52 protein-coding genes and 18 tRNA genes (1 of these 70 running past the window's edge) are annotated in these 57,671 nt (G+C 39.1%); 62 read left to right on the top strand and 8 right to left on the bottom strand.

What is annotated here, in order from left to right:
* Positions 1 to 142 precede the first annotated feature (142 nt).
* The 20 genes from J2T13_RS03310 (at position 143) to J2T13_RS03405 (ending at position 4,605) form a co-directional block, all read left to right on the top strand.
* Positions 143 to 218: transfer RNA gene (locus tag J2T13_RS03310), tRNA-Asn, on the top strand.
* Between the two features lie 3 nt (positions 219 to 221).
* Positions 222 to 313 (top strand) — tRNA-Ser (locus J2T13_RS03315).
* A 45-nt stretch (positions 314 to 358) separates the two neighbouring features.
* Positions 359 to 433, top strand: a tRNA-Glu gene (locus tag J2T13_RS03320).
* Positions 434 to 505: 72 nt separating this feature from the next.
* Positions 506 to 581 (top strand) — tRNA-Val (locus J2T13_RS03325).
* 40 nt (positions 582 to 621) lie between these two features.
* Positions 622 to 698: transfer RNA gene (locus tag J2T13_RS03330), tRNA-Met, on the top strand.
* Positions 699 to 728: 30 nt separating this feature from the next.
* Positions 729 to 805 (top strand) — tRNA-Asp (locus J2T13_RS03335).
* 24 nt (positions 806 to 829) lie between these two features.
* Positions 830 to 905: transfer RNA gene (locus J2T13_RS03340), tRNA-Phe, on the top strand.
* A 26-nt stretch (positions 906 to 931) separates the two neighbouring features.
* Positions 932 to 1,007: transfer RNA gene (locus tag J2T13_RS03345), tRNA-Thr, on the top strand.
* 7 nt (positions 1,008 to 1,014) lie between these two features.
* Positions 1,015 to 1,099: transfer RNA gene (locus J2T13_RS03350), tRNA-Tyr, on the top strand.
* A gap of 10 nt (positions 1,100 to 1,109) precedes the next feature.
* Positions 1,110 to 1,183 (top strand) — tRNA-Trp (locus tag J2T13_RS03355).
* 23 nt (positions 1,184 to 1,206) lie between these two features.
* A tRNA-His gene (locus J2T13_RS03360) sits at positions 1,207 to 1,282 on the top strand.
* A gap of 48 nt (positions 1,283 to 1,330) precedes the next feature.
* A tRNA-His gene (locus J2T13_RS03365) sits at positions 1,331 to 1,406 on the top strand.
* A gap of 13 nt (positions 1,407 to 1,419) precedes the next feature.
* Positions 1,420 to 1,494 (top strand) — tRNA-Gln (locus J2T13_RS03370).
* A 6-nt stretch (positions 1,495 to 1,500) separates the two neighbouring features.
* Positions 1,501 to 1,575 (top strand) — tRNA-Gly (locus J2T13_RS03375).
* Between the two features lie 9 nt (positions 1,576 to 1,584).
* A tRNA-Cys gene (locus J2T13_RS03380) sits at positions 1,585 to 1,658 on the top strand.
* Positions 1,659 to 1,670: 12 nt separating this feature from the next.
* Positions 1,671 to 1,756 (top strand) — tRNA-Leu (locus J2T13_RS03385).
* A gap of 27 nt (positions 1,757 to 1,783) precedes the next feature.
* Positions 1,784 to 1,860, top strand: a tRNA-Arg gene (locus tag J2T13_RS03390).
* Between the two features lie 8 nt (positions 1,861 to 1,868).
* Positions 1,869 to 1,950, top strand: a tRNA-Leu gene (locus tag J2T13_RS03395).
* A 353-nt stretch (positions 1,951 to 2,303) separates the two neighbouring features.
* Positions 2,304 to 3,500, top strand: a complete 1,197-nt coding sequence (gene fabV / locus J2T13_RS03400) for an enoyl-ACP reductase FabV (RefSeq protein WP_429368330.1) — start codon at positions 2,304 to 2,306, stop codon at positions 3,498 to 3,500.
* A 481-nt stretch (positions 3,501 to 3,981) separates the two neighbouring features.
* Entirely contained in the window at positions 3,982 to 4,605 is a 624-nt protein-coding gene (locus J2T13_RS03405; protein WP_429368332.1) for a DNA-3-methyladenine glycosylase family protein, read from the top strand.
* Positions 4,606 to 4,777: 172 nt separating this feature from the next.
* On the opposite strand, the gene J2T13_RS03410 is transcribed toward J2T13_RS03405, so the two are convergent.
* The 4 genes from J2T13_RS03410 to J2T13_RS03425 form a co-directional block, all read right to left on the bottom strand.
* On the bottom strand, positions 4,778 to 5,596 hold the full coding sequence (locus J2T13_RS03410; RefSeq protein ID WP_429368334.1) for an SPL family radical SAM protein: 819 nt from the start codon (positions 5,594 to 5,596) through the stop codon (positions 4,778 to 4,780).
* 104 nt (positions 5,597 to 5,700) lie between these two features.
* On the bottom strand, positions 5,701 to 6,414 hold the full coding sequence (locus J2T13_RS03415) for a 2OG-Fe(II) oxygenase (RefSeq protein WP_429368336.1): 714 nt from the start codon (positions 6,412 to 6,414) through the stop codon (positions 5,701 to 5,703).
* Positions 6,407 to 6,955, bottom strand: a complete 549-nt coding sequence (locus tag J2T13_RS03420) for a methylated-DNA--[protein]-cysteine S-methyltransferase (protein WP_429368338.1) — start codon at positions 6,953 to 6,955, stop codon at positions 6,407 to 6,409. Before J2T13_RS03420 ends, J2T13_RS03415 begins: the two co-directional genes overlap by 8 nt.
* A gap of 11 nt (positions 6,956 to 6,966) precedes the next feature.
* Positions 6,967 to 7,599: a bifunctional transcriptional activator/DNA repair enzyme AdaA gene (locus J2T13_RS03425; protein ID WP_429368340.1), complete on the bottom strand. Its 633-nt coding sequence runs from the start codon at positions 7,597 to 7,599 to the stop codon at positions 6,967 to 6,969.
* Positions 7,600 to 7,769: 170 nt separating this feature from the next.
* Here J2T13_RS03425 and J2T13_RS03430 point away from each other — a divergent pair, with 170 nt between their 5' ends.
* The 13 genes from J2T13_RS03430 (at position 7,770) to J2T13_RS03490 (ending at position 20,497) form a co-directional block, all read left to right on the top strand.
* Positions 7,770 to 8,354 carry a sigma-70 family RNA polymerase sigma factor gene (locus J2T13_RS03430; RefSeq protein WP_429368342.1) on the top strand — a complete coding sequence of 195 codons (585 nt, stop codon included), beginning with the start codon at positions 7,770 to 7,772 and terminating at the stop codon, positions 8,352 to 8,354.
* On the top strand, positions 8,344 to 9,132 hold the full coding sequence (locus J2T13_RS03435; RefSeq protein WP_429368344.1) for a DUF3600 domain-containing protein: 789 nt from the start codon (positions 8,344 to 8,346) through the stop codon (positions 9,130 to 9,132). Before J2T13_RS03430 ends, J2T13_RS03435 begins: the two co-directional genes overlap by 11 nt.
* Positions 9,133 to 9,634: 502 nt before the next feature.
* Positions 9,635 to 11,110: an RCC1 domain-containing protein gene (locus J2T13_RS03440; protein WP_429368346.1), complete on the top strand. Its 1,476-nt coding sequence runs from the start codon at positions 9,635 to 9,637 to the stop codon at positions 11,108 to 11,110.
* 219 nt (positions 11,111 to 11,329) lie between these two features.
* Positions 11,330 to 11,629: a LiaF transmembrane domain-containing protein gene (locus tag J2T13_RS03445; protein WP_429368347.1), complete on the top strand. Its 300-nt coding sequence runs from the start codon at positions 11,330 to 11,332 to the stop codon at positions 11,627 to 11,629.
* Between the two features lie 69 nt (positions 11,630 to 11,698).
* Complete coding sequence (locus J2T13_RS03450) at positions 11,699 to 12,373, top strand: PspA/IM30 family protein (RefSeq protein WP_429368349.1); 675 nt, start codon at positions 11,699 to 11,701, stop codon at positions 12,371 to 12,373.
* A 4-nt stretch (positions 12,374 to 12,377) separates the two neighbouring features.
* Positions 12,378 to 12,839 carry a PspC domain-containing protein gene (locus J2T13_RS03455; protein ID WP_429368351.1) on the top strand — a complete coding sequence of 154 codons (462 nt, stop codon included), beginning with the start codon at positions 12,378 to 12,380 and terminating at the stop codon, positions 12,837 to 12,839.
* A 3-nt stretch (positions 12,840 to 12,842) separates the two neighbouring features.
* Positions 12,843 to 13,538, top strand: coding sequence for a PspA/IM30 family protein (locus tag J2T13_RS03460; protein WP_429368353.1), 696 nt, complete (start codon positions 12,843 to 12,845; stop codon positions 13,536 to 13,538).
* Between the two features lie 115 nt (positions 13,539 to 13,653).
* Positions 13,654 to 14,301 carry a cell wall-active antibiotics response protein LiaF gene (gene liaF, locus J2T13_RS03465; protein WP_429368355.1) on the top strand — a complete coding sequence of 216 codons (648 nt, stop codon included), beginning with the start codon at positions 13,654 to 13,656 and terminating at the stop codon, positions 14,299 to 14,301.
* A 20-nt stretch (positions 14,302 to 14,321) separates the two neighbouring features.
* Complete coding sequence (locus J2T13_RS03470; RefSeq protein ID WP_429368357.1) at positions 14,322 to 15,386, top strand: histidine kinase; 1,065 nt, start codon at positions 14,322 to 14,324, stop codon at positions 15,384 to 15,386.
* Positions 15,376 to 16,026 (top strand): response regulator, encoded by a 651-nt coding sequence (locus tag J2T13_RS03475; protein ID WP_429368359.1) that lies wholly within the window; start codon positions 15,376 to 15,378, stop codon positions 16,024 to 16,026. Before J2T13_RS03470 ends, J2T13_RS03475 begins: the two co-directional genes overlap by 11 nt.
* A 306-nt stretch (positions 16,027 to 16,332) precedes the next feature.
* Positions 16,333 to 17,082 (top strand): YwmB family TATA-box binding protein, encoded by a 750-nt coding sequence (locus J2T13_RS03480; protein WP_429368361.1) that lies wholly within the window; start codon positions 16,333 to 16,335, stop codon positions 17,080 to 17,082.
* A gap of 173 nt (positions 17,083 to 17,255) precedes the next feature.
* Positions 17,256 to 18,806 (top strand): glucose-6-phosphate dehydrogenase, encoded by a 1,551-nt coding sequence (gene zwf / locus J2T13_RS03485; RefSeq protein WP_429368363.1) that lies wholly within the window; start codon positions 17,256 to 17,258, stop codon positions 18,804 to 18,806.
* Between the two features lie 107 nt (positions 18,807 to 18,913).
* Positions 18,914 to 20,497 carry a peptide chain release factor 3 gene (locus tag J2T13_RS03490; protein WP_429368365.1) on the top strand — a complete coding sequence of 528 codons (1,584 nt, stop codon included), beginning with the start codon at positions 18,914 to 18,916 and terminating at the stop codon, positions 20,495 to 20,497.
* Between the two features lie 187 nt (positions 20,498 to 20,684).
* Here J2T13_RS03490 and J2T13_RS03495 read toward each other — a convergent pair whose 3' ends face one another.
* Positions 20,685 to 20,918 carry a small acid-soluble spore protein SspI gene (locus J2T13_RS03495; RefSeq protein ID WP_429368367.1) on the bottom strand — a complete coding sequence of 78 codons (234 nt, stop codon included), beginning with the start codon at positions 20,916 to 20,918 and terminating at the stop codon, positions 20,685 to 20,687.
* A gap of 131 nt (positions 20,919 to 21,049) precedes the next feature.
* On the opposite strand from J2T13_RS03495, the gene J2T13_RS03500 reads away from it, so the two are divergent.
* From J2T13_RS03500 to yunB, 25 genes are all read left to right on the top strand, one after another.
* Positions 21,050 to 21,712 carry a potassium channel family protein gene (locus J2T13_RS03500; protein WP_429368369.1) on the top strand — a complete coding sequence of 221 codons (663 nt, stop codon included), beginning with the start codon at positions 21,050 to 21,052 and terminating at the stop codon, positions 21,710 to 21,712.
* A gap of 27 nt (positions 21,713 to 21,739) precedes the next feature.
* A complete protein-coding gene (locus J2T13_RS03505) occupies positions 21,740 to 22,537 on the top strand; it encodes a TrmH family RNA methyltransferase (RefSeq protein ID WP_429368371.1) in 798 nt (265 codons plus the stop codon).
* 94 nt (positions 22,538 to 22,631) lie between these two features.
* Positions 22,632 to 23,105 (top strand): helix-turn-helix domain-containing protein, encoded by a 474-nt coding sequence (locus J2T13_RS03510; protein WP_429368373.1) that lies wholly within the window; start codon positions 22,632 to 22,634, stop codon positions 23,103 to 23,105.
* Entirely contained in the window at positions 23,102 to 25,156 is a 2,055-nt protein-coding gene (locus tag J2T13_RS03515) for a TniQ family protein (RefSeq protein WP_429368375.1), read from the top strand. The genes J2T13_RS03510 and J2T13_RS03515 overlap by 4 nt, the downstream gene beginning before the upstream one ends.
* Positions 25,157 to 25,985: 829 nt before the next feature.
* Entirely contained in the window at positions 25,986 to 26,789 is an 804-nt protein-coding gene (locus J2T13_RS03520) for a hypothetical protein (RefSeq protein WP_429368377.1), read from the top strand.
* Positions 26,770 to 28,863, top strand: a complete 2,094-nt coding sequence (locus tag J2T13_RS03525) for a hypothetical protein (protein WP_429368379.1) — start codon at positions 26,770 to 26,772, stop codon at positions 28,861 to 28,863. Before J2T13_RS03520 ends, J2T13_RS03525 begins: the two co-directional genes overlap by 20 nt.
* Positions 28,850 to 29,776, top strand: coding sequence for a TniB family NTP-binding protein (locus J2T13_RS03530; protein WP_429368381.1), 927 nt, complete (start codon positions 28,850 to 28,852; stop codon positions 29,774 to 29,776). The genes J2T13_RS03525 and J2T13_RS03530 overlap by 14 nt, the downstream gene beginning before the upstream one ends.
* 213 nt (positions 29,777 to 29,989) lie before the next feature.
* The gene (locus J2T13_RS03535; protein WP_429368383.1) at positions 29,990 to 31,819 is read left to right on the top strand and encodes a TniQ family protein; all 1,830 of its coding nucleotides are present in this window, start codon (positions 29,990 to 29,992) and stop codon (positions 31,817 to 31,819) included.
* 501 nt (positions 31,820 to 32,320) lie between these two features.
* On the top strand, positions 32,321 to 33,211 hold the full coding sequence (locus tag J2T13_RS03540) for a PhzF family phenazine biosynthesis protein (RefSeq protein WP_429368385.1): 891 nt from the start codon (positions 32,321 to 32,323) through the stop codon (positions 33,209 to 33,211).
* An 897-nt stretch (positions 33,212 to 34,108) separates the two neighbouring features.
* Positions 34,109 to 34,435, top strand: coding sequence for a hypothetical protein (locus J2T13_RS03545; protein WP_429368387.1), 327 nt, complete (start codon positions 34,109 to 34,111; stop codon positions 34,433 to 34,435).
* Positions 34,436 to 34,975: 540 nt separating this feature from the next.
* Complete coding sequence (locus J2T13_RS03550; RefSeq protein ID WP_429368388.1) at positions 34,976 to 36,268, top strand: hypothetical protein; 1,293 nt, start codon at positions 34,976 to 34,978, stop codon at positions 36,266 to 36,268.
* A gap of 16 nt (positions 36,269 to 36,284) precedes the next feature.
* On the top strand, positions 36,285 to 37,151 hold the full coding sequence (locus J2T13_RS03555) for an ATP-grasp domain-containing protein (protein WP_429368389.1): 867 nt from the start codon (positions 36,285 to 36,287) through the stop codon (positions 37,149 to 37,151).
* 64 nt (positions 37,152 to 37,215) lie between these two features.
* Positions 37,216 to 37,956: a TenA family transcriptional regulator gene (locus tag J2T13_RS03560; RefSeq protein WP_429368391.1), complete on the top strand. Its 741-nt coding sequence runs from the start codon at positions 37,216 to 37,218 to the stop codon at positions 37,954 to 37,956.
* Positions 37,957 to 38,072: 116 nt separating this feature from the next.
* Positions 38,073 to 39,092, top strand: a complete 1,020-nt coding sequence (locus J2T13_RS03565; protein ID WP_429368393.1) for a hypothetical protein — start codon at positions 38,073 to 38,075, stop codon at positions 39,090 to 39,092.
* Positions 39,089 to 40,156: a C45 family autoproteolytic acyltransferase/hydolase gene (locus J2T13_RS03570; protein ID WP_429368395.1), complete on the top strand. Its 1,068-nt coding sequence runs from the start codon at positions 39,089 to 39,091 to the stop codon at positions 40,154 to 40,156. Before J2T13_RS03565 ends, J2T13_RS03570 begins: the two co-directional genes overlap by 4 nt.
* Before the next feature lie 5 nt (positions 40,157 to 40,161).
* Entirely contained in the window at positions 40,162 to 41,109 is a 948-nt protein-coding gene (gene ilvE / locus J2T13_RS03575; RefSeq protein WP_429368397.1) for a branched-chain-amino-acid transaminase, read from the top strand.
* Positions 41,090 to 42,532 (top strand): hypothetical protein, encoded by a 1,443-nt coding sequence (locus J2T13_RS03580; RefSeq protein ID WP_429368399.1) that lies wholly within the window; start codon positions 41,090 to 41,092, stop codon positions 42,530 to 42,532. The genes ilvE and J2T13_RS03580 overlap by 20 nt, the downstream gene beginning before the upstream one ends.
* A gap of 10 nt (positions 42,533 to 42,542) precedes the next feature.
* Positions 42,543 to 43,211, top strand: coding sequence for an RraA family protein (locus J2T13_RS03585; RefSeq protein ID WP_429368401.1), 669 nt, complete (start codon positions 42,543 to 42,545; stop codon positions 43,209 to 43,211).
* 24 nt (positions 43,212 to 43,235) lie between these two features.
* Positions 43,236 to 44,441 carry an ATP-grasp domain-containing protein gene (locus J2T13_RS03590; protein WP_429368403.1) on the top strand — a complete coding sequence of 402 codons (1,206 nt, stop codon included), beginning with the start codon at positions 43,236 to 43,238 and terminating at the stop codon, positions 44,439 to 44,441.
* Between the two features lie 25 nt (positions 44,442 to 44,466).
* Positions 44,467 to 45,720 (top strand): MFS transporter, encoded by a 1,254-nt coding sequence (locus J2T13_RS03595; protein WP_429368405.1) that lies wholly within the window; start codon positions 44,467 to 44,469, stop codon positions 45,718 to 45,720.
* Positions 45,721 to 46,073: 353 nt separating this feature from the next.
* Positions 46,074 to 47,279, top strand: a complete 1,206-nt coding sequence (locus tag J2T13_RS03600) for an ATP-grasp domain-containing protein (protein WP_429368407.1) — start codon at positions 46,074 to 46,076, stop codon at positions 47,277 to 47,279.
* Between the two features lie 499 nt (positions 47,280 to 47,778).
* Positions 47,779 to 47,943, top strand: coding sequence for a hypothetical protein (locus tag J2T13_RS03605; RefSeq protein ID WP_429368409.1), 165 nt, complete (start codon positions 47,779 to 47,781; stop codon positions 47,941 to 47,943).
* 456 nt (positions 47,944 to 48,399) lie between these two features.
* Complete coding sequence (locus J2T13_RS03610; RefSeq protein WP_429368411.1) at positions 48,400 to 48,870, top strand: DinB family protein; 471 nt, start codon at positions 48,400 to 48,402, stop codon at positions 48,868 to 48,870.
* Positions 48,871 to 49,191: 321 nt separating this feature from the next.
* On the top strand, positions 49,192 to 49,974 hold the full coding sequence (locus J2T13_RS03615) for an MBL fold metallo-hydrolase (RefSeq protein WP_429368413.1): 783 nt from the start codon (positions 49,192 to 49,194) through the stop codon (positions 49,972 to 49,974).
* A 567-nt stretch (positions 49,975 to 50,541) separates the two neighbouring features.
* Complete coding sequence (yunB, locus tag J2T13_RS03620) at positions 50,542 to 51,351, top strand: sporulation protein YunB (protein WP_429368415.1); 810 nt, start codon at positions 50,542 to 50,544, stop codon at positions 51,349 to 51,351.
* Positions 51,352 to 51,391: 40 nt separating this feature from the next.
* Here the strand turns inward: yunB and J2T13_RS03625 are convergent, their stop codons facing one another.
* Positions 51,392 to 52,417 (bottom strand): M23 family metallopeptidase, encoded by a 1,026-nt coding sequence (locus J2T13_RS03625; RefSeq protein WP_429368909.1) that lies wholly within the window; start codon positions 52,415 to 52,417, stop codon positions 51,392 to 51,394.
* Between the two features lie 225 nt (positions 52,418 to 52,642).
* Here J2T13_RS03625 and lipA point away from each other — a divergent pair, with 225 nt between their 5' ends.
* A complete protein-coding gene (lipA, locus tag J2T13_RS03630) occupies positions 52,643 to 53,524 on the top strand; it encodes a lipoyl synthase (RefSeq protein WP_429368417.1) in 882 nt (293 codons plus the stop codon).
* Positions 53,525 to 53,570: 46 nt separating this feature from the next.
* Positions 53,571 to 53,969, top strand: coding sequence for a YutD family protein (locus tag J2T13_RS03635; RefSeq protein ID WP_429368419.1), 399 nt, complete (start codon positions 53,571 to 53,573; stop codon positions 53,967 to 53,969).
* A gap of 38 nt (positions 53,970 to 54,007) precedes the next feature.
* Here the strand turns inward: J2T13_RS03635 and J2T13_RS03640 are convergent, their stop codons facing one another.
* Together J2T13_RS03640 and ylbJ are read right to left on the bottom strand one after the other, a co-directional pair.
* The gene (locus J2T13_RS03640; RefSeq protein WP_429368421.1) at positions 54,008 to 54,811 is read right to left on the bottom strand and encodes an NAD kinase; all 804 of its coding nucleotides are present in this window, start codon (positions 54,809 to 54,811) and stop codon (positions 54,008 to 54,010) included.
* 66 nt (positions 54,812 to 54,877) lie between these two features.
* Positions 54,878 to 56,131 carry a sporulation integral membrane protein YlbJ gene (gene ylbJ / locus J2T13_RS03645; RefSeq protein WP_429368423.1) on the bottom strand — a complete coding sequence of 418 codons (1,254 nt, stop codon included), beginning with the start codon at positions 56,129 to 56,131 and terminating at the stop codon, positions 54,878 to 54,880.
* Positions 56,132 to 56,605: 474 nt separating this feature from the next.
* Between ylbJ and J2T13_RS03650 the strand changes: the two genes are divergently transcribed.
* Complete coding sequence (locus tag J2T13_RS03650; RefSeq protein WP_429368911.1) at positions 56,606 to 56,986, top strand: globin; 381 nt, start codon at positions 56,606 to 56,608, stop codon at positions 56,984 to 56,986.
* 36 nt (positions 56,987 to 57,022) lie between these two features.
* Positions 57,023 to 57,671: the 5' portion of a DUF2225 domain-containing protein gene (locus J2T13_RS03655; RefSeq protein ID WP_429368425.1), read on the top strand. The gene runs 59 nt beyond the window's last position; only the first 649 of its 708 coding nucleotides appear in the window; its start codon is at positions 57,023 to 57,025; its stop codon lies beyond the right edge, outside the window.

Consider the following 57,671-nt stretch of genomic DNA (forward strand, 5'->3'; position numbering starts at 1 on the left):
ATGGAGCTGACCAATACTAATCGGTCGAGGGCTTATCCTAAAGTTTCACGAAGTGAAAGTACTTCGGAAGCATATGCTTTTAAACTCGCAAAGTTGTTTCGTATCTAGTTTTCAAGGATTAAACCTTGAATAATAGTTATATTCCCTGATAGCTCAGTTGGTAGAGCACTCGACTGTTAATCGAGTTGTCACAGGTTCGAGCCCTGTTCGGGGAGCCATATGGAGAGGTGTCCGAGTTGGCCGAAGGAGCACGATTGGAAATCGTGTAGGCGCCAAAAGTGTCTCGAGGGTTCGAATCCCTCTCTCTCCGCCATAATATTTATACTTATGAAGAGAGTCTTACTTCATAAAAATTTTTGGCCCGTTGGTCAAGGGGTTAAGACACCTCCCTTTCACGGAGGTAACATGGGTTCGAATCCCATACGGGTCACCATAATTATTAATATCGAGAATGAGCTTGATATGAAATCGATATTTGTGATATGATGATATTTATATCTTTAATGGAGGCTTAGCTCAGCTGGGAGAGCATCTGCCTTACAAGCAGAGGGTCGGGGGTTCGATCCCCTCAGCCTCCACCATACGGTCCCTTACGGGGATGAATGAATAGTTTGCTAATGACGCGGGGTGGAGCAGTCCGGTAGCTCGTCGGGCTCATAACCCGAAGGTCGCAGGTTCAAATCCTGCCCCCGCAACCAATTATTCTCTTCAGTGGGGAATAAATATGTGGAACCGTGGTGTAGTTGGTTAACATGCCTGCCTGTCACGCAGGAGATCGCGGGTTCGAGTCCCGTCGGTTCCGCCATTTTTTATTTTATTGCTTTAATATGGCTCGGTAGCTCAGTCGGTAGAGCAGAGGACTGAAAATCCTCGTGTCGGCGGTTCGATTCCGTTCCGAGCCACCATTGTTTTATTGGAAGTTGAATGGTGTGCCGGTGTAGCTCAACTGGTAGAGCAACTGACTTGTAATCAGTAGGTTGGGGGTTCAAGTCCTCTCGCCGGCACCATTGTTTTGGAGGATTAGTGAAGTGGCTAAACACGGCAGACTGTAAATCTGCTCTCTACGAGTTCGGTGGTTCGAATCCATCATCCTCCACCATTTCTTTTATAGGGGCATAGTTTAAAGGTAGAACAACGGTCTCCAAAACCGTTGGTGTGGGTTCAATTCCTGCTGCCCCTGCCAAAGAATTTTAGAATTATAATATGGCGATTGTGGCGAAGGGGTTAACGCACCGGATTGTGGTTCCGGCATTCGTGGGTTCAAGTCCCATCAGTCGCCCCATTTTTTGAATGAACTGTTGTTTTACATGATGATGTATATAATAATATGGCGATTGTGGCGAAGGGGTTAACGCACCGGATTGTGGTTCCGGCATTCGTGGGTTCAAGTCCCATCAGTCGCCCCATTAATTATAATGTTGGGGATTAGCCAAGCGGTAAGGCAACGGACTTTGACTCCGTCACGCATAGGTTCAAATCCTATATCCCCAGCCATTATGGGCGGACGTGGCTCAGCGGTAGAGCATCGCCTTGCCAAGGCGAGGGTCGCGGGTTCGATTCCCGTCGTCCGCTCCATTTCTTTACGGCGCCATAGCCAAGTGGTAAGGCACAGCTCTGCAAAAGCTTTATCCCCAGTTCAAATCTGGGTGGCGCCTCCATTAATTTAATATGCGGGAGTGGCGGAATCGGCAGACGCACAGGACTTAAAATCCTGCGGTAGGTGACTATCGTACCAGTTCAAGTCTGGTCTTCCGCATTTATTAATTAATTCACAATATCATATGCGCCCTTAGCTCAGCTGGATAGAGCGTTTGACTACGAATCAAAAGGCCAGGAGTTCGAATCTCTTAGGGCGCACCATGAATTACGCCGATGTGGTGGAACTGGCAGACACGCCGCACTCAAAATGCGGTGCCGCAGGGCTTGCCGGTTCGAGTCCGGCCATCGGTATTCTAAAAGGATTATAAGATTGCTTAACTTAGCACTCTTGTAATCCTTTTTTCTGTTTTAAGGGAAACTGTAATGGATTAGGAATAATCCAATTTAAATTGTTATTAGTGACGACGAATCCATGATGGAGTAGCTAAGGAATAAGATATTTACGCAAAAACTTTAGAGCATTATGAGCTCAGAAGTTTTCTTGAATAGGGGTTACAGAGTCCTTGGCTCTGAATGAAACTTGTGAAAATCTCATTCCCTTTGCCCTCCCCCTTTCCTTTATGGCCAGCAATCGGTAAAATAGGATAGAAATGTTCTGCATCAAGGAAGACTAGCAAATTTTTCTATAGGAGGAAACACCTAATATGATGATTCAACCCAAAACACGCGGCTTTATTTGTACGACAGCACATCCAGAAGGCTGTGCTAAGCAAGTGCAGCGTCAAGTTGACTACGTAAAATCTCAACCAGCTATCGAAGGTCCACGTAATGTGCTTGTTATAGGTGCTTCTACAGGCTATGGATTGGCTTCCCGCATTGTGGCTTCATTTGCTGCAGGAGCTAACACTATCGGCGTTTATTTTGATAAAGCTGCAGAAGGAGCACGTACGGCTTCGGCAGGCTGGTATAATTCGGCTGCGTTTGAAGAAGCGGCCAAAGAAGCTGGCCGTCAATCGTTCAGTATCGTAGGCGACGCTTTTTCCGATGAGATTAAAGCTAAAACAATTGATTTGATCCGTACAGAGCTTGGCAAAATTGATTTAGTCATTTATAGTGTGGCCTCACCTCGTCGTACACATCCGAAAACGGGCGAGACGTTCTCTTCTGTAATTAAGCCAATTGGCGAGAACTTTACGAACAAAACCGTCAATTTTCACAGTGGCGAAGTAACGGAAGTTACGATTGAGCCTGCGAATGAAGATGAAATTCGCCAAACGATTGCCGTGATGGGCGGCGAAGATTGGCAAATGTGGATGGATGAGCTAGAGCAAGCAGGCGTACTAGCAGAAGGTGCAACTACCGTTGCTTATTCTTATATCGGACCTGAAATTACACACGCGGTATACCGCGAAGGAACGATTGGTTATGCCAAAAATGATTTGGAAGTAACAGCGAAACGTCTTAACAAGCAGCTTGGGACTCATGGCGGCCGTGCATTCGTGTCAGTGAACAAAGCGCTCGTAACACAATCTAGTTCAGCAATCCCTGTGGTACCTTTATATATCTCTGCCCTTTATAAAGTTATGAAGGAGCATGGTACTCATGAAGGATGTATTGAGCAGATGTATCGGTTGTTCTCTGATCGACTCTATAATGGTTCAGGGGACACACAAGTCGACGATAGAGGATTAATCCGTGTTGATGATTGGGAAATGAAGCCGGAAATTCAAGCAGAGGTGGCCAAGCTCTGGTCAGAACTGACGACGGACAACGTGTATGACCTTTCTGATCTTAAAGGGTACCGTAAGGAATTCTTCCAGCTATTTGGATTTGAAACCGACGGCGTAGATTACGAAGTCGATACGAATCCAGAGGTGCTAATTCCAAATCTTAAATCTTAGTTAATAGCACAAGGTAGCAGTTCAAAGACCACGAATTGCCCAATGGCTGTGTTTCTATATTTGTTTCTATATTTGTAGAAATAGGATGAACCATTATCGCTGCCAAGCGAATGAGAGATGACTCTGGATGTTTAGGAGTCATCTTTTCTCATGTCCACTGAAACATAATATTGCTTCCATGAAAGTTAGTTTAGTATTCAAGTAGTTAGGACGAAAGTGTGCTATATTAAGTTTTTTTGATCCGTTAAGAGTGAACCTTGGATTAGGTGAAATTTCTCTAATGCTCATAGGTTGTAGTAACATGGACCTCATTGCATAATATTTTACAATCTTGCTATCATATTCAACTATACGTACATTCGAAGCATAATGAGGTATAGTAATGCTATATGTCCATGAAATTTACATGGATAAGAAATCAGAGGTCAAAGGTATCTAGGTTAAGTCGCTACGAGTGAATAGATATACGGAGGGGAAATCGTTGCATACGATTAAAACAAAGTATTTTGACTATGGAGAAGAAGAAATAGATTACTTGAAAAGTGTGGATGAAACACTGGGGGAAGTAATAACTCGAATAGGCAAGCTTGAGCGTATCATCATTCCTGACCTGTTCACCGCGCTAGTCTATGCCGTCGTAGGCCAGCTTATATCTGTGAAGGCAGTCCATACCATCTGGACAAGGATACAGGATCGATTTGGAGAGATTTCCCCACAAAATATAGCCATGGTAAGTGCTGATGATATTCAAGGTTGTGGGATGACAATGAAAAAGGCAGTTTGCATTCATAATGTTGCCCATATGATCGCTCAAGGTACTTTTGATTTGGATGAACTACATCATTTATCGGATACTGATGTTATCAAAAAGCTGACGTCCTTAAATGGAGTGGGCAAATGGACGGCGGAAATGATGCTTATCAATTCAATGGAACGTCGGGATGTTGTTAGTTGGGGGGATATAGCTATTCGACGAGGTATGATGAAACTATATGGTCTCAGTTCAATTTCAAAACAGCAGTTCGAAGAATACCGCCTCAGATATTCGCCTCTAGGTTCGGTTGCCTCCATATACCTGTGGAATATCTCGTTTGAAAAAGATTAGGACGGCAATATTCAACATTTATCAAGTTGTGAAATCAAGTGACAGTAGGGAAAGAGGGAATAAAACGTTCAGAGTATGAGATCAAAGACCATTTTGTAAAAGAAAGCCTATATCGTGTCAACGAATGATAGGCTGTTATTCACATAAAATAATATAATTGATATTGTCCTATTTAAGGTTCAAATCCTTGTTGGCTTACATAAAGCTGATCCTCCGAAAAAACCTGAAGCAATCGCTCATAAACCATACGATAGGCATTGGGATGATACCATTCCTCCATGCCTATCTGTTTGTACAAATTGTGAATGCCTAAATTACGCGTTCGTTTTCCGCCACTACCGTCCCCCATGAAATAATCATCTACGCATACGCGATCCACCAGTGAATGTAACATTTCAGCAAACGTTTCGCTACTTGGTAACACAGGCGCAATAGTTGCCTGCGTAGGTATGCCAGCTTCAGTCAATAACTGAAGCGTTTTTAATCTTGCGGGAATGGGAGGGGCATTCGGAGAGAAGTGTTTGCGAATGTCCTCACGGTCAGTTTCCACCGTCATGCTTACCCGTACCTTCTTCCCAAGGCATAAAAACAGATCAATATCTCTCCGAACAAGAGGGCTTCGAGTCTGCACGAATAAAAAATCGGGTGGATTATTAGCCATGACCTCTAGTAAAGATCGAGTAATTTGCTCTTTATATTCAATGGGTTGATATGGATCTGTGCTTGATGACATAAAAATGGTGACTGGACCTTTGTCTTTAGCTCTTTGAAGCTCCTTTATGAGAACATTTGCAGCATGTTCCTTAATATCAACCCATGTGCCCCACTCGGCGTTGCGAAAAGTAGAGACTGGCATTTGTCGCACATAGCAGTAAGAACAGCCAAATGAACAACCCGTATAAGGATTCAACGAATGACTATAGCCGGCGAGAAACCCGGTCCCCTTGTTCAGGAGCGTTTTTGGTGTTTTAAATAAATATTCCGTTTTCATACGAGTACTCCCCAAAGTTTAGTTAGGATCAGAATAGTTTGAATTTTTGTGATTTTGTAATGTTGTCAGTAAATTATTATTCTAAAAAAATGAAGTATTACTCTCTATATAGCATCGTGAAAAATAATACCAGAACTGTATCTTATCCCAGAGGTGACAGTACTAACACCATGTTTGAGCGTGGTTTTATAATAGCCGTGAGCTCCCAAAACGGGCCGATGATTAGTCGGGAAAATAAGCCCCTCGCCTTGCTCTAAAGTGATGACGTGGCCTCGGCTTTGTGCACGCGGACGCTGTTCAACAAGCATAAACTCTCCACCCGTGTAATCTTCTTCTATTTGATTGAGGGCGAACACCACCTGAAAGGGGAAGAATACTTTCCCATATAGGTCCTGATGTAGACAGTTGTAGCCTCCAGCTTCATACCTCAGAATTAATGGGGTTGATCTGGTTTGGCCCTCTTTGTGGCATTGATCTAGAAATTCCGTCAACGTAGATGGGTAGTTGGAAACATGACCCAATTGGTCGAGCCAACGATTCGCTGTTTTTGCAAGTTCTGGATAAAACCCTTCACGCAGTTGTTGTAGAATATCTGGAAGAGGATCGTGGTAATATTTGTACTCCCCGATCCCAAATCGGTATCTGGCCATGTTAACGGCGCTTCGGAAATAATCCTCTTCCTCATAAGTCTCAATGATCTCTTTGCACTCTATTTTATTTAACAAAGAGGGAAGTTTGGCATACCCATGTACGTCCAACGATTGTTGGATTGAATTCCAATCTAGATCAGCTACGCGTTCGGCGAGACGATCAGGCATGCTGGATACCTCCTTCAATAAGTAAACTGTCCTGTTCCAATCTCAACAGCTTCGTTTTCATGTCCACACCGCCACGATAGCCAGTTAAAGCGCCGCTTTTTCCGATTACACGATGGCAGGGTACGGTAATTAAAATGGGATTTGCCCCAATAGCAGCGCCGACTGCGCGAACTGCGGTTGGCTTTTGGATCTGGTTGGCAATATCCGAATAAGATTGGGTCTGACCATAGGGGATGCTGCAAAGGGCGTTCCACACAGCCAATTGAAAGGGTGTTCCATGAAAGTCGAAGGGGGATGTAAAGTTTGTTCGCGTCCCCTGCAAATATTCGATAAGCTCGGATGCATAAGGTAGTAGCTTTTCATTATCCTGATTTAATGTGTTGCTCGGAAAACGAGATTGTACCCAGCGGGTCAACTCCTCGAAGGGGTGATTCTGAGAGCCTACGAAACAAAGCCCTTCAGAAGTAGCCGCGATATATATACTCCAAGCCTCATGAGTTAACAATGTCCAATAGATTAATGAATTAGTATTATTTTTCATTTTCAAATACCTCATTCCTTGTTTTGGTGCTGAAATTGACGATAGCCTGCGGGTGTATATCCTGTTTTCTTTTTGAATAGGGTGATGAAATAGGGTGTATTAGACAAGCCCACACTCAGGCCAACTTCACCAATAGATTTCTCAGAAGAGACTAGTTGCCGCTTGGCATGCTCAATCCGTATTTGCTGAATATACTCAACGGGTGTGATCCCCGTGACTCTCTTGAATGTCCGATGTAAATGATATGAACTGCCATGACTAATATCTGCGAGAATGTTTAGCGCTAAATTACCCATGTAGTTTCTGTCGATGTATTCTGTCACGATTGCTATCCATTCATTATCTGGCAAACGTTGACCTGTAGGCTTACATCGTTTACACGGACGAAATTTAGCAGATAACGCGTGTTGAGTAGTTAGAAATAAGTTGATATTCTCTTTTTTTGGTGGTCTAGATTTGCAGGAGGGTCGGCAAAAGATGCCCGTGGTCTTTACCGCGTAGAAAAATTGACCATCGTAAGAAGCATCGTTGTTAGTAATGGCTTGCCATCGTTCATTTGTTAGTATTTCCGTGTTGAACGTATTAGCCGTATCGTCCAATCTTCGGAAGGACTTCTCCGATTCCTGATTCATTTGGTTCATCATTTCTCTTCACCTCCACGAATAGTATAACGCCTGAAATGAACGTTTGTACGGATTCACCAATATAACAGCAAGATAACGAAATAACCCTTCTGAACTGTATTTCAAAAATAAATCGAACGAAATATTGTATACTTTCCAATATATACTGTAAGGGCGAAGGGGGATGGCGGGTGAACAATCCAGAAGAATATAAAGGACTCATTGAGCTTACGCTAGCCGGCAGCCGTGAAGCGTACAGCGAGTTATATGAAATAACCATTCGAGATGTATACAAGTCCGTCCATTTCCTTGTGAGAGAAGCATCTGATGTAGATGATGTGGTTCAAGAGATTTATATTCAAGTACACCGGTCTCTTGGACAATTTGATGTAAATCGATCCTTTCGTCCTTGGCTAATGGGTGTGGTCATGCGACAAATTCATGCTTATCGAAGAAGGAGATGGACGCATCTCCGAATCACTAAGAAGGCTGAACAGGTTGATCAAACCATGGAATACGACTTCTCGAATGAGGTCGTGGACAAAATATCAAATCATTCCTTACTTGCGAGCGTAGACCGTCTTTCGTACAAACTGAAGCAAGTTGTAATTCTACATTATTTGAATGAATACGCCCAAGAGGAGATAGCTACCATATTGGACATCCCTCTAGGGACTGTGAAATCACGTATCCACGCTGCGCTACAGAAGCTGCGTCAGAAGCAGAAAACTAACATTCTTATTGCGGGAAAGGTGGAGGATCTGCATGAGTCTTGAGGATGAGTTGCGATCAGCATTCCAGGAAGAAGGCAAGAAGTGGATGGCTCCACCGGATCTGAAAGAAAGCATACTGAATCAAGTTGTGTTCAAAAAAGGAGGAAAACGAATGAAGAAATGGCTCGTGGCGAGCATTGTTGCTGCTACTTTATTAATCCCTACAGGAGCTTATGCAGGGTATAACTATTTAGCTGATTCCATTTATGGTTCACAAGAAAATGTCGCATCCATTGGAGGAACACAGGAGAAATATGATAAACTCGAAGGCAAATTACAAGTCGCTAGAAAAAGCTTTACCGAAGAGGAATTTACAACGTTTATGTCTTTAATCAAAAAGTTCGGAAATTTTAATCTGAAATATGCAGATGCTGAGGGAGTAATTCACCCAGAGCAATTAAATGCTGCTGACCAAGAAACGTTTCAAAGATTGACTGTAGAATTAGAGCCCTTATTTGAAAAATTGAGTAAATTTGAATCACAGTGGCAGGAAATAGATAATAATATAGATAAAAATAAAGTTTTAGATATGGATATTTTCTGGAACGGAGTAATGGAGGATGCAAAGAAAACATTTAACAAAGATGAATTAATTGATTTCACCAAAAAAATAAACGAGATAAGATCATATGATGCAAAGCTTATAGATCCGGATAGCGGCGTCTATATGGACAATATGGACAGACTAACTGCGAAGGAAAAAAAAGATTTAAATCAGCTTTATGAAGAGATTAACCCATACTTAGGTAAGGTTGGCGTTATGATAAAGCCGAGTTCATGAGTTCATCAGATTATGAAAGTGGTCTCTGTTTTGGATTGGGTTTATCTTTCATGCGATGATATGTAATTGGCGTCGAGATCAGCCTTTAATGAAGAATGTTTACGAGTTGATAACAATTTTATGGAGACTGCCCTGAAGGTCGAAGACCGAGGGACCGTCTCTATTTTACTATAGTGGATTCTAGTTTTGTATAGCAACCTTATTATGACTTATAGCGTCTATTAACATATTATGGATTATTATTATGGCTCAATCTAAAATTTAGTGGTTGACAGAGAGAAGATCTCAGAGGAGTTTTGGAGGAATGTGGACAAGCGGAGCGTTCACCTTTAAAGGAGGATTTCTACCTTATTCAATCCAATCCAATTCAAGAAATCTTCCTTTAACAGTGAGGGTAACATCCTCCAAGACGGAACGCTGTTTCCACTACATTTTATTGTCAACCGCTGATTTTGGTTTTGAGCCGATATTATTTGTTAAAATTCAGAAAGGGGTTGGAAAGTTGGCAAATCAACGCACGTTAGATGGGACAGCTACAATAGAGACTAGGAGAATTTCGGCGTGGGGCTTAGCCTTTATCATCATGATATTCGTGATGATCGCAGCTCCTATGCATGCATTAGCGGCAAAAAGTGAAACTCCACCGTCCAAAGACTTTATTCAGGTAGAGGGAGGAAGCTACTTTACAGTAGCTCTTAGAAATGATGGCTCGGTTTGGGTATGGGGACGCAATCTGTTTGGAGAACTGGGGCTACAGCCGACAGTGAGCTTCAGTAGAACTGAAGCTCCTGTGCACTTATCGGGGCTTGAAGACATAAAAGGAATTTCTGTCAATGGAAGTAGTCATAATTTGGCGGTGAAATCAGATGGGACCGTCTGGAAATGGGGTGTTGCATTAGGCTATGAAGATGGCAAACAACATTCCATGCTACCTACTCAAATTGAGGGGGTTACTAATGTAGTTGAGGTTAAAGCCTTATCTAATTCAGGTATTGCGCTACTTAAAGATGGAAACGTATGGTCATGGGAACGACAGTGGAGGATAGGAGAACAGGAAAAGCCTCGTAAACCTGCGGCTGTAAAAGGAATGACTGGAGTCATTCAAATAGATGGGAGTGGGAATAAGGGCTATGCTGTTAAAAAAGATGGAACCGTCTGGAGCTGGGATGAGGCTTCATTATCATCCATATATAGAGAGAAATCGGAAGGAACGGTACCTGTAAAGCAGTCAGGTCTATCTAACATTCAACAGGTTTCTTTCGCAGAAGGACAATTGCTTGCCCTTGATGCGAAAGGGAAGGTATGGAGAGTGAATCAGGAGGGTAAAGTTATTGCTGTGAATAAGGAGTTGACGATCAAAGAAGTGGTGTCGGGAGGTCGTTATTGGGTTCTGTTAACTACTAGTGGTGAAGTGTTCAACTACGGAGAAACAGTCACTGGAAAGCAAGGTAAGGTAAATCACTTGCCCAAGATCAAGACAATTGGAGCTGGAACTTATCACAATATTGCCATTTCAGAGAATGGAAAGGTATGGACATGGGGGCATGGTAAATTCAATGAGGCAGGCGGAACGCCAGTATCTGCAGATGGCATGCTATACCGTCCACAACAGGCACGAGCTGATGTCGATGTCATCATTAATGGGCAGCCGCTAAAGTCTGCATTTCCTGCATTGATCACAGAGACCTCTGTTCAGATTCCTATTAAAGATGTCGCTATTATGCTGGGAGCGAAGTTTACCACCGTTCCAAACGAGGGTAACTTCGTAGGCTATTCCCTGGAATATGAAGGCCGAACAGTGACATTCAAGAAGCTTGAAACTCAAGTATGGGAGGGATTAGAGACCTTCGATTTACCAGACCGTGTAATGAGTATCTCAGGCACAGTTAGTGTACCCTATCAGCTTTTGGAGCAGGGGCTGGGGGTAGTCGTATCTTGGAATCCGCAGTTGAATGAACTCAAAATTTCGAAGAAATAATAAAATTCGCATATAAATTCCCCTTACCCTCATCTGAATAAGAGAACATTGGATCTATTTATCTAATGTTTTCTTTTTTTACGTCCTCCGACTTCAGACCATGACCATCCCCGCCTAAGGTCTAGGATGAATTACCGCCTCTGGTCTGTTTTGAAAAACTTGATTTACACCTACAATAAGTACATAAGGTTGAGACCTTGAGAGAGGCGGTGAGAATGGATGCAAACAAAACGTGGAAATGGATTGGCTGTTGTACTGATCTTTATTGGAGCTTTAATGCTGATGGGACTATTCGGACCGTTACTGGGTAGATTGTTTGGATTATTGTTTCCGATACTTATGATTGCGTTAGGTTATTACGGTATACGACGCGGCAAAGTGGTTATCGGTTGGATTATTCTAGCGATCGGTCTTATGGCATTAATTTCAAAACTGGCTTGGTTCATTGGGCCACTACTAGGAATTATATTGTTGGTTTACGGAATATCTCTTTTCAAGAAAAAGAGAATAACTTACTAAAAACAAATTACAACTTACAAATGTATAACAATTGAAACCAAGTGTTAGTTTAAGGAGGGAGTAGAAAGTATGAGTGTTTTTCGCCGAATGCGTGATATAACGGTTGCAACATTAAATGAACGTCTTGAACAAAGTCAGGACCCAGTGAAACTCATCGATCAATTCCTGATCGCAACACGTGATGATATTGCTGAAGTCGACAAGTTGTTCCAACAGTACGCTTCTCATACGAAACAACTGAAGCAACAGGTGGACCAAGCAACATCCATGAGAAACAAGCGTGAGGAGCAGGCATTACTAGCTCTTAAGGCGGGTGAGGAGCAGTTAGCGAAGTTAGCACTTCAGGAGAAAATCATCCATGAAGAAAAGCTAGAGCAATATAGTGAGCTACTTGAACAGAGTAGATTATCACTTCGTGAACTTGAAGATCAGATGAACGAATTAAAGCTCGAGTATCAATCGGTATATAGTAAACGTCAGTATTACGCTGCAAGAATGGAAAATTTAAGACTTCAACAGCGTATGAACCAACGTATGGGTGATTTTGGTGGAAAAGACGTACCTAAGATGTTTAATCGTCTCGAAGATCGGATTAGCGATTGGGAACTAGAAGCACAAAGTCTACGCGAATTACGCCGGATGGGTCAAAATTATGTTGAACAAGCGAGCGTAACGGTATCTTCTGTACTGGAGAAGGAACTGGCTCGTCTAAAGGCAAAGCTGAATAATAGCGGAAAGGAGTAACGAAATGAGCAAGTTGTATCGGTCAACAAAAGATAAGATGGTAACCGGCCTTTGCGGTGGATTATCGGATGTCTTCGGCATTGATTCTACATTGCTAAGATTCCTGGTATTGCTCAGTATTCCTTTCACAGGTGGAACGACATTGTTTGTCTATTTCGTAGCGGCACTCGTCATTCCGAAGGAATCATTACCGCCATTTAACCATGATGGACATGGATATTCAGGTCCACAAGGTTATGGATCTAATGGAAGAAATAATCAATACAATGGAGACCCAAGATACGGGAATAACGGGAATCAATCTAATGGCTACGGTTTTGATAATCAGAGAAACAATTCAGGTGGATTCAGTTCACAGAACTCTGAATTGGATGAAATGATGAAGGATATTGAGAAGAAAGCTCTGAAAAAAGAAGTGGAAGAGTTAAAAATAAAACTATCTAAGTACGAGAAGGGAGAAGTGTAAACAATGGGAGTATTTAAAAGAATTAAAGATATGACAAAGGCATCGGTAAATGAGGTATTGGATAAAGTCGAGGACCCGATTGTGATGTTGAATCAATATCTACGTGATATGGAGGCTGAGATTCATGAGGCTGAAGTGACTGTTGCTAAACAGATGGCGAATGAACGTCGTATGAAGCAACGTGTAGATGAAGCTGTGAAGATGGGGGCACAACGTGAGGGTCAAGCTGAGCTCGCATTGAAGAATGGACAGGAAGAAGTGGCGCGTAAGCTACTTGAAGAAAAAATATATTTTGATCAAAAATATTCCGAGTACCAAGGTCTGCATGTTCAATCCGAGAGTCAAGCTAAAGAGCTAGTGCAACAATTGCATGAAATGAAAGATGAGTTCTACAAAATGCGCAATAAACGGAACGAGCTAGTATCTCGTGCACAAATGGCTAAGGCCAAAAAACAAATGTCCCAAGTAAGTAGTCTTCACAACATTGAGAGTGGTAGTGCATCTCTAGGCTTCCACCGTATGGAAGAGAAGATTATGCAACTTGAAGCAGAAGCAGATGTTATGCAAGTGCCATACCGTAGTTCTTATGCTAATGTCTCCAATCCAGTCGATGCTGAAAAACAGTTGAAAGTGGAAGAGCAGCTTAACGCATTGAAGAACAAGGTGAATGCTCCAGCTCCTAAGGTGGAAAGTAAATAATAAGTATTGTTCGTAAGTAATGATGTGATATGCTAAGAAGGTGAAGCCATGCTGTATGGAATTCCATACTGTATGGCTTTTCCAAATTCATGATTCTTATAAGAGGAGGTGCGGCATGGAAAAGAGAAACCGTATAATAGCGATATGCCTGATCAGTGTTGGATTTCTTATGCTATTCGGCAAGTGGATTGATTTCTCTACCATCGTCGCGCTTCTATTCATCGTATTGGGTATTTACAAAATTCGTGGAGGCAACGCTCAAAAAGGGTATCTCTTTATGGGAATTGGTGCTGTCTTGATCTTATTGAATCATTTATTTATTGTAGTTGCCATATGCTTAATTTCTTTAGGACTTTTTTATGCTAAGGCTAAGAAAGAACAACCTAAAGAGGGCTTTGTTCAGAAGCTCAGTTTCATGTCAAATTTCGATTGGGATCAAGCGCCTTGGGTGATTCGAAATACGAGCGTCTGGCATGTGCTGGGTGAAGCGGATTTAGATCTGTCACTTGGGCTACCTGAGGATAAGCACACGGTTATGATGTTCCAAGGGATCATGGGAGATATGGATCTGACTATTCCGGATTACTACGGTGTTGAGATCGACGCATTTGTATTATTCGGTTCTATCGACTTCGATGGCAATAAGGATAGTGGGATGATGAACCGTATCTCTTGGAAATCACCTAACTACTCTAATAGTGAATATAAAATAAAATTTATCGTGTCTTACATGGTAGGAGATATGGATATACGCTTATCTTAAAGAATAGGAGGGGTTCTCTTGTGAAAAATAATAAACCGGCGAATATGGTAGCCAGAAGTATGGGAGAGGGAGCCCTTCTTTCTTTTATTTTACTTCTGGTCATCTTTTATGTGTTATATACATATGGTTATTTGGCACCTTTTGATTCTTGGAAATTAGGCATACAAGCTGGAGCTACTCTAATACTTGCCCCTATATGCATGGGTGCGGTATTCGGTTTCTATCAAAGCTATCGGATGAAGCGGAAGCTGGAATTGTTACGTGAGACCCTGTTATCATGGGAGAAAGGGAACGTTGCGCGTTCCATGCCTGCGCTAGGACAAGACGAGGTGGGCCGATTAGGAGAGCAGCTTGGTCGAATTAGTAGGAAGTGGGAAGATCAAGTGACTTCTTTACAACGTCTATCGACACATAATGCCCAACTGGCTGAACAAGCAAGAGTATCTGCAATTATTGAGGAGCGTCAGAGACTTGCTCGTGAGCTACATGATGCTGTATCTCAGCAGTTGTTTGCGATTTCTATGACGGCTACGGCGGTGGGCAGAACGCTAGATAAGGATTTTGACAAAGCGAAGCGACAGGTAGCCTTAATTGAGGAAATGGCCGCTGTTGCCCAATCTGAAATGCGTGCGTTACTCCTTCATTTAAGACCCGTTTATTTGGAAGGTAAACCGTTAGAACAGGGTCTTATGGATCTAGTGAATGAGCTCAAGGAGAAAGTTCCCATGGAAATTGTATTTGAGATGGATAAGGAAATTCATTTGATGAAGGGGATAGAGAATCATTTGTTTCGAATTATTCAAGAAGCGATGTCGAATACGCTTCGTCATTCCAAAGCTGAAAAAATGGATATTCGTATTCATCTAAGGCAGGATACGGTGAAGGTCATGCTACGTGATGATGGGATAGGATTCGAATTAGGTGATAAGAAGCAAACATCTTATGGTCTGTCGAATATGGCAGAACGTGTGACGGAGATCGGGGGTTCCATTCAGTTTATTACAGCTGTAGGTAAAGGGACTCGGATAGAAATTACAATACCAATCGTGCATGAAGAATTGGGGGAGGAGAAACATGGAGAATGATTCAGAAATTAAGGTTCTGCTTGTAGATGATCATGAAATGGTGCGAATAGGCTTAGCGGCAGTGCTAGGTACTGAAGAGGGTATAGAAGTGGTAGGAGAGGCTGGGAGTGGCGAAGAGGGCATCAGACTTGCCAGAGAATATAAACCTGATGTTGTATTGATGGACCTTGTCATGGAAGGCATGGATGGTATTGAGGCTACACGTCAATTACTCATGCTTTATCCAGATTGCAAAGTGATTGTACTAACAAGTTATCTAGATGATGAGAAAATGTATCCTGTCATCGAGGCAGGCGCATTTAGCTACCTTCTCAAAACATCACGCGCGAGTGAAATTGCAGAAGCGATTCGTGCAGCTGCTCGGGGGCAATCTGTACTGGAATCACAAGTCGCTTCCAAAATGATGAATCGTATTCGTAATCCGCTTGTCGTAGAAGCTGCTCATAAGGATTTGACTGAACGTGAAATGGATGTGCTTCGTTTAGTAGCCAAAGGAAAATCCAACCAAGAAATTGCGGATGATTTAATTATTGGGATTAAAACGGTGAAATTCCATGTCACTAATGTGTTAGCTAAGTTAGATGTAGAGGATCGTACGCAGGCAGCAATCTATGCTTACAAGAATGGGCTTGCTGAGTAGTTATACCATATCGATACTTAAGCTGTGAAACCTTGAGAATATTCTTCAGGGTTTTTCTGTATTTATAAAGATTTGAATGAATAAGTGAAGAGGACGGAATTGTTCTGTAGAAGCGTAAGCGTTCGCCTTTGCCATCGGATTTCTACTGCTACAGGCGGAATATAATCAAGAAATCTGAGGGCAATAGCGATCGTAAGAATAATCCGTCAGCGTAACGGTCTTCTAACATAGGTATGAAAGAGCTAAATAAAGGGTAACCTATCTAATAGATTCATAGATTGTGAGATCGAAAGGTAGGGGGACGAAATGAAACACAATATGATGATCGCTATTATACTTGTATGTATCGTTGGAGGATTGTTTGGTTTTACATGGAATACATCAGTAGCTCAGCAGGGTGGAACTGAAGTGAGTCAATTACGAACTCTAGTGCAATTAGGGAAAGAATCGATAGATACACCTCTTAGAATCGTTGTGAAGTGGCAAGGATCGTGGTCTACACATGGGCAAGAGACAGCAGACGGAGCGGCAAGAAAATTCATGGATATGATGGGGCTGTCTCCACTAGAAAAGCTGGTGGATTCGGAGCACACAACATACCGCTCGCTTTCGGAGGTAGACGGAGTTAACGTAAGGCTAAATTGGCAACAGATAACGGAAGATCAGAGCTATGTTATTCTTCAACTAGAGGCATCAAGTGCAACACAATTACCTAATCTTGTATATCTTCAGGAGAAATACAAACAAGGAATGACAGAAATCGGAATATCTGCTGAATGGAATGCCTCGGTACAAGGGAATAGTAAAGAAGTAGAGAGCGTAAGTGTGAGCATGGAGAAGGTAGAAGCTCACGTAAAGTCTCATATGTCTGTTCAACAACTAGATCGCTATTCAGATATAACGACACTTAGCCACTCTTATGAATCACCTTCACTTGCCTTAAATCTGAAGAATGGTACGCAAAAGATAGATCTACAGACAGCGGTTCATCAAGATGGCGTTAGTGGCTTGAATCGAATTACGATTGGATTTCCATTGATTACGATTGAATATTGAATGAATTGTGAATAATTTTTTTATACCTGAGTAGTTTTGTCAGGAATAAGGATGGTAAGATCCAAGTCAGTATGCTAAAATAACAACGCGTCATGATATATCTTGTAGAGGATTATTATAAGTGATATGATGCATAAAAATACACTATATTACATAGAAAGAATGAGGATCTCATGGCTGAAAATCTAAATCTTGAACAATTGCAGACCCCAGGTGCGGTATTTTTTCTCTTCGGAGCAACCGGAGATTTGGCAAGAAGAAAGCTATTCCCAGCAATCTATAGTCTGTATCGTGAAGGTAAATTGTCTGAGGATTTTGCTGTAATCGGTGTGGCACGTCGTGAACGGTCACAGGATGAGTTCCGAGAAGATCTCTTTAATTCTATTCAAGAATTTTGCCGTTATAAAGCGGAAGATAATGAAGAATGGCACTCATTTGCACAGCATTTCGAATATAAATCACTTGATATAAACAATGTAGATGGGTTCCGTGAATTAAGAGAACAGACAGAAAAGATTGAAGTTCGTTATCAAATTCCGGGTAACCGTATCTTCTATTTAGCTTTAGCACCGGAATTGTTCGGAAGCGTGTCCTACAATTTACAAAAAGGCGGCATGTTGGAAAGCAAAGGTTGGAATCGGCTTGTGATTGAGAAGCCTTTCGGATATGACCTGGAATCGGCTAAAGAACTGAACAAACAACTGCGTGAAGTCTTCGATGAAGAAGAAATCTTTCGTATCGATCATTATTTAGGTAAAGAGATGGTACAGAATATTGAAGTCATTCGGTTTGCAAATGCGTTCTTTGAACCTTTATGGAATAATAAGCATATTGCTAATATACAGATCACCCTAAGTGAAACGGTTGGTGTTGAAGAGCGTGGTGGCTATTATGACCATGCAGGAGCACTGCGTGATATGGGCCAGAATCATATGCTTCAAATGCTGACTATGATTGCTATGGAACCACCAAGCCGCTTGTTGCCGGAAGATATTCGAGATGAGAAAGTGAAGGTAATACGTTCACTTCGTCCTTATCATACGGCTGAAGAAGTGAAGAAGAATGTTGTTCGTGGTCAATATGTTAAAGGTAGCTCGGACGACCGTGAATTACCTGCTTATCGTGAAGAGGATAAGGTGGACCCGAATTCCAATACAGAAACGTATTTTGCAACCCGTTTATTTGTTGATAATTTCCGCTGGGCGGGCGTTCCTTTCTATATTCGGACCGGTAAAAGATTGCCTGTCAAAACTACGGAGATTGTGGTTGAATTCCGCAGTATGCCAACCAATGTTTACTTAGGTCAGAAGCATAAGTTAGAGCCTAACTTACTTGTCATTCGAGTGAATCCGATGGAAGGTATCTATGTCAAAATTAATGCCAAAAAACCGGGTTCCGAGACTGATATTGAGCCGCTTGCTATGGATTTCTGCCAAAGCTGTATGATCGGTATTAACTCGCCGGAAGCTTATGAGAGACTTCTTCATGATGCAGCACGTGGAGAATCAACATATTTCACTCGTTGGGATGAAGTGGCTTCAGCATGGTCCTTTGTGGATAAAATTGCAGAAGCTTGGGCTCAAAATCCTGGAGATATTGCCTACTATCCTGCGGGATCCTGGGGACCTATCGAAGCAGATAAGTTGCTTGAGGAAGATGGATTTCACTGGTGGCCAGTGAATGGTCAGATTGAAGACAAGGTGATCTGGCAAAAGAATAGCTAGTCATTCTGTTGAAAAATTATCCTCATGCATATTTTGTGTGAGGGTAATTTGCGTCCAGAATGTGTTACAATGATAGACATGAATTTAGTCATGAAGGGAAATGTGAAATGAGCGAAGGATTAGACCCATCTTTGCAGAAGGAAGTGGATAAACGCAGAACATTTGCGATTATATCTCACCCGGATGCTGGGAAAACGACATTAACGGAAAAACTGCTCCTGTTTGGGGGGGCTATTCGACTAGCGGGAACTGTAAAAGCTCGTAAAGCGAGTAAGCATGCAACAAGTGACTGGATGGAGATCGAGAAACAACGGGGGATTTCAGTAACTTCCTCTGTGATGCAGTTTGATTACAATGGTCATCGTATTAACATTTTGGATACCCCAGGTCACCAAGACTTCAGTGAAGATACGTATCGTACTTTAACAGCTGCTGATAGTGCAGTCATGTTAATTGACGTTGCCAAAGGGGTAGAGGCACAGACGATCAAACTGTTCCAAGTATGTGCGAAGCGGGGAATTCCCATTTTCACATTTATTAATAAGTTGGATCGTGAAGGTCGAAGCCCTTTTGATCTGATGGAAGAACTTGAGCAAGTGCTAGGTATTCGCTCCATTCCTATGAACTGGCCGATTGGTACAGGGCGTGACTTATGTGGTGTGTATGACCGCATGAAGAATCAGGTAGAACTTTTCCAAGGAAATGATCACTCGGTGATTAAGGTTCAGAAAGTGACAGGTTATCGTGATCCCATTATTCGTGAGATGGCAGGCGAATATTTATATGATCAATTATGTCAGGATTTGGAGCTATTAGATGTAGCGGGAGATCCTTTTGATTTGGAAAAGGTGAAAAACGGCGAATTAACGCCTTTATTCTTCGGAAGTGGGATTAATAACTTTGGAGTTCAGACATTCCTTGAGAATTTCCTGGAGCTAGCACCCAAGCCTGAACCACGGCCGAGTGCCGGGGGACTTGTAGATCCTACGAATGAGAAGTTTTCTGGATTTGTATTTAAGATTCAAGCGAATATGAACCCTGCGCATCGGGACAGAATGGCGTTCCTTCGCATTGTATCAGGTAAATTCCAACGTGGAATGACTGTGAAACATATTCGTGTCGGGAAGGACATCAAGCTGTCACAACCGCAACAATTCCTTGCGCAGGATCGTGACATCGTAGAAGAAGCTTATCCGGGCGATATTATCGGTCTCTTTGACCCAGGTATTTTTCGGATAGGAGATTCTTTGAGTCAGGACAGCGATATGGTGTTTGAAGAACTTCCAACGTTCTCTCCAGAAATATTTGCAAAGGTTACAGTTAAGAATGCACTGAAACATAAGCAGTATCAGAAGGGGATTGACCAGTTGACGGAAGAAGGCATGATTCAGATGTTCAAAACCGTTAACTTCGACGATACGATTCTGGGTGTGGTTGGGCAACTTCAATTCGAGGTGTTTGAATATCGAATGAAGGCCGAATATGGTGTGGAAGTACAATTGCAAAGAATGCAGTATCAATTCGCAAGATGGCTCATCGATGACGACATCGATGCAAGTAAGTTCCGAATCAATTCAACGTTAGTTAAAGATAAAAAGGGGAATTATGTCGTGTTATTCGAGAATCAATACGCGATGCGGACGGCTATGGACAAAAATCCGAATGCTAAATTCCTCGAAGTTGCACCTTAAAAGGTGTCGATGTTGATCTTATGATGTGTGATTTCATAACAAAATCCCTTCATCTCTGTGTAGAGGCGAAGGGATTTTGTTATGACTGTATAGATTGAACGAAAGTCACACTCGCAAACTTGATAGGTTCTAATAAAATCTAGAATCCGAGGGCTCGTCTTAAGTTCATTCTATATTGCTATGAGGATTACGATAAGGGTGTCGGGGTTACAGTCTTTAAGTGTTTCTGTGCAATCTGAATCAATTCATCCTGTTTGGTGGTGTCAATGTTCTTCCAGATCATTTCGAATATAGCACCAAGACCAGGAAGTGCTGCTTCTGGACCATCAACGGATCCTTCAATCATTTCACGAAATTCTTGATCACTTTTGTCGTGAACTTTGTGGATGATGGCTTGACGCAAATCGAGTAATACCGGCAATGTTATCCCTCCTACTTCATCATTGTGAGATCATCCTTTAATATTCCCTACATGCAGCTTCAAAATTCAAGTTCGTTAGTCTTTATGATATAATAGCTTGATTAACTTGAAGACGATCTGGAGGTTGTATCATGGCCAAGAAACAGTACGCCATCATTGGAATGGGAAGATTTGGTTCCAGTGTAGCCAATGCACTTACGGACATGGGATTTGATGTACTGGCAATTGATTCCAATGAACAACGGATACAAGAAATGTCGAACATTGTAACCCATGCAGTATCAGCTAATTCAACCGATGAAGAGGCACTACGTGCGCTTGGTATTCGTAATTTCGAAGTCGTTGTAGTCGCTATTGGTGAGGATATTCAGGCGAGTATTTTAACGACTCTAATATTAAAGGACTTAGGCATTCCAACGCTTATTGTCAAAGCTCAGAATGAACTACATGGTAAGGTTCTTCAGAAGATCGGTGCAGATAAAGTTATTTATCCGGAGCGTGATATGGGATTACGTGTTGCTCATCATTTGACATCGCCTAATATTCTAGAGTATATAGAATTATCTGACGACTACAGTATTGTGGAGATGAAGGTCTCTGAGCTTATGGTGGGTAAGAACTTGATTGAAATAAATGTAAGAGCGCGGTTTGGCTGCAATGTTATGGCGATTAAGACGGGCTCTAATATGAATATTTCACCAGAAGCAACAGAGCCTCTGAAGCCTAATGATGTGCTCGTTATTCTGGGGAAACCTGCAGATTTAATTAAATTGGAACTGGCATACCCTAAATAATCTTGGATACGATAAGGATGATTACAGATGGTCATTACATCTCCACACAATGCGCGAGTGAAGGAATGGGCGCAATTGTTAGAGAAGAAGCACAGAGACAAGACGAATAAATATCTTATTGAAGGTGCACATCTGGTGCACGAAGCGCTGAAAAGTAAAGCGGATATAGAATGCATTGCCTATGATGTGGATAAAGGAATTCCTTCTGAACTTATGGGAATTGATTCAGGTGATATGGACTGGATTGGGGTCTCTGAGGCCGTTATTGTAAAATGTACGGATACAGTGACACCTCAGCCTGTGTTTGCGATTATTCGTAAACAATCTGCTGAATTTAGCAAACTGCTTGAAGTTGAGCATAGCTTAGTTATCGTGTTAGACGGTATTCAAGATCCTGGGAACGTAGGAACTATTATTCGTAGTGCAGATGCTGCGGGTGCAGATGGTGTTATTCTGGGCCGTGGTTGTGCGGACTTATATAATCCGAAGACGATTCGCTCCACGATGGGCTCTCTATTTCATATGCCCGTTATTGAAGGGGATCTGTTGGATATTTTACCTCAAGCGAAGCAAGGTGGAGCTCGTGTTGTTAGCACTAGCCTACAAGCAAGCTCAACATGCTACGAGTATGACTTTGCAAATACCTCATGGATACTCGTTGGCAATGAGGCTAAGGGCGTGTCAGCGAGTGTACAGAAGCTCGTAGACGACACCTTGATTATTCCTATGCGTGGACAAGCTGAATCACTGAATGTGGGTATGGCTTCTTCGGTGCTGTTGTTTGAGGCGATGAGGCAGCGGCATTTTTGTAATAGCTTGGAATGATCCGGTGTGGGTTATGACATCTTTTGATACAGATTATGGTATCGATTGAGATAAATTTTATTTTCTTTTGAGACATTGGATGGATGGGAAATCCTTGATAAAACAAGGGTTTTCTTATTCTTCTTATATATCATTACATACAAAAAAATATTTACATAGTCAAAATGAATCGAAAAATGGTTGGATATATTTTATGTTTAATTATGATAAAAACCTGATAGGTTGTGAGATGATGCCCCCCATAGGTGCTAAGGTAAAAGGCATTCGAAAGCAACTAGAAATGAACCAAATTGAGTTCTCCAAGGCCATAAACATTTCTCAAGGGAACCTGAGTGAAATAGAACAAGGGAACAGCAAGCCCTCATCAGAGACACTAATGGCGTTAAGAAATAATTTTGGAGTCGATCTGAACTGGCTGCTCCAATTTGAAGAGGAAAGCGAAGAAAATTCTATTTTCGACTCAGGAGAGGTAAAGCTTTTGTCTTTGTATCGAAGTCTGCCAAATGATTATCAAGAGGATATTATTGATTATGTGAGCTATAAATTAAAGAAGAGTCAAATAAAATGACGAAGTTTGTACATAGGGCAAATGAAGTGATGTCGGAGCGATACAAGATCAGACCGAAGATTAGGGAGCAAGAGGCATTAAGCAGCTACCTCTTTAGGTTAGCAGAAGCAAATGGTACGAATTTTCTTAGCATATTAATACAAATAAGTACAACGAAGAACTCTGAAATAAGTGCAAGAAGGTACTATCATATTGATATCAACCCAGCTAAAAAAATAGATATTAAGCTATTAAGCCAGTTAACTTGTATATCTATTGAAGAGCTTCAGAATCATACGTTTTTTCCAGTTCTAAAAAGTGTGTTCGAGGATCCAGCGCAAAATGCGGATCAATCGACATTTCAGTTAGGAAATCTATATGTTAGCCAACATCGCCGATTTTGCAGGATGTGTTTAAAAAAAGAAATCAAGTATCATCTTATCTGGCAACTTAAAGACATCGAAGTGTGTGTAGTTCATGGTGTGAAGTTAGAGAATGATTGCTTACACTGTGGAAAGATTCAACCATATTCAAAAGCTAATATGGAATACTGTACTTGTATATATTGTGAGTCAAATTTAAGAACGGAAAATTTAACTGGAAGCTCAATCGTCCATATAGATGAAAACCAACTTAGGTTGTACGAGATTTGGAGCTATATGTTAGAATCCACAAAACGACTGACACCAAGACAACTTTCCTTAAGTTTGGAACAGACCATCGCTCTGAAAATTCTATATCTTTCACAAGAGGAACGATTAGAATATCGATTTGCTTCCATACGCTATCTTTCAGGGCAAGAAAAAGTATATCTCAGGAATTTAGCTCTCGGGCAAAAAACGGATGGAAGAACATCATATTTAGGAATAGTCATACGATTTTTCAGGAAAAGTAAGATTTCACTGGAATATTTTCATGATGTTGATGTAGCTAGTGAATATTTTCAATCCTTTATCGGAGAGAAAAAGACTTTAGAGACAGGGACCTGTTTAGCCCCTTGGTGTCATGCGGCAGGTACAAGTAATGAAATGTCAATGATCCAAAGCTTTCATGGAATGGATACTCACAAAAATGTATATTTTTGTGGAAAATGTTTTAATACATATGGTTATAGCAAATCTTCTGGTGTGTGGGAAGATATTGGGAATAGGATTCATACTGTCTATAATGTTATTCTGCCCTTAATGGAGCAAGGTCTACCTCGTAAAAGAATGATTCAATTACTGGATGGAATCTCAGCGAGGAAAATATCTGAGATGTTCGGATATATGTATTGTCAGAACATGATTCCAAAGGGATATCCGCACCTTAAGGGTGTAGATAAATCCCCACCTAATGATTTATTAAGTATGTTTCAATTGTTGAAAAATCAGGTAGGAACCTACGCATATAACATGAGCTTTAAAGCACAGGAGTTATTTGGGTGGACTGTACAAGAATTTTTTTGTTACTTTTATCAAAGCCAAGTTCAGCATTTCATTTTTAACGAGCCTAAACGAGTAAAAAAACCGCGTATTCATAAGAATGTTCACGGATTGATCCGTGAATACATTGCAGAGTGCGAACGTGAGAAAAAGGAATGTTCAACAAGCGATTTTGAAAACAATCACGGTATTCCTCGACATGCTTTGCAGTATTACGGACTACACGAAGAAATAGCGATAGCTAAAGAAGATCAAAAAGAACAAATAATGCAATCTAGATATGAACAATTTTGGGAACTGACCCAAATGTATGTTAATAATAAATTAGAATGCGGGGAACCGTTTAATCGTCTCGATGTTTATAAGGCGATTAATAAACGCAGGAAATGGATTTCGGAGAACTGTCCTGATCTTATAGTTTGGATCAATGAGCAGGTAATAATATCAGAAGAGCAGCAAAAGAAAAGACAATTGAAACTTGATGAAAGAAAAATAAAAGAATCCATCTTATTCTTAAATAAAAATGAAATAAGTATTTCAAAAGCTAGCATTATGAGAGTTTCAGGAATAGCGGCTATAAAATTAACTGGAAATACGGAATTATCCGATTATTATTATCACTTATTAAATTCGGATTTGTTGAAATAACTGTATGATCACACCAAGACTGGAAAATGGTCGGGTATCTACTTGATCAGAAATACTCAGATACTCTACCTACTTAGATTCATAGTTACCATACCATAACAGTGAATAATGGAACTATATGCTGGCGAGATAATAATCAGTTAATTAATGATCGTTTTCGGAAGCTACTATAAAAATCATTGGGTATGACTTCATGATCTCATAACCTTCTAAAAGGATTAATACTTGGTAAACAAATAGAGCATGCTATCATTTTTATATTTCTCCTTTGTTTAATTCATTCTCTGAATCAATTAAAAATTCAGATTGAAGGCCGAGAATGTACTCAATCTGTACTGTGAATTTACTGGTTATATCTTTATCATTTGGGATTGATTTATTTCCCTCCCCGCTTGATTGTGTGTGATGGTTCTGCATAATTTTTTTTTAAGGAATGACTATTGGATGGCCAATAGTCATTCCTTAAATTTTATCTTCGTTATATTTATAGTTGGTTTAAATTATCAATTAATTGATAATTTAAACCAACTATAAACGATTTCGTATCATTAATTGAATAAAATATCCCTTATTAGATAATAATTAGAATAAGATTATTATTTTTACTTTTTTAGTATTTTGGGCAGGTGCTTCATAATTGACATCTTGGAATTTTCATCTTATTATCGAAGCATACCTTTTAAATTTTATTGGATTGACTCTAATGGAGTCAGTCTAGCAGCTCCTCGTCATGCGACTCAGGGGGCCCAAACTATGGACAGGATAACTCTGTCCACGTTGGGTCCCTTTTTGTTTGTGATCAAATTAAAAGCTGGGAGGATTCATCTATATGTCCATGAATACAAGTACGAGTTGGCAAGGCAAAGACTGGGTGAAAGAAGATAGTCTATATTATCCGAAACTGAGAGTAGACAATAAAATCAGTTGGCAACGCCCCCATATCATTGGTGATTTTCACTCTCATAAATTGAATGGAAGAGTTGAGTATCACTCATTAAATGAATGCTTTCTGTATCAGTATTTCGAGCTTGACCCTCTCACTACTAGGTACTATGTACAACCAGTAAAAGTGAGCATTCCTTCATTTACAAAAAAAGGGGAACGTAAGGACTGGGAACATGTCCCCGATGTCCTCGTCTATCGAGAAGGAATGAAGCCCGTGCTCATTCAGGTAAAGGAGTTCGAAGAAGAACTAGAAAATGATGAAAAGTTTCACCGCTGTAACCGCCGCTGTGAAATCTATTCGGTTGAGCACGACTGGACTTATAAAATCATTTATCCTAAAACTTTGCCTGAGAATATTCTTACAAATATCAAACGCTTGAATGGATACTTAAAACGAAGAAAGGGCTATGAGGTCTGGGAGCAAGAAGTTATTTACAAGGTGAAATGTGCAAGAGAGATCACTATAGATCAGTTGGCTCATAGCTTTCATCCTAAGGCTGATCCTTATGAGATTAAACCTTTAATCTATCATTTAGTTGCCTCAGGCACCTTTTCCTTTAATGTCCACGAAGTAATAGATTCCATGACTAGGGTAACAATGGGGGCGTGGACGGATGTGCTAGAGGAATTTATTTTTACAGACCACGATTTGAAAGGGGGACGATTCCTTGAAAGTTGGCAAGCTTAAAATCAACGCGTCAATATCTTATTTGGGAATTGAGCATAAAATCGTCGGGTTTAACTATCCTAATGTTGTTTTGCAGCGAGTTACAGGTGATTATGATACGTTTCAAATCCAATTTCAAAGACTTGTAACTGATAAGTCGTTCGTGTCAGCTAAATGGGAAAGAACACTCCAAGACCAGGGTTATAAATCTATCCTGGAGACTTTACCGGAATTCAAGCGGGAGAAGGTTTCTAGCCGTTACGAATTGATTAGGCCGTTAATCCTTTTGGAAAAAAGTAAACAAAATGATGTAAGAGCAGCTGTAGATTTTATTGATCGTTATCAAGGTATTTATATATTTAAGAATGAAGATGTGAGAAGGATCACACAGGAAGAGATGATTTCCAGAATTATTCTGAATAACAGAAACACATCACGGGCAACGTTGTTGAGACATTTGTCTGCATACCGAAATGGAGAAGAAGAGGGGCTTCAGGAGGTTCTACAAGTTTTGGCTGATAAAGCAGATCAACAGGATATCGTGCGAAAGGATGAAATACAAATTGCAATCTGCAGTCCCAATGATGAAACCGAAGTACTATGCTACATTTACACACGCAAGGATAAGTTATACCTGCCGTATATTAAAGATGCCATCGAGAAAAAATATTTAACCACGCAACGTATAAAGATTAGTGCAGTGGCAAGATATATGAAGGGGAAATGTGAAGCGGATCAAATCGAGCCTCTTCCGGAAATAACAGTTCGTGGACTCATAAATCAATTGGATAAAAAAGTTGTAGCTATTCTAAGAGATGGTAGAAGAGCTATAGAAATGTACAAAAATATAGATAGAGGATTTTCTAATAAAGAAGCACATTTTCCGTTGCATTTAGTTGAAATTGATCATACAAAAATGGACATTATTCTTGTAGATGAGGTAACCCGTACACCTCTAGGCAGACCTTGGATTACGATGGGAATTGACGTTTATACTCGAATGGTCTGGTGTATGCATATATCCTTTGATGAGCCTTCATCTAGAAAGGTAAGAAATGCATTCGAGCACGGGCTATATTTCAAAAGATCTATAGAACGTTATGATTCGAAGAACGATTGGCCATTAAGTGGAATTCCGATGTGTATCATGATGGATAATGGAAGGGATTTCCGGAGTAAGCATGTTAAACGAATGATTACTGAAACTATGAAATCAAGGGTTCAATACCGTCCTGTGAGAACGCCTAACTATGGAGCAACCATCGAGAGATTGTTCGGTAATTTAAACACTATGTTGATTCATACGCTACCTGGTACCACTAAAAGCAGTGTTGGGGATCTGGGAGATTATGAAGCTGAACAAAACGCTTGTCTCACGCTAGATGAATTAACCAAAATCGTTGGACGTTATATTACTGACTTTTATCACTATCATGTTAACAAGGGTTTGCCAGAGGAAAGTCCTACACCGATCATTCGATATAAAGAGGGTGTTGAGCAGTTTGGGTATCCTGAATTTGTATTCCCAGAAGATGAGACCTACTATCGGATTGAATTAATGCCAACTGAATTTAAGCCATATACGCGTGAAGGGGTTGTTATCGATAAGGTTCATTACAAATCCGACGACCTTAAATACATGATAGGGAAAAAAGAGGTTAAGTACAAAGTGAAATTCGATGATGATGATATTACAAAAATTTATATACAGCCACCTAATTCTACTGAGTTTGTAGAGTGCTGGTCATCAAATCCTCATTATTCTCAGTTGATTGGCATAACCCGATATACGTGGAAGAAAATCAATGTGAAACTTAGAGAGATGGGAAAAATTAAATTAAGTGAAACACCGGGTGCGGAACAAATTCATGCATTACTACTTGAGATTCAAAAAGAAGCCGAGGAAGCATATACCAAATCTAAGAAAGTACAGAAGGAAGTAAAGAAGATGAATCTACAGGTGGAAATCAAGACAAAGTCATCACAGTTTTCCAATCAGGATAATCATTCAATAGTTGTAGGATCTCTGGAAGAAATGATTCAGCATGCTTATATGGCATTAGAGGAGAGGGGGAAGAACAATGGATCCACATAAGGAATTTGCTCATCGGGTAGCTAATTTGTTTGTAGAGCATCCGAAAATGGAAGAAGCGTTTAAAGCAATTGACAATATACGAAACCAGAATAGATACAAGATAGGGGGAGCTCAGAAGTCTACTCGTTGCGCCTGCATCATTGGGGGATCTGGTGTAGGGAAAACCCAAATGGCGCTAAGATATGAGGAGAAGAATACTGGTTATCTAGAGGTAATAGATGAGGTGGAATATGATATTACGCCGGTCATATATGTTGAAAACCCCGACCCTTTTACATTACAAGGTTTCTATAAAGCAATAGCGGCCCGTTTAGGGCCCCTTCCCATAGGAAGAATGCTTGTAGATGACGCACAGAAACTAGCACTAACTCGATTGATGAAACTGAAGGTTGAGGTCGTAATTATTGATGAAATGGACTACATTCTTACCTCAAGGGCGGTAAACGAGAAGGAAGCGATGCAAGCGATTAAAGGTTTGGCCAATAAAGCCAAGCTAACCGTCATTTTAATGGGGACACCAGAAGTTGAGTCTTTGTTTAAACTGAACTTCCAAAATTTTAGAAGATACCCTAAGTGGCAACTAAAAAGATTTGAGCAATGCGACCAAACATGGTGTGATTTCCTACAGAAGATGGAGGAAGCCTTATCTCCACCCCAATCGGTTGGATTGGGCGAAATTAATACTGGAATTCCGCAGTTGCTCTTTAAAATGAGTAAAGGACTATTAGGTATTCTCACTCCTGTCTTACAAGAAATGTATACATTATTGGGAGTTTTTGAGAATGACTTCAACGATTTCTCTAAGATACCTAACAATCAGGAATTGATTCCTACACTAACTCAAGCTTATCGAAATATTAACGGTGATTTAACCGAATTGGAGTATGAGGAAATGCTGCTAAGAGGGTATTGAGGTAATATCCATACATGATTGCAAGTAGCCCCATACGCCAATAAAAGGGAGGGTTCATCGTTTATCTGATTAATTATCATCTATCAAGTGGGATTAGTTTATCCATCAGGATGCCCCAAATTCAATCTCAGTAGCTCTTAAATCATATATTCATAGAATGATGTCTAAAAAAATCAACCTCTGGTAACTATAGTAATATAGTATCTTCCAGAGGTGATTTTATTGTTAGATAAGAGACTGCCAGTTCGTATACCGTTTAGTAGCAAAGAAAGTTTATCGAGTTTCTTCATGAAAACTGCAGATAATAATGGGATGAATATTATTGAAATGCTCAATTTGATTCGATTAAACGAGAAATACCTAATCCATTCTGGGGACATCCAAAGGATAGACTTTTATCCAGAAAGTATATTTTCTCTGAAAAAGCTTCAGTGGTATACAGGGATATCAGTAGATGATATGAATCGTGGCAGTTTTACAAAACTTATACATACATTCAACCATTCATGCCGAGGAGAAAGCTATAGAGGTTTGCGAGATACCATTCGAAGTAATTATCATTATTGTCCTCATTGCTTGGGACGTACAAATGCCGCGTTGTTATTATGGAAACTAACGGATGTCGAGGTTTGTCGTGAGCATGAATGCTACTTGTTACAGCATTGCTTTAGTTGTAATGAATCTATTAAGTATAAGCATCTGCGTATACCGAGCATTTGTCCTTATTGTAGCAAATCATTATCTGTACACAAGGGAGTAGCACTTGATGGAACTTCTAGTAATCTAAAACACCAACAGTGGAACGCAAAAGCTTGGGAAATACTGCTGAATATATGTGATCAAGTATATATACCGCCTCATGAATTAGCCCAAAGAATCCTTTATATTCTAAATGAGTTTAATGTTGATTATAACAGGGATAGAATATGTAGAAACCTCCAAGGATATTCAATCAACCACCTTCTTCAATGTGCTCGCGGAACTTTGGCTAAAGACAGATCCATACATCTATCTGCGTTGTTATCCATCCTATTTTTACATCATGTTGAAATTGAACGATTCCTTAGGATGGAAATTTCAAGTGAATTTCTAATTTCTTTAAGAAAAGGCGACAAGTTCAAATTGTCCGAAGAACCTGTTTGTGTGGCACCTTGGTGTCCGTCATATCAAAAATCAGGTTCACTAGTAAGAACCGGAGTTAACAGCAGTGAGAAGGCAAAGATAAAGCTTCATAAATATATGGCCTGTGAAGACTGTGGTTGTGAATATGCATTTGCGGAGGGGGTTATTATTGAGAGGACTTACTTCATTCAGGCATATCATAAAATCTCTTCACATAATCTCAGTAGTCTTACATGGTATGAACGTGAAAATCTGATGGGACTTAAAAAAGAAAAAATTAGAAGAGTGATGGCTTATTTCTGGTGCTGCCAAATAATATCGGAAGAAGAGGGTATTACAACATACGGTAAAATAGATTTAGGAAAAGTGCAGGAATTTGTAAAAGCACTCGATAAAGGAATAGCTATCGTTGAGATACGCCGCTGGCCTTTGTGGGAACAGTATGGAAATTATTTAATTCATCGTTTTCATCCCGATGTTATGCGAGCAATTATCTATAAAAAAATGACAATGGAATCAAGGGGAATGAGAGACTTGAAAGATGAGATTATTGATGCTTGTTCAGATTTAAGGAACAAAGACCTCTCCATAACCTTGCATAATGTTGCCCAAATTATGGGTATTTCCCCAACTACAATAAGGAAACAAGGATACTCCCCATTGATTGAGAAAAGTAAACAAAAGCAGAATGAAGAAAGGATCAAAGAACTTCGTGTAAGAGTAGATTTGAAAACGGAGAACTATCTTCAGGTGAAAGCAACTGAGGCAATTTCTTCTGTTGAATTGTTCCAAGTATTAGAAATCAGTTATTCAAGTCTGAAAAAATCTTCTCCCGAGTTGGCATTATATATAAACAAGGTGCGTAAAGAACATAATGCGGAGGTATTATTGAATAATCGAATGAGTTTATTTCGTGCATAGAGTTTTTTTGCATCGGTCAAGATTAGAATTGAACGATGCAAATGTAGATGACCTCTAAACAAATTTAAAAGTAAACACTATTATGCCCACTTCATTCTGCTTTACAAGCAAGTTTGATTGTATATAAGTCTTAGAAATTTAATTCAAAAGAGGGTTGGTTCGTTCTTTTCCACATAATAACATGCGTTTTTTTGAGTGCTACTTAAAGGGAGGGGACATAATCTCACATAGATAGGATAGTTTTACTTATTTTTCTAAATTATGCATCTTGACATTGGGGGTATTACAAACATTGAAATGTGTCTTAACACAAATCGATCCAAAAAGAAGTGCTTACGAATATCATATAAAATATTAATATAAATATAAATATAGTATTAAATAATGTAAATATTGTAATATAGGATATGTATTCGTGATTCGTTTTCCAGTAAATTGACTTAATCCGTTTCGTCGGTTTGCTTTTTTAAAACAGGAAATTATTATTCAAAGGAGTTTATTATGAATATAGATATAAATGTATACAAAGTTTTCACTGACCAACCTGATTTTGGGAATTCTGCAGGGGTGTTAGAGTATAATAGCATGTGGTCAGTTGAAGATATGCTACAAATAGCTAACCATTCAGATACATCGGTTACAGTATTTGTGAAGATAAGTAAAAATGATGTTCAAGACTATAAGTTTCGCTTTTTTTCAAAAGAAAAGGAACTTTCCTTTTGCGGACATGGATCATTAGCTGGGGCTGCTTATGCTATGAATAAACTAGGAGTTAATTTGCTTCGAGTAAAATTTGGAACATCTAATTCCATTGTTATTATTGAATCAAAGGATGGAATCTATTATTTAAAAACACCCAGAACAACTATACTTGAGATTTCTCCGATTCGAGATGAAATAGCTTTTATGTTGGGGATTGAGCCTGAGGCTATTTCTACTACTTCTCCATTTTGTGTAGCTACAATCGGATCTCCAAAATTATTAGTTCCTATAATTTCTCGAATGGAGCTTAATACAATAAAACCAAAATATACGGAAATAAAAAAGTGGAGTCGTGATAATAATATAAATGGAATTTATACTTATGCATTTAAAGAAAAATTATTAGATCAGGAGAATAATCTCCCTAAACTAATTTATACTCGTGGTTTCAATCCATTGTTCGGCATACTGGAGGATCCTGCCACAGGCGTTGCCGCAGGAGCACTAGCAGATGTACTCTATATTGAAAGGGGTTATTCCTCATTTATTTTTCATCAAGGAGAGTTAATGGGAGCTTCCAGTCAAATAAGAGTTGAAATTGAACCAGAGGGAGTAAGAATCGGAGGTTCAGTACTTTTAATTAATACGAGCATTAAGTCTATGAAGTCGGTTACCCTACGAGAAATATGAGGGTGATGCCCAAAACGATCTACGCGTGTAGAAGGTCAGCTTTGAATCTCCAAACACCAAAGTTTACAGGTCCAAATCCAGATTAGATGTAACAACCTCGAGCTTAGAAAAGAGATTTTCCAATTCCTTCATCGTTACAAAATAGTTGCAGCATCTCTGCTTCTCATCTCCGCGTTTGTTCAATAACCAATAAATGGTAGGTAAAAAGCCACCTTTCGGTTGAGTTTGTACCCCTACAAACTCAACCGAAAGGTGGCGACTCTATGAAAACTCTACCACGATCTTGTCTATCCTTCAATCTGTGTTAACTAAAGCGAATGTCGAATCTGCTGTTTATCAAGCTAAATATGAAGATCCTGCACGAAATTTATAGTTTATTATTTGTTTCTATATTAGTTCATGTCAACTTTCTAACAGTGGGATAGTTACCGATCTGGAGCCTATTGCAGCAACTCTAGGTCTTATTCCTATACATTATCCAAGCTTTTTGGGCAATGCTGCGGATGTCCCTTTTGCTGTGTTCAAAGATCTTTTTCAGCTTCTTATTCAAAATTGCAATCAAAAAACTCGGCGCAAACTAACTTTTCCTAAAGAATTATTGCTCATTGACTCAACAACGGTTACGGTCGGGGAAACTCAGTTACCATGAGTACCGCATCATTGCGAAAGAGATGGGATTAAGCCGCATGTAGCTTTACGTTCAGAAGATCTGCAGCCATATCGAGTTGAAGTGAATATGTTAGCGAAAAAGAGCCAGTGTGTTAATGGTTGAGAGCCACCGTGTTAATATTTCAGAGCCACGATGTTAATCAGATAGAGCCACCCTTGTTTTCATCTAGTAAACTAGTGAAATGTGATCTGGGATCAGATTGCAAATAAACATGGGAGGTCACCTAATTGACCAAATATCGTGAAATTCTCCGGCTAAGCTGTTTGGGCTTAAGTCAACGAAGCATTGCATCCAGTTGCCAATGCTCTCGCAACACCGTATCGGAGGTCTTATCCCGTGCACTTCAAAAGGAGTTAACATGGCCATTACCTGAAGATGTAACTGATGAAGATCTTCAAACTGTGTTATTCCCTGAGAAGGCACAACAAGCATCCTCACGCAAATTACCAGATTGCGAGCATATCCATCGTGAACTGTCCAAGAGTGGTGTTACGCTCAGTTTGCTTTGGAGCGAGTATTCGATCGAAACATCACCAACGCGTTGTCATTTTTAAAGATTTTGAAGGTCGCGAAATTCGAGAAGTGACGGATTTGATGCAAATTACAGCAGAACGAATTGCATAGATGTACAAAACGCGTTGGCAGTTTGAATTCTTTTTCCGTTGGATTAAACAGCATCTGAATATCCCGAAATTGTCTGATATTACTGAAAATAACTGTTTATGGACAATTTATACTCCGCTTTGATTGTTTATGTGCTTCTGAAGTTGCTCTTTGGATGCGGTTAGTCTAAGGATTCTTCGATATGCCATTCTTTCATTTGCACGATTATTTAGCATAAGAGATTTAGCGTCAGAATGGGTGATTCAATTTCAAAAATTAATGCCTGAAAGGGTTATTTATGTTACATAATTTTGCTAATCAACAGGAGTGATATTAAACATAGCCTAATTACAAAAAAAGGTTTTAATAATAATAAAATTAATTAATTGAAATATATGTATTTATTACAGAATTTAACAATGATACAATATATTTATAAAATAAATAAAAAAATACTATTTTAAAATTATATTTAAAAATGGAGAAATACTATGAATACTATTCTTCCTGATTTTCATGAAATCGAAGAAATGTTTAAAAAGGCAAGACAAATCCAACTCTTGAAGCCCGGATCACGTATAATAGTTTCTCCCCAAATAAGAAATACAGATAAGGTCAAACAAGCAGTCCAAAGTACAGAAAAACTAAAAGAACTGATTTTTTCTTTGGTTGATCGTTTTTTTGGAGGAGATATCGAAGAAATGGCAAGGTGGTTAGGATACCCGGAAAGTATTTTGCCATGGATAAGAGCTACCTCTTTTATAGGGGAGAGAGATGATATTCTGCTTCGCAGTGATTGGTATGAAGAAGATTCCGTGATCAAATTTCTAGAGCTGAATTTAGGGAGCAGTGTAGGTGGTGTGTTGTTGGCTTCCTTACACTCGTCTCTACTTACTCTATCCAATGTTAACGATGCTATATTTAAACAAGATGTGTTTTATATTAATACGATCCATGAGTGGGCTCAAAATGCTTATAAACTGTGGCTAAAACATTTATCTGATCCACTGATGGTTTTTGTGGAAAGTTTAGCATCAATGCCATCAATGCACGAGACACTTCATAAGATGGCAACTGTATTTAGTGAGGTAACTGGAGTGCGTACAATTGTATGCACCCCATCTGAGCTTATATTGCAAGAAGATGGAATATACACAGATGGCCATAAAGTGGATGTAATATATAGACTCTTTGATTTAGAAGATTTAGAGAGTAATCCCAATGAATTTAACCATATTTTAAATGCAATAGAAAAAAAAATAGTTAGCATGCCGATGGGTTTTGCGTTTCGTATTCTTGGAAACAAAGCATTATTCAGCCTTCTTTCTGATCCAGAATATCATTCTGCTTATTCCACAGATGAAATTGATTGGATCAGGAGGCATATTCCATGGACTAGAATATTTAATGAAAAATATAAGGAAACTGCAATCCTTGATAAGGAAAAATTACTCCTTAAGCTAGCTGACGGACATGGAGGAGAAGGCGTTATTTGCGGATGGGAAATGTCAGAGAGTGATTGGGAATCCCATGTTGTTTTATTATTATCTACTAATAATAGAACTATATTACAAGATAGGGTGTATCCAACGTCAGGAAGTATAGCTGTAGCTGTAGCTGACGGAATTATTTATGAGGAACAAGCAAATTTTTTATGGGGATGTTTATTATTCAGTGGCAAGCATATCGGACATATTTTACGAACTAAAAGCATAGAGAAGGGTTCTGTAATCAATTATTCTAATGGAGCTGCTATTACTTCTGTTTTCTACAATAAAGATTGAGAAAGGACAAGCCATATTGAAATCAGTACTTATTCTTTGCCGTGAGGAAACTACGGATGTTAAAGAACTTATCAGAGCATTAATAAATAAAGGAATACATGCTATTTCTGCTGAGCCGAGAGAGATTGTAGTTGATATAGATAGATCGGGTATTCGTTTTTTATACCAAAGCCGCATTTTAGAACTTGTATGCGTCTTAGGATGGGTTTCGCTATCTCAGCGTGAGTATGGTTTATGGCTCCTTAAGGCTTTTGAAATTTGCAATATTCCTGTATTAAATGGAACCGAAGTGCTTGAAAACGGACAGAACAAATTTCTTAATTCTGTCTTACTTGCTTATCATGAAATTCCACATATACCAACTCGACTTATTGGTTCATACGAGCAATTAGAAGAGACAGCAGAGCTTTTAGGTTTTCCTCTAGTTCTTAAGCCAATCGTGGGGGCGAAGGGTCAACAAGTAGTATGCGTCGAAGATTTGAAAAACTTACGTAATTTGGCACCATACTATTTTAGAGATCATAAGGCTTTGTATGTCCAAACTTGTCTTGATAAGCCTGGCAGAGATATTCGTGTAAGAGTGATTGATCACGAGGCAGAATTTGCTTTCTTTAGATATGCCAAAGATGGTGAATTTTTGACAAATCTATCAGTTGGGGGAACCTGGGAGGAATGTAATCTTACTCCACGTATGATTAATCTAGCTGAGTTTTGTTCTCGAGTCTTTAAATCGCCTATTGCAGGCGTTGATTTATTAGAAATTGGAGAAGACGATTATGTTGTCATTGAAGTAAATACTACACCAGCTATCACATGGCCTCATATGGATACTGTGTTTCGTGTAGCAGAATTCATTGAAAAAAGGGTGCATTTATTATCCTGACCTTAGTCGTCAGAGTAATAATTCATTATAGTATTAAATATTTCAAACAGAGGAGCGATTTTTAATGGTACTTAATCCAGAACAGTTTGTAGAAAAACTTAAATCCATCGTTACGGAAAATCAGAAAATTACACATCCACTTTACCAAATTATTATGAAGGGTGAAGCTTCATCAGAGCTCTTAAAGAACTTTGTTCTACATCGCTATCACATTAAAAGCTTTTGGACCCGTAATATCTCTGCGATTCATTCAAAGACTTCTGATGTTAATGTTCGCAAAGAACTTGCAGAAAATATTTATGAGGAAGAAACCGGTAAAATTACAGGTACAATGAGACATCTTGATCTATTTTTCAAGATTGGAGAGCAGTTTGGTTTAACTTGGGACGATATTGATAATTGTAATGTTTTACCTGAATCTCAAGATGTTATCAATTGGAACAATCAGGTTTGCGGACCGGATCATCACTTGGTAGAAGCAGTAGCGGCGTTAATAGTATATATGGAAGGACAGCCGCCGGTTACTTGGGAAGGACGCACTATGAACCAAGCAATGAGCCATTTCTACAATTTAAACGAAGCTGGGGTCTCATATTTTGTAATTCACAGTTCTCATGACATGGAAGTAGAAGAAGATCATGCTGAAGCTGGATATGAGTTACTTCGTAATTATGCTATAACAGAAGAACTTCAGGAGAAAGCTGTTGCTGCACTCTATAAATCAATAGATGTTCGTATGAAACACTTCAGTGCCATTTTACGTGCTACAGGAATTAATGTAGAAGCAGAACCTGTCCGAAGTTAGAAAAAAAGTATGATAATAGGGAGTCTGTTTAGACTTCCTATCATTTCAATATACGCCTAGCATAGTGTCAAGGGTAAGATATAAATTATTAAAATTTTGTATTTAAAGGAGTATTTATGGTCCAGCTTCTAGATGTAACCCTTCGCGATGGCGGATATATTAATCAATTTAATTTTTCAATAGAGGAAGCTAAGAAAATTGTAAGCGGGTTACATAAATCTAGAGTAGATTGGATCGAGGTTGGTTACAGAAATGGCCCTGCGAAAGGTTCTGCTGGACTTGGAATTACTGCAGAAACTAATGATGCATATATTAAAGCGCTGAGGGAGCATTCTCCAAATGCTAACTTGGTCGTAATGCTTCATCCGCACAATGTTAATTCTGATGATATTCATGCTCTGTACAGTTTAGGAGTATCCCTTGTCCGGATTTGTATTCGAAAGGATCATCTGGAAGAAGCTTTGGAAACGATACGAGAGTGCAAAAAAAATTCACTAAAGATTTCGGCTAATTTTGTACGTATTACCAATTTTACAAATGAACAAATTACAGATATGGCACTTATGGCTGAGGCAGCAGGGGCAGATCTCATATATTTTGCTGACTCAAACGGAAATTTGCTGCCCGAGAATGTAAGGACCTTAACAACAAGCTTAAAATCTGTTTTAAAAGTTCAAATAGGATTCCACGCTCACAATAATTTGTCATTAGGACTTGCAAATACTATTGCTGCTCTCGAATCAGGAATTGATTGGCTGGATAGCTCTTTAAGAGGAATTGGCCGTAGTGGGGGAAATTTAGCCACGGAAGTGTTTATTTCATATTTAGAGCGCTATTATGGCTTCCCTAAATACAAATTAATTGAAGTCATGGATATCGCTGAATACGTTCAAGATAAAATACTTATTTCTGGAAATTATCTGACCCCTCAGATAAAAGATATTCTTCTAGGAATGATGAATTTCTCAACAGACTTAATGCAGCCAATCATGGATTCAGCTAAAGAAAATCGGATCTATTGGAAAGAGCTTATGTATGAACTAAGTAAACGAAATCCAAATATGGTAACTAATAAAGAGATTACGGAGGTGGCTAACATTATAAAGAAAAACAAAAGAGAGTTTCAACATTTATGAAGAATATTAACCAAAAGAATAACTTACAGTTACAGAAAATATTAGTTAACGGAACTCCTTATCAAAGAGGAACACAATACGGGGAACAATTACGAAATGAAATAAGGGATTTTCTATCTGATAATATTGCACGTATCAATAGTGCTCGATTTGAATCATTGACGCTTGATAAAGCCTTAAGTATTACTGATACATTTATACCTTACATTGAGAGAGATGTACCTGATCTTGCAGAAGAGATTAAAGGGTTAGCTGACGGGGCAGGAATCAGCTATAGGGAAGGGATGCTGCTTCAAGTTCGTCGTGAAATCATATCTAGTGGTTTAGAATGTACTGCATTTGCGTGTCGTAATCATCAAGGGGATTCTATCATTGCACAAAATGTAGATCTCGCCGGTAATTTAACTGATTTAGGCATTATTCTACAAGTAAATACATTAAGCGAAGAGGAACCTGATCTGCTGATGTATACTCATGTAGGGCTAATAGGCTACTTGGGCTTAAATAGTTTTGGTTTAGGAATAGGGCTTAATATGGTCCTAAGCTCTGGCTGGAGAGCGGGTGTTCCTCCGTATCTCCTTATTCGCCATTTATTACATCAAAAGAATGTAGAAAATTGTCTCAGAGAAATTAAACGAATTCGGCGTGCTTCTTCAAGAAATTTACTGATCGCAGATAAAACGCGCTTAGTAGATGTAGAAATGACTGTTCAGGATGAGCGCATTATTGAAGAAAATTTTCTCGTTCACACTAACCATTATGTTCATCCTGATTTACTCCGTTATGACTTAGTTGAAAAGAATACTTCTACTTATCCTCGATATGAACGAACAGTGAGAGAACTACAACAATTTAAAGGTATGCCTTCAGTAAGACATATGAAAGATTTGTTAGGGTACCATGAAGATGGTCAAGGTAGTTTATGCGTTCATAACGGAGGCGATCCCCGTAGAGTTGATACTATAGCTTCGGTTATTCTTGAACCTTCTGAGGGAAAGCTGAGTGCTTGTAAGGGACATCCCTGTAACCGGCCATTTCAGCCATATTATTTGGAAAGGAAGTAGTATTCTTGAAAGAATCTTTCATTTTATTAAATGATTCAATTGTTCCCTATGAAGAAGCGACAATTCATGTTGGCTCAGTTGCCATGAAATATGGATCATCCGTTTTCGAAGGGATTCGCGGGTATTGGGATCAAGAACGTAATAGAATGCACATGTTCTCTATGAATGAACATATTGAACGACTGCTTGACTCAATGAAACTAATGGGAATGGAACATAATTGGAACAAGGAGAAGTTAATTAATAATATCAAACGAATCGTGCTTGTTAATAATCTTCGATCAGATTGTTATGTACGTGTAGCTGCATCCATTGAAGCGGACGGCCCCTTGGAAGCCAGAGGTCCTGTATTAATCAGTATTGCAGCATTCCTTCAGCAAAGAAAACCTAACTCAGATAAAGGGATTCATGTATGTATATCTTCATGGCAAAGAATATCTGATCATATGATGCCCCCTCGGATAAAATGTGTAGCTAATTATCAAAATGGCCGGTTAGCACTCCTACAGGCTAAATCAGATGGATACGATAATACAATACTTTTAAATCAACAAGGGAAAATAGCAGAAGCACCAACAGCTGCCTTTTTTATTGTGAAAAATGGGATCCTCATTACTCCTTCTGTAACATCAGGAATCCTAGAAAGTATAACTCGTAAATACATCCTGTCGTGGGCAAATGATCTGGGAATAAGTGTTCAAGAACGGGAACTGGATAGAACAGAGTGTTACTTGTCGGATGAGGCTTTTTTGTGTGGTACTGGGGCCGAGATATTACCGGTCGTTAGTATCGATAGAAATGTTATCGATAAAGGAGAACTAGGAGAAATAACCTCGGTTCTAATCGATTATTATTTCGATATTATGTATGCAAGACAAGAAAGGGAACCTAGTATACAAAACCTTATTGATTATTCGGAGGAGGGATTCCGCGATGCAGCGCTTCTTATATGAACAAGACTATAAATACATGGTTGAGCGTTCTGGTGGCTGTCTGGAAGAAGAAATAAGAGAACTTGAAGGAAAGCTTGAAGATAATGGATATATATATAGGAATAAACCTTTTAAATTGTATCCAAGAGTTGTTATTCTAAGCTCCTCTGATCGTGAACTTATCCGGAATGATTCAGAGAAATTGATAGATATCTTAGAAAAAGTAATTCGTATTTATGAGAAGGATGAAATAACACAACATTATTTTATGCTTGAGGGACTTGCTGCTAAATTGGTGGCCATTAAACCTGGTTACAAACGAAACATTCGAATTTCCCGTTTTGATACGTATCTTGTTAACAGTGGAGACGTTTTTAAGGTTCTTGAAAATAACACGGATTGTCCAGCTGGTGTTATTTTCACTAGTCGGGTAAATGAAGTTTTAAGGCAGATTCCTTCACTTTCCTCTTATATTAAAAAGCTTCCCCCCTTACATGAAGAAGGTATTCATAAACCTGATTCATTTATTAATGAATTAATATCAACATTTTATGAGTTTTCTAATGGGTCAAAGCTCAGATCCGTGGCTATTCTTCAGGTGAATAATAACGCGAGTTTAGAAGTTAAGGAGATGGTTAAACTTTTGCATGAAACAGGGATTCAGTCTGTTGTAGCTGATCCCCGAAATCTAAAGTACCAAGATGGGAAGCTTTACGCTGGTCATCTTCAGATCGAGCTTCTGTGGAATAAAATTAACACAGTTGATTTTGCTCCGCTTCTAACAGAACCCGAAAAACTAACTGACCTAATTAGCGCTTGTATGGATCAAACAGTGTGCCATGTAAATTCATTTCAAGCTCGTTTTATCACCGAAAGTAAACTTTGTATGTCATACCTCTCAGAACCTGACTTCAGGAAACACTTTACAAAGGATGAAATTTCTTTGTTAGATAAGCACATTCCTTGGGCACGTAAACTATCAGGGGTTTATGAAAATCACAATGGAGAAACTTGGAATAAAAGGGAGTATATAAAGTTAAACCGCGAAAAATTAGTTTTAAAAACAGCCTATGATATACGTGGAGAAGGTGTCGATATTGGTTTATCAACCTCTCAAGAGCAATGGGAGAAACTTATTGATCAATCTTGGGATGGACCCTACATTGTTCAAGAACTTGTTACTGCACCAGAAATACAAGTTCCAATTGAAAAAAATAATGCTCTCACTTCTAAAAAATTTAGTGCTGACTTTTTTATGTTTGGAGGATTGTTTCAAGGATTTGGTTCGAAATTAAGTGATGAATTAAAAGTTAATGTTTTTCAGGGTGGGAGTAAACAGGCGATTTTCTCCATAAGAGATAGTGCTGAATTTAGTAAAGATAATGAAATCAGTGGATGTATATCATGTGGAAAATGTTCGAGCTCAACTATTACTTGTTCATAAGGGAGATGGAATGATGAATAAATTTGTGTATTCTGGACCAGATGCTTTTATGGGAGTTTCTACAGCCTGCGTTTCTGATGCTTTAGATACCTTCGGAATAAATGGCGGCTTAGCAGGCCTAGGTCCTTTAGGACCTGGAATGTCACTCGTCGGGCCTGCATATACGCTGAGATTTGAGGAGGTGTCAGAAGGAGAAATGGCCCAAGCTGGCGAGTATATCGATGATGTTCCATTAGGAAGTGTCATAGTTATTGCTAATGAAGGCAGACGGTTTTGTACAGTTTGGGGGGATCTGCTTACTCATGCAGCGCAGCTTAATGGGATACGCGGGACAGTAATTGATGGTTGTTGTCGAGATGCAACTGCAATATTAAAATTGGACTACCCATTATTCTCAGTAGGTACTTACATGAAATCAGGGAAGAACAGAGTCAAACTTGTTTGCAAGGATGAGCCAATAGATGTAAGTGGGACAGTAGTTAATCCAGGTGATATTGTATTGGCCGATGATTCTGGAGTAGTGGTTATTCCTAAGACTATGGCAGAACAGGTCTATTTAAGAGTTAAAGAAATAGAGGAAATGGAGAATAATATTCTTTGTGATTTGAAAAATGGTGTAACTATGAAACAATCAAGAATTACGCATCAATATAATAAATATGCTCTAAAAACAAATTAATACTGTGGAAGGGGCAATAGCTAAATGGGACAGATTATTTTTTTTAATAGAAGCAAGATGTTTCCATTTAAAAGTTGGATTCCTGATATTCCTGATGATTTGACACTCTTTACGCAAGTTGATCTCCCTGATGAGAGTAAGTACGATTTAGTAATTAAAAAAAGTGATTTTGATGGTGATTCCTTAATTGAATGGGAAGTGCTTGATTTACACAAAAAGCAGAATGTTCAAGCCATTGTCTGTCATTCAGAATATGATTTAATACGAACGGCAAAATTACGTGAATATCTTAATTTATCGGGGCAAAATGTCAAGAGTGCTGTTGCCTACCGTAATAAGATAATCATGAAGCAATATGCGAGACAAGCTGGTATTGAAGTAGCAGAATTCCAGCAAGTTCATACTCCAATGGATGTCATTGAGTTTTCTAATAAACACGGGTACCCCATTGTCATCAAACCAATAGACGGTGGGGGGTCAAGAAATACGAGAGCTATTTACGATAGCAATCAATGTAGATTATTTCTGAAAGAGGGCTTGCCAAAGGACATAATGATTGAATCTTTTGTAGATGGAGAGATGTATCATGTTGATGGATTAATGTATCAGGGAGATATTCTTTTTTCAAGTGTATCACGTTATATTAATGGATGTCTTTCTTTCCACTCAGGAACCAGTCTTGGCAGTGTTATTTTAAATACCGATAAGAATGTGATTCAAAGGTTACAGAATGAAGCCGAACGAACTTTACTAGCTCTTCCGGCCGCCCCGATCATTGCTTTTCACGCCGAATTTTTTCTTACAAAGGATGACCGTATAGTGTTATGTGAGATTGCTAGTCGCACGGGCGGAGCACGTGTGACTGACACTATTGAAGCAGCTTTCGGTATTAATCTTAATCGGGAGTGGATTCGTTTGCAATGTGGACTTAAAGAGAAAATGAAGGTGAACAGTTCCAATACACTACAGACCGCAGGCTGGCTTGTTGTTCCACCACGAGAAGGCATATTACGATTTATTCCGCAGGAAATACCGTTTGAGTGGGTAATAGATTATAGCCCTGCTCTAGAAGAAGGACGTGAAATGGCGGGGGCTATTTCCAGTGTAGACAATATTGCAAGTTTTGTCATCGTTGGCGATAACGACATGATAGTTGAAGAACGTTTGATGGTATTAGATCGATGGTTCAGAGAGAACATTTGGGTAGATGACTTACAAGTGAAAAAGTGATTTCAATAATTTAAAGGAAAATGTTATGTTATTAAATAAAATACACAAAAACATTAAAATACGCTTGATATCCGGTTTTTTTCAAAGGACACTCAGAGCGATGATTCTGCCTTATATGATCATATATCTAAGTGCCTATTTTGGAGTTACTCTTTCTGGAATCCTTTTAATGATTTCGGTGATAATGGGAATTTTGGCAAGTCTCTTAGGTGGATATTATGCGGATCGTATAGGAAGAAAAGTCGTAATCTCAGTCTCAGAGTTTGTTATCGCAGTTTCATTTTTGGGAATGTTTATTTCAAATACTAATTATTTTTCTTCACCAATCACAGCTTACCTATTTTTCTGTATTAATACTGTTGCATTTAATATCTCCTTTCCAGCTTTAAACGCCATGATTATAGATGTTAGTACACCTGAGAGTAGAAAGCTCATATACTCTATTAATTATTGGATTACTAATTTATCACTTGCTATAGGATCCTTAATTGGAGCATTTTTATATAGTGAATTTCTGCAAGAGTTACTTTTAAGTTGTTTTTTTATGTCAATGATTATATTTTTTGTTTTTCTGTTTTTTATTGAAGAATCAATACCGGAACAATCAGAGCCTCGACTGTTGAAGATAAGAACTCTTCCAAGTGTTTTATTTTCAGAATACAGCCCAATACTAAAAGATTTGAAATTTCTTAAGTTTTTTTTCAGCAGCTTATTAATCATGGCGGTTGAGTTGCAATTAACCAATTTTGTCACAGTACGGTTAAACAAAGAATTTGGCACTCGCCAATTATTCGGGGATTTAAAATTAAGTGGTATTGAAATGAGCGGAATATTAAGAACAGAGGCAGCGCTATTAGTGGTTTTTTGTACATTTATTGTTGTTAAGTTTACTCGTAAATTAAGTGATAAAACCACGCTAACTTTCGGGTTACTATTCTTTACAATTGGTTATATGGTTATAGCGGTTAGTAATGATCCAGCTCTATTAATGGTCAGTGTTTTAGTACTTATAATTGGAGAATTAATGTGGGTACCTGTTAGTCAATCGTTACTTCCATTACTAATTGATGATCATAAAAGAACAAAATACCTTGCAATACTTAACTTGCATCAAAGAGGTGGCGAACTAATAGCCACATTAACATTGACTTTAAGTTCAGTTATAACATCTTGGTATATCTCAGTATTTATTGGTCTGATGGGATTTATAGCATTACTTATGATGAGGTCTTTAATTATAACGCAATATAAAAACAATTATTTCAATCAAAAAGCATAAGGAAGGAGAGCGAAAATATTATGTTTAAATAGTTAAGATAACACAGGGAAGACCCCTTCTTGTAGAATTAAGTCACCACAACCAATTCACAGAAAGAGGTCTTCCCCATGATTCATTTTACTACAGATTTGGTACAAGCTATAGTCACTAATCAGGATGTGACTTAAATATTTCGGCAGCATCTTGAAACTGCTATGAATCGGCTACTTGTAACAGAATTAACAGTCTTCTTCTTTTTCTCAACCAAAGATTAATTAAAATTTTAAAAAATGGGATATTCCATATACGCAAAATTATTGAAGCACCTAAGGAAGATAACGACACTACATACAGGAGGTATAGTAGAGAATATTATGACAGTTCTGATATTAAATAATTTACCCGCCTCTATTTACGAATATAATGAATGGTTATCTAATTCCGAGAAACTATTAATTACTTCTAAAGAATCAGCAGATGGATTTCGTAAGGAGGATTTCAAGGAAATTATCGGTTTTGAAAATTATACTGTAAACGGTAATGTTGAATTAAAAGCTATTGAGCTATACGAAAAATATAAATATGAGTATATTGTTGCTACAGGAGAATTTGATCTATTGCGGGCCGGTAAATTGAGAGATATGTTTGGGATTTCAGGACAGACCTGGGAGAGTGCTTTAGCGTTTAGAGATAAGACTGTCATGAAAGAATATGCAAAAAAAGGCGGAATTAAAGTACCGGCTTATAAAAAAATTCAAGATTCACTTGATATTATAATATTTATTAAAGAGCATGGGTATCCAGTTGTTGTAAAGCCGGTTGATGGAGCAGGAGCAACTGATACAACGGCCTTATACAACGAAAATGATCTTCAATTATTTTTGTCTAAAGGTACTGGGAGTAAACTGGAAATAGAGAAGTTTATTGAAGGTAATATGTATCACATAGATGGAATAATACTAAATAATGAACTTGCTTTTATTTGGCCATCCAGATTCATTAACAATTGCCTTTCTTTCAAAAGTAACTCTCTTGTCGGAGGACAAATTCTTGACAGAAATGAGTCTCTCTTTAATAGATTATTGAACTTTGTCAAATCTCTTATAAATTCCTTGCCGACTCCACAAAATACAGCCTTTCACGCAGAGGTTTTTCATACATTTGATGATGAGTTGGTATTATGTGAGATAGCAAGTCGAATTGCCGGTGCTAGTATAAATGAAGTTATTTTGCATGCTTTTAATATTAATTTGCGCCAAATAATGGTTCAGGCACAATCTAATATTTTTGAAAATAAAAATATTTCCGAAATAAGTAAAATTAATGAACCGATTGAATATACAGGCTGGCTAATAATCCCCCCAAAACAAGGCACTCTTTTGAATCTACCAACTGAAAAACCACCTCAATGGGTAAAGGAATATAAATGTCATGGTCAAGTTGGAAAAACATACGAGGATATCAATAATATAGTTGAGTGTATCGCATCATTTGTTGTTTCTGGTAATTCTGCAGATATTGTAAGCGAACGGATTTTAGAAGCTGCAGATTGGATTGACAAATCACTGATATGGGAATGACAGCGATCCTATTTTTTTGGTGGTATAAAATTCTTGTTCATGGAGTTTATACCGTCCAGGGCTTCTAAAATACGACTCGAATTTCGTGACCTTCAAAATCTGTAAAAATGATAACGCGGTGGTGATGTTTCGATCGACATTGCGCTGTCCCAAGATATGGTGGTGGATACGGCTGTTTCAGAAGATTATTCAAATGTTGAAAAATGTCATTCCTCTGGAAACTCTTAAGCTATTCTCAATCGTAGAAGATGTTTTAACAGATAAAAAAATATATTCTGATACTGCCTTCAGAAAATAAAGAGTAATCCTTAAGAATTCTAAATGAAAGAGAGAGCCTAGATATAAACTATCATTTTTTAGAGCATGAATCTAATTATAAACTTGCTAAACGTATTATCTATACAAAAGATAAGACTCCTTATGAGTGTGAAGAAGAAATTATTTCACAATATATTTATGGTGAAATATTGTCGTATATACAGGAAAAGGGGATTATGACGTGTTGAAACCAGTATATGGTAATAATGTTGTGCAGTCGAGAACTGTTGAAAAGATATCAAGTCCGGTATGGGCATTGGTTGCTGCTTTTGTCTTATTTTTGGGCTGGAGCGCGTTTCAAATTGGATTGTTCAATGGGCAGTCGTTGTTTCAAATCAAAAAGTAATAACTGGACATGATTGTGTTTTCTCAGTAAGAAAAGAAGATGTGGAGCATTACTTGCAGAAATATAAGTTAAGGAAAATTGATTAACTTTCGATAGAGTTCGAAAGAAGGTTTCATTTATGAAAATTGTAAATAACATGGATTCAAATCACTTAAATGAATTAAAGGAACTGGTCGAAGGTGCTGATGAGTTACACATTATCAGTTAAGTCCGTTCCTTAAGGAATCATTTGACGTCATCTTTTATGAAATCATTGTTCCATCAGGGATTAAACGTCTAAATGGTTTATATCAATATATATAATAAAATATTCAACTTTATTTTAAAGTATACTATAGAAATAGCTGTGTAATAGTATAAAAACAGCCTGTTTTGATTGTGTTTTTGTCTCGAAATATGATATAACCCACATCCGGCGAATGTTTTATTATAAGATGACACAGGAGGTGCACATATATGTATCGTAAAGTAGAGGATTTTATTATGGAGTGGAATGAATCAGTAACAGGAACAGTCAATGTGTTTAAAGCCATGACAGATGATAAGCTAAATCAAGCAATCGTTGAAGGGCATAATTCATTGGGTTGGTTAGCATGGCATTTAACAAATGTGCCTGTATTTTTAGTGAAGTTTGTAGGTCTTGAAATACCGTCAGTTGGCAACCCCAAGGAAGTACCAACTTCTGTCCAAATCATTGTAGAAGCCTATGAAACAATGGCAAATACGCTATCAAGTGCTGTTAGTAAGTTAACGGATGACGCTTTATTAGAAGAAGTCTCTGCATTTGGTGGTACGGCTACACGTGGTCAAATTTTACGTAAAATCGTTGACCATCAAACACATCACCGAGGCCAAATGACCGTCTTATTACGCCAAGCTGGGTTGACGGTTCCAGGTGTAATGGGCCCTACAAAAGAACAACATTAAAAAAACATAGTAGCACAAATCAAACGTTGATTTGTGCTACTTTTTAGTTCCAAATGAAGAACAATATATGGCTCAATCTAAAAACTAGTGGTAACCAAGAGAGAAGACCTCAGAGGAGTTTTGGAGGAATGTGGACAAGCGGAGCGTTCACCTTTAAAGGAGGATTTCTACCTTATTCAATCCAATTCAAGAAATCCTCCTTTAACAGTGAGGGTAACAACCTCCAAGACGGAACGCTGATCCCACTACATTTTATTGTCAACTACTGATTTTGGTTTTGTGCCCAATATATGATGGGAAATATGGATTGGGGGAGTTTACATGATGAAAGATTCTTGGTTTACAGTTCAAGAAATCGACCCAAAAACCTATGCCATTAGTGAGTATGGGCATTGGGAAAAAGTACATTCTTTTTTATTGATTGGTGATGAAAAAGCGATCTTAATTGATACAGGATTAGGAATAGATAATATCAAACGAATAACGGACCAACTGACTGACTTACCGATCGTAGTCATTACTACTCATGTACATGCTGACCATATTGGAAGTCATGGAGAATTTCAGGAAATTTACGTTCACGAAGGGGATGAAGACTGGTTAGTTAATGGCATTAAGGGCTTGCCGATAGAACAAATAAGGAGAGATATAAGCAGAGACATAACATTACCTACACCAGAAACCTTTAATCCTGATACATATATACCCTTTCAAGGGAAGCCAACGGGTTTATTACAGGATGGTGATGTGATTGATATTGGAAATAGAAGAATAACGATTTATCATACCCCTGGACATTCTCCAGGTCATATATCCGTATTGGATAATATACATGGATATTTGTTTACAGGTGATTTACTTTATGATGAAACGCCAGTATATGCCTTTTATCCCTCCACAAATCCAGTTGATTTAGTGAATTCATTAGAAAAAATATCGGAAATTCCTAATGTTACAAAAGTTTTTGGGTCACATAATACATTGGGTCTTGAACCGATAATTTTACAGGAAGTAAAGAATGCTATCGGTGAGTTGAGAGAAAGAGGGCTTGTAAAACACGGAACGGGAATTCACAAATTCCAAGGGTTCTCTGTACAGTTCTAAAAAAGAAGAGCAGACAGCGAGGCCACTGAAAAAGGTGTGCTTTACGAATCTGTAAAATATGGCTACATAAGTAAAGGCGAATTCTCACTCCATTTCGAGTAAGAATTCGCCTTTACTTATGTATATTCTCATGCTTTTTATTTTAATAGCGTCAGTATTCTTTTGAGATTTACTGCAAATATAACCATTGCCCCTTGCATGTGCATGCCAACAAGACCTGAGGAAGATGCCACATCATACCCGTGTCTGTGTTTTAGTTTACTATTTTTCGAGTTCTAAAAGACGCCTGTATAATTAATTTGAATTTAAAAAGCATTAGAGGAGCGTAGCGAAGGGGAAATTTGGAACTGTAGGAGCGATAGCGACCGCCTTTGTCTCCGGATTTCATCCGCTAACAGCGGCCGGAAGTCCGAATATTCCTCGTAGTTACAACTGACTCCTTAGATGTATAGGTCTCAAATTAGTAGGGACTTTTTCAGTGGCCTCCAGATAGCCTGCTCTTCTTTTTTGTTGTCCGGCATCATATGAATAGATGAAGTCCTTACCGCGGCCATAAGGAGGTTGAACATGAAAAGAAGACATAGATGGCATAGTCAAACCAGCAAACCTAGAAGTACTCGTAGATTATGGCTCGTAGGTTGCCTTGTTTTTCTAATTATAGTGTTGCAAGGGTTTGCCTATGTAGATAATAAAATGAAACCACCTATTATGCACTTGGCCAAGATAAGAGTTAAGCAAATTGCTACTGAGGCGATTAATAAAGCTATTACCGCTCAGGTAACACAAGGAACGAAGATAGAACAATTGGTGGACTGGAAGACGGATAACTTGGGTAAAGTGTCAGGGTTCATGCTGAATTATGCGGAGCATATGAAAATCACATCAGATACATTTCAGGTTGTACAATCCACGCTGAAGGATGTTCATCAGTTGGCAGAACACATCCCGTTAGGTCAGGCGCTAGGCAGTCCTGTGTTGGCTTCATTTGGTCCTAAGATTCCTGTCAGGATTGAGCCTCAAGGAGCTGCAAAGGTAGATCTGAATACAAGGCAAAGCGACGCAGGTATTAATATGATCCTTGTGGAGGTATATATTCATGTCAGTGTCGAAGTCGCGGTAGTCATACCCTTTGATATGGAATCTGAATTTGTGGAGACAGAAATTCCTATATCGTATTTGCTTGTTGTAGGAGATGTACCGATGTATTACTACAATTCTAAGGGAGAACCGGTGGCGGGGAGTGGAGCAAATGCCCCCAATATTTCACTCCCGCTTGGATCGACAGGCACCTCAACCAAGATAGAAGGTCAGGACGATACTGTGTCAAAGTTATTGGAGGGGGCAGAGTCCCATACCAAAACGAGTGGAACGCCATAAACGTACAGGTGATAACATGAAAAAAAGGTAACTCTAATATTTAAGAGTTACCCTTTTTCGTCTGAAGTGATTTCCGCTCAGCTCGCTCCCAATGAAGTAAGCTCGGATATGGATCAAATGACCATTCTGCAAATCCATTATCACGATAAATTCCATAATGTAGATGTGGAGGGAATTTCCCTTGCGTACCAGGCTTACCATAACCGGAACTACCCACCCAGCCAACGACTTGCCCAGGATTTACAACATCACCCGCTTTTATAGCCTTCTCAAAGCCACTTAAGTGAGCAAAATAATGATAATGGTTATGAATATCTCGTATGCCAATTCGCCAGCCACCGTATCTATTCCAACCTTTCATTTCTACAACTCCGTAGCAAGTGCTGCGTACAGGTACTCCGTAGCTTGCAAATAAGTCTGTACCTTCGTGGATTCGAAATCCACCCCAATTGCGGCCACTGCCCCAAGTACTGCGGTATGAATATTGGCTGTTCATAGGTAATGGGAAAGTATGCTTATTCAAATCAAGTGTATCGAACTTCTCATATAGCTTAGAGAATTGTTGAATACGTTGTACAGAGCGGCTATTATGATAATATTCCCATAAGGCTATGCTGAAGTCATCTTTGGATTGACCATACTTAAGCAAATAGTCTGCCATACTGTAGAGAACATCCATATCGTTATTAGCATCTGCCATACCATCACCTGTTCCATCACGTCCATAGCCATCAAAGAATGAAATAGACTCTGGATTTTTGTCTTGTTGATCTGGATTGAGCCATCCAGCCCATAAGGGTGCAGACATATATATACCAGTTAGTCGAGCAGGGTGTGCACGATCTTTGGGATGAACTTTCGTCATCGTATGCTCATATTGGTCGATAGCAGCAATTCTGTACCAGGGAATATTAGTGACCACACTAATCTTTTCATATAACAATTTACGTGATGCCAATGTATCCATCTGTTTCGTTTCAATGCTGGTTGTAGATCCGTTAATTTCAGCAGCACTCGTTGGATGGCAGCAATACATGGATAAGATAGCAGTTGTTATATAGATCATACATTTTGGAGCGTAAGTGCGAAGTGAAACCATCAGTCTACCTCCTTATTTGCTCTAATTCGAGTCCTAGACCGAACAGTGTGCTGATGTCATTAGATTAACTCTAAAGGTAGTGTTTTATTCAGTCGCTTTTGTTCAGAGCCTAAAGTAAGGTAATCCAATGGCTTTCATGATATAATATTTTACAAGTAAGAGCCTACCCTTTAGTGAAAGAAGGTATTACTATTGTCCAAAAGTACTACGAAGGAACCTAAGCCGGACTGGATTCGCATTAAAATGACAACCGGAGAAAACTATCAGGAAATTAAAAGTATGATGCGTTCTAAGACGTTACATACCGTGTGTGAAGAAGCTCGCTGTCCAAATATATATGAATGTTGGGCTAATCGTACAGCAACCTTTATGATTCTAGGAGATATTTGTACACGTGCATGTCGCTTTTGTGCTGTTAATACAGGAATGCCTACAGAACTTGATTTGGGAGAGCCTGAACGTGTTGCAGAGGCTGCTGTGAGCATGAACCTACAGCACTGTGTTATCACGAGTGTAGCTAGAGATGATTTACAGGATGGTGGAGCATCCATTTTTGCTGCTACGATCCACGCCGTACGTCGTCAACTTCCCCTCTGTAGTGTAGAAGTGCTAATTCCAGATTTTATGGGAAACCCTGAAGCTTTGAAAGTTGTTATGGATGCTAAACCTGATATTCTGAATCATAATATTGAAACAGTAGAACGTTTATCAGATCGTGTCCGTGCAAAGGCTAAATATAGTCGTTCTATGGAGTTGCTACAACGCTCTAAAGAATTGCAACCTACGATACCTACCAAGTCGAGTATTATGCTTGGGGTTGGGGAAGAATGGGATGAAATTTTGCAATCTATGGACGATTTACGAGCGGTTGGCTGTAATATTCTAACGTTAGGTCAATATTTGCAACCTTCGCCTAAGCATTTGGATGTAGTAAAGTATATACCGCCTGCGGATTTCGCATTATTGAAGGAAGAAGGCTTGAAGCGTGGTTTTAGTCATGTTGAATCCGCCCCACTTGTGCGAAGCTCATACCATGCACATAAGCAGGTGCAATCAGCTGCTCAGCATGTATGATAACGATATATGATCATTTTTAATGAGGAAAGGCAGGGGATGTTGCTTGATACTTGTAGGTGGCAAAAATTATGAAATTCTGAGAGATCACAAAAGTGGCTGGAACCCTGAGGCCTTCCGTGATCGCTACAGTGACGTGTTGGAAAGATATGATTATATTATTGGTGATTGGGGATATAATCAGTTACGTTTGAAGGGATTCTACCGGGATAACCATCCGAAGGCGAACAAGGAAACCGCTATATCGAGTATGGTGGACTATCTTAACGAGTATTGTAACTTTGGCTGTGCTTTTTTTGTTATACAAAAGAGCAGAGAGCCCGTTTCCAAAGATAAAGAAATAAGTATTCTGAAAGATGTATTACAAAAAGAGGTAAGTATTCCGAAAGAAGAATTACAAGAAGAAATAAATATCTCTAAAGAAGAAGAAACAAGCAGCCCCTGACCAGGGGCTGCTTTCTTGTTATGCCTGTGCTCTTCTTATTATCCTAGGAAAGAGGATCTTACGCGATTCCAGAAAGGATAGGGGCGATAACGAGCAAAGCTAATTTTCTGTTTCGATACCTGACAGCGAACTGAAATCAAATCATCAATAGGTATATTATTATGATCGACTGTGAGTAGTAGACGCTGGTCTTTTCGTGAGAATATGTCACAGTAATGGTGTTTCGGAAGAAGCAATGGCGAGCCCATGGTACGGAAGACTCGATTGTTAATCGATGCTATCTCCGCTATTTGTAGTGCTTCAATAGAGGGGTGTACCATTGCGCCTCCGAGACTTTTGTTATAAGCCGTACTACCTGAAGGAGTAGATACGCAAATACCATCACCTCTGAACATTTCAAAAGGTTGATTATTAATGTCGATCTGCGCTACAAGGGTACCATCTACACCTTTAAGTGTGAATTCATTCAAGGCAATGTAGGAGGTTGTTCCCGATTTTTTCTGAACTTCTAGTTCAAGAAGCGGGTACTTCACAATCCGCGGGTTGGCATGCTCTGAAGTGACACTTCGACTCATTAACTCAATAAGCTCTGGAAGTTCATCTGCTTTCCAATCCGAATAGAATCCTAAATGGCCGGTATGTACCCCCACAAAAGCAATATCAGAAATGTGGTTAATAAACGTATGAAAAGCATGGAGCATGGTACCATCTCCACCTATAGAAATAACGATTTCGGGTGATTCTGCATCCAATGTAAAATGGTGTTGTGCCGCTAGTTTGTGGAATTGTTCTGCTAAGTCAACAGATAACTGATCCCCGCGATCCAATACATAGTATCTCAAGGGTGATAAGCTCCTTTGTCATGATATACAACGATCATAATCAATATCGGAGGAGAACACAATGTTTCATTTGTTAATGAAACGACGGAGCTGCCACCAAATTTCTATTAGCATACTATATAGGAGGGATAGTATTACCATCAATATTAGAATAATTACAAGGAGAAAGAGAATAGCTGTAAACCCACCTGGTGTTGAAATGAGGTTCGGCAGAGTCTGTGAACCGAAGGTGTGAAAAGTACTCATAACATCTGCAGCAGGCATAAATACATCCCACAGCAGCAATACAAGTATGGTTGCAATGACACCGTGGATGAAGCGGGCGATCATGAAGGGGAGATAACGTAAATTAGTAGAATGTAGGATACTTGCAATTTGTGCATGGACGGATAGCCCCCCCCAAGAAAGAGCAAATGCAGCAGCAGCGACCTTATATTGAAGGGGAGCGGAAGAAGTTTCACCTGCTGAACGGGCACCCAGAGTTACCTCAAATAGTCCTCCAACTAAGGATTCAGATAAGCTTTCTGGTAATCCCGCAATTCTTAACCCTTGTTCTATCATCCAGTGGAGACCTGACATAATCCTTGCTTGCGTCATTAACTCTAGAAATACCGAAAAGAATACAACAAGTCCACCCACAACAATAATAAGCTGAAATGAAGATTGTACAGCCTGAAATAGAAGTTCTCCCAGTGTTCTTCCATCTTTCATCCGAGCATTGTGCATAGATCGAAATGCATATTTAAGGCGTTTTAGGCTAAACATAGGAAAAGGTGGCTTCAGTGTATGTACTTGAGTCTCTAATCTCGATCCGTGAAAACGCATTAAGAATCCTATTAGCAGCCCGCCTCCATAATGGGCGATTGCAAGTATAGGTACGATAGATGAATCGTGAAAAAAGCCTATAGATACGGCGCCAATTAGGAATATGGGATCAGAGGAAGTTGTGAAGGCAACTAATCGTTCCCCGGCATCCCGACTGATCATCTTTTGTTCCCACAACTTCGCTGTCAATCTAGCTCCAATAGGATATCCAGAGACGTAACCCATGGCCACAACAAAACCGCCGCTTCCGGGTATACGAAATAGTGGCTTCATGAAAGGATCCAATAGTGTACCAATTAAATGAACGATGCCAAACCCAAGCAGTACTTCAGATATAATAAAGAATGGAAAAAGAGAAGGAAATAACACGTCCCACCAGATGGTCAACCCACGTAGGGCTGCCGCAAAGTATGCTCCAGGATAACTGAGCATTAATATACACAATCCCATTAAAAAGATGATCAGAATCATCATGTTGAGAGATTTTATAGTCATGGATATACCCTCCCAACTCACTCCTGAATCACATAAATGTCTCTCTTACTTAGTTTTATGACAAACATAGGACAAACATTACAAAAAAATAGGTAAGCGCTTTCATTAATAGCTGTTTTTTTGTGTTATTTATGCTAAAATAAATAAACTAAAGCTTATCTTTTATTAAATTTAAGATATGGATGGAGTGATGAGAACAATGAGTGTTATCGTCGGTATTCTCGTCTGTGCTTTTGTGTATGTTATTCGTGCCTCACTGATTCGTTCAGGCGAAGAGGACTGGAGCAGCTATTAAATATGTGAAGGGCGCTAAAGCATTCATTGGTTAGCGTCTTTTTTTTAGTGTTGCCAAGTTAGAGGTGATACATATTCATCGGTAAACGGTGACTGTCCTCATGGGATGTCGTTTATCTTTGTGTTTTTTGATATAATTAAATGACTTAATCATTAACGACTTGAAAGTTGGCGATCTCATTGAATCCGAGCTTAAGTATTTACGAGAACCTTGGTGGAGAACAGACTCTACATAAACTTGTAGAATCATTCTATCCAAGGGTACAGAGTCATCCTTTAATAGGTCCACTTTTCCCGCAGGATATATCAGATGTTATGGAAAAGCAGTATATGTTTTTAAGTCAGTTTTTCGGGGGACCCTCCCTATATTCAGATGAGTTCGGTCATCCCATGATGAGAGCACGTCACCTCCCCTTTCCAATTACGGAGCAGCATGCAAAAGCATGGCTACATTGTATGGATGAAGCCCTTATAGATATTGGAGTCGAAGAGGAGCTACACCATTTTGTAATCAAAAGACTCTCAGGTCCTGCCCATCACTTTGTTAACACCGAGAGCTAGGTAATAAATTCGACAGACGGAGAGGATGTTAGGATATTGACTAAGTTAGAACCCCTTTATACCACGCAAATTACATGCGGCGTTTGTGAGCATGCATTTATGACTTCTCGAGTTCGGCCTAGTTTCAAAAAATCCATTCGGACAGATTCGGATTTTTGCGCCTATTACAAAGATGAAAATCCTGATTTCTATGTTGTGCGAGTGTGTCCCAAATGTGGGTTTGCATCCACTGAAAACTCAATGAATAGGTTGAACGATGCTCAGAAGAAAATTTTCAAGGAAAAAATGGGTAGTCGCTGGATTGAACGTGATTTCGGTGGGAAACGTGAATGGGATATTGCATTAGAATCTTATAAGTTGGCGCTACTATGTGCACAGACCATTGGGGATTCTGAACGTATTGTATCAAGCAATCTCCAGCATATCTCTTGGTTGTATCGTTATAAGGGGGATCATGAACAAGAACAACGCTTCTTACAGTATTGTTTGGACTCTTATATTCAGGTATATGAACAAGAAGGTACAGGAGCTAACAATGCACGTTTGTTATATTTGATTGGAGAACTTAATAGGAGAGTTGGTAATTTCCATGAAGCTGTGAAATGGTTCTCTCGTGTCATTAACGATAAGAAAATTACAGATGCGGCGATGATTAGGGCCTCGAGGGAACAATGGACCGTTCTAC

It is taken from the genome of Paenibacillus sp. DS2015, from assembly GCF_050433705.1.
Taxonomy (GTDB): Bacteria; Bacillota; Bacilli; order Paenibacillales; family Paenibacillaceae; genus Paenibacillus_AQ.

What these genes read in the sequence shown, in the direction of transcription:
- fabV (WP_429368330.1), top strand. Translation starts at nt 2,304, where the DNA reads ATGATGATTCAACCCAAAACACGCGGCTTTATTTGTACGACAGCACAT.
- J2T13_RS03410 (WP_429368334.1), bottom strand. Translation starts at nt 5,596, where the DNA reads ATGAAAACGGAATATTTATTTAAAACACCAAAAACGCTCCTGAACAAG.
- J2T13_RS03415 (WP_429368336.1), bottom strand. Translation starts at nt 6,414, where the DNA reads ATGCCTGATCGTCTCGCCGAACGCGTAGCTGATCTAGATTGGAATTCA.
- J2T13_RS03420 (WP_429368338.1), bottom strand. Translation starts at nt 6,955, where the DNA reads ATGAAAAATAATACTAATTCATTAATCTATTGGACATTGTTAACTCAT.
- J2T13_RS03425 (WP_429368340.1), bottom strand. Translation starts at nt 7,599, where the DNA reads ATGATGAACCAAATGAATCAGGAATCGGAGAAGTCCTTCCGAAGATTG.
- J2T13_RS03435 (WP_429368344.1), top strand. Translation starts at nt 8,344, where the DNA reads ATGAGTCTTGAGGATGAGTTGCGATCAGCATTCCAGGAAGAAGGCAAG.
- J2T13_RS03445 (WP_429368347.1), top strand. Translation starts at nt 11,330, where the DNA reads ATGCAAACAAAACGTGGAAATGGATTGGCTGTTGTACTGATCTTTATT.
- J2T13_RS03450 (WP_429368349.1), top strand. Translation starts at nt 11,699, where the DNA reads ATGAGTGTTTTTCGCCGAATGCGTGATATAACGGTTGCAACATTAAAT.
- J2T13_RS03455 (WP_429368351.1), top strand. Translation starts at nt 12,378, where the DNA reads ATGAGCAAGTTGTATCGGTCAACAAAAGATAAGATGGTAACCGGCCTT.
- J2T13_RS03460 (WP_429368353.1), top strand. Translation starts at nt 12,843, where the DNA reads ATGGGAGTATTTAAAAGAATTAAAGATATGACAAAGGCATCGGTAAAT.
- liaF (WP_429368355.1), top strand. Translation starts at nt 13,654, where the DNA reads ATGGAAAAGAGAAACCGTATAATAGCGATATGCCTGATCAGTGTTGGA.
- J2T13_RS03475 (WP_429368359.1), top strand. Translation starts at nt 15,376, where the DNA reads ATGGAGAATGATTCAGAAATTAAGGTTCTGCTTGTAGATGATCATGAA.
- J2T13_RS03480 (WP_429368361.1), top strand. Translation starts at nt 16,333, where the DNA reads ATGAAACACAATATGATGATCGCTATTATACTTGTATGTATCGTTGGA.
- zwf (WP_429368363.1), top strand. Translation starts at nt 17,256, where the DNA reads ATGGCTGAAAATCTAAATCTTGAACAATTGCAGACCCCAGGTGCGGTA.
- J2T13_RS03490 (WP_429368365.1), top strand. Translation starts at nt 18,914, where the DNA reads ATGAGCGAAGGATTAGACCCATCTTTGCAGAAGGAAGTGGATAAACGC.
- J2T13_RS03500 (WP_429368369.1), top strand. Translation starts at nt 21,050, where the DNA reads ATGGCCAAGAAACAGTACGCCATCATTGGAATGGGAAGATTTGGTTCC.
- J2T13_RS03505 (WP_429368371.1), top strand. Translation starts at nt 21,740, where the DNA reads ATGGTCATTACATCTCCACACAATGCGCGAGTGAAGGAATGGGCGCAA.
- J2T13_RS03515 (WP_429368375.1), top strand. Translation starts at nt 23,102, where the DNA reads ATGACGAAGTTTGTACATAGGGCAAATGAAGTGATGTCGGAGCGATAC.
- J2T13_RS03520 (WP_429368377.1), top strand. Translation starts at nt 25,986, where the DNA reads ATGTCCATGAATACAAGTACGAGTTGGCAAGGCAAAGACTGGGTGAAA.
- J2T13_RS03530 (WP_429368381.1), top strand. Translation starts at nt 28,850, where the DNA reads ATGGATCCACATAAGGAATTTGCTCATCGGGTAGCTAATTTGTTTGTA.
- J2T13_RS03540 (WP_429368385.1), top strand. Translation starts at nt 32,321, where the DNA reads ATGAATATAGATATAAATGTATACAAAGTTTTCACTGACCAACCTGAT.
- J2T13_RS03550 (WP_429368388.1), top strand. Translation starts at nt 34,976, where the DNA reads ATGAATACTATTCTTCCTGATTTTCATGAAATCGAAGAAATGTTTAAA.
- J2T13_RS03560 (WP_429368391.1), top strand. Translation starts at nt 37,216, where the DNA reads ATGGTACTTAATCCAGAACAGTTTGTAGAAAAACTTAAATCCATCGTT.
- J2T13_RS03565 (WP_429368393.1), top strand. Translation starts at nt 38,073, where the DNA reads ATGGTCCAGCTTCTAGATGTAACCCTTCGCGATGGCGGATATATTAAT.
- J2T13_RS03570 (WP_429368395.1), top strand. Translation starts at nt 39,089, where the DNA reads ATGAAGAATATTAACCAAAAGAATAACTTACAGTTACAGAAAATATTA.
- J2T13_RS03580 (WP_429368399.1), top strand. Translation starts at nt 41,090, where the DNA reads ATGCAGCGCTTCTTATATGAACAAGACTATAAATACATGGTTGAGCGT.
- J2T13_RS03585 (WP_429368401.1), top strand. Translation starts at nt 42,543, where the DNA reads ATGATGAATAAATTTGTGTATTCTGGACCAGATGCTTTTATGGGAGTT.
- J2T13_RS03590 (WP_429368403.1), top strand. Translation starts at nt 43,236, where the DNA reads ATGGGACAGATTATTTTTTTTAATAGAAGCAAGATGTTTCCATTTAAA.
- J2T13_RS03595 (WP_429368405.1), top strand. Translation starts at nt 44,467, where the DNA reads ATGTTATTAAATAAAATACACAAAAACATTAAAATACGCTTGATATCC.
- J2T13_RS03600 (WP_429368407.1), top strand. Translation starts at nt 46,074, where the DNA reads ATGACAGTTCTGATATTAAATAATTTACCCGCCTCTATTTACGAATAT.
- J2T13_RS03610 (WP_429368411.1), top strand. Translation starts at nt 48,400, where the DNA reads ATGTATCGTAAAGTAGAGGATTTTATTATGGAGTGGAATGAATCAGTA.
- J2T13_RS03615 (WP_429368413.1), top strand. Translation starts at nt 49,192, where the DNA reads ATGATGAAAGATTCTTGGTTTACAGTTCAAGAAATCGACCCAAAAACC.
- yunB (WP_429368415.1), top strand. Translation starts at nt 50,542, where the DNA reads ATGAAAAGAAGACATAGATGGCATAGTCAAACCAGCAAACCTAGAAGT.
- J2T13_RS03625 (WP_429368909.1), bottom strand. Translation starts at nt 52,417, where the DNA reads ATGATCTATATAACAACTGCTATCTTATCCATGTATTGCTGCCATCCA.
- ylbJ (WP_429368423.1), bottom strand. Translation starts at nt 56,131, where the DNA reads ATGACTATAAAATCTCTCAACATGATGATTCTGATCATCTTTTTAATG.